Raw genomic sequence first — 57,671 nt, 5'->3', positions numbered from 1 at the left:
GAAACGGATTTTAGTTTTTCAAAATCAATTCTTTCTGAATCTGTCGAGAAAGAGATTCTAAAACAAGAGGGCGTAGATGCTGTTGCTTCGATGGGGACTGTTTCTGCTTCTATCCGTTCAGCAGCTAGTGATGAAAAAAATGCCACTAAAACGGATGTCCTTATAGCAGGTATTCAGCCTGGATCTTTTATGGAGCCAACGGTTAATGCTGGTGAAAATTTGACTAGCAACAATTTAAACGGTGTGATTGTAGATGATTCACTGAAAGCAGATGGCTTTTCTTTAGGTGACGTGTTGGCAATCAATGGTTCCAATGAAGAAGTAGAAATTATAGGTTTTGTTCATAATCAAACATTAAATCATCAACCGGTCATATTTACGCAGATGGACAAATTTCGTGCGGTGAAGTATGCTGCACCTGGTTCAGATACAGGTATTGAAAATCCGGTTAACGGAATCTTAGTTCAAGGAACTGATGTAGATACAAAGAAAGTAGAAGAAGCTGTCGGTGAAATCGAAATGGGCACAAAAGATGAAGCGGTAAATGCAGTTCCAGGTTATGCAGCTGAGAACGGCACAATCACTATGATGCTGTGGTTTTTAATTATTATTTCAGCATTTATTATTGGCGTGTTCTTCTATGTATTAACTAACCAAAAAACGCAACAGTTTGGTGTATTAAAAGCTATTGGGGGAAGCAACTGGTTTGTCATCAAAACGGTTATTTCTCAAGTGTTTATTTTATCAGCAGTCAGCATTTTAGTAGGAATTGGATTGACCTATTTAACGGCTGCAGTACTACCTGAAGGAATGCCATTTAATTTGCAACTTCCAATGGTTGTGATCTATAGTATTGTGTTACTAATAATAAGTGTTTTAAGTTCGTTATTTTCTGTCATGAAAATTTCAAAAATCGATCCGCTAATAGCATTAGGGAGGGTGGAATAATGGCTAGTATTCAATTGGAAAATGTAACTAAACGCTATAAAGATAGCGAAAGAGAAACAATCGCTTTGGATCAGGTTTCTCTGACGGTAGATAAAGGAGAATTCGTGGCTATTATTGGGCCATCTGGTTCAGGAAAAAGCACTTTTTTATCTATTGCTGGAGCTTTATTGAAGCCAACTGATGGAGAAGTATTTATTAAAGATAAAGCTATTTCATCTTTAAATGAAAAAGAATTAGCACATGTACGTTTGGAACAAATTGGATTCATCTTGCAAACAGCGAACTTGATACCGTATTTGACAGTATTAGATCAACTGTTGGTAGTCGTAAAAATGAAAGGCGCTATCACTGAAGAAATGAAAAAAATAGCCACTGAATTATTAGAAGATTTGGGATTAGGTATGAAACTTAAAAAATATCCTAATGAACTATCTGGTGGTGAAAGACAACGTGTCGCTATTGCTCGTTCATTTGTAAATAATCCAGATATTATTTTAGCAGATGAACCAACAGCTAATTTAGATACAGCACGTGCACATGAAGTGGTACAATTGATTTCAAAAGAAGTGAAATCGCGTAACAAAGCAGCCATCATGGTTACACATGATAAACGCATGTTGAAATATTGTGACCGAGTTTACCGCATTGAAGATGGAATACTGAAAGAAGAATAAATAAATCAATACTAATAAAGAGAGTATCAATAATGAATTAGCTGGCAGATGTTCGGGATTGTTCCGAATCTGTGCCAGCTATTTTTTTTTGTGGAATAGACGGGGTAACTTGTGAAGCCATGGGAGCATTTTAAGCTTAAAGACCATAATCTTAAAACTTTTAAGCTTCAAACCAAACGTAATCGCTGAAGCGTCAACGCTCGGTAATTCGCATTGAATCCTTTACACGGCTACAAGCAACCCTATTCCTCCAGAAATTCCAGCTAATTATTTCAATGCATTTATCAACACCAATAGTTACAGACCTTTTTTTTGTTGAATAATTTTCAAATCAACTAACCACTTTTTTTTTGATTAAAAAATGGTTAGAAATAAAAAAGTGTGTTAGGATAGTTAAGGAAGAATTTATTAAAAAGATAGATTTTTCTTTATATATAAGGAGTGAGAAAAAATGAAAAAAATTAAATTAGGATTAGTAACCAAATTACTAATAGCAATTGTTTTAGGTATTATTTTTGGTCAGTTGACTTTTTTACCAGATTTTATTATTGAGATACCCGTTACGATTTCCGCTCTATTTAGCAGTTTGCTAAGTTTTATTATTCCATTAATGATTGTTGGATTCGTAGTGATCGGGATTGCCGATTTGACACAAGGAGCTGGAAAGCTACTGGGAATCACCACATTGATGTCCTATTCGTCAACATTGATTGCTGGAGTTATTGCTTACGTTGTTGCGTTTAATATATTTCCTTTGTTTATAGATGCTAGTTTAAGCAAAGCCGTTATTGGTGAGCAGGCAAGTCTTGAACCGTTATTTTCAATTCCTTTAGAACCCCTAATGGATGTTACTTCTGCTATTGTTTTTTCTTTTATGTTTGGCATTTGTATTTCTTGGCTAAAAGGTCAAGGTAAAGGAGAAACAATGTACAACTTTTTTAGTGAATTTAGTCTAATCATTACTAAATTACTTAATTCACTGATAATTCCAGGATTGCCTATTTTTATATTTGGTAATTTTGTCAACTTGAGTTATACAGGAAGTGTTTTTTCAATACTTGCAATTTTTTGGAAAGTATTTATTGTTGTGATTAGTGTGCAGCTTATTCTTGTTTCCCTCTTTTTTATTATTGCAGGAATCTATACAAAGAAAAATCCGTTCACATTAATCAAAAATCAAATTCCAGGCTATGTAACGGCTGTTGGAACGCAATCCTCTGCGGCTACTATCCCTGTTAACTTAGAGATTGCTAAAAAGAATGGGGTATCCACTCAAATTCGTGAATTTATTATCCCTTTATGTGCGACCATCCATTTGTTGGGAAGTATTGTGACAGTCGTTTCATGCGTGACAGCAGTATTGTTGATGTACAATATGCCCGTACACTTTGGAATGATGGCCGGTTTTATTGCTATGTTGGGTGTAGCAATGGTGGCTGCACCAGGTGCACCAGGTGGGGGAATTATGAGTGCTTTACCTTTTATGACGATGGTTGGCATCGATCCGACTGGTGTACTGGGAAATCTTTTAATCACACTTTATTTGACACAAGATAGTTTTGGTACAGCTGCAAATGTTTCAGGCGACAACGCTATTGCAGTTATCATGGATAAAATTTACCACAAACATATTCTGAAAAAGACAAATTAAAAGCAAGTAAAGAAGAGGCGTTTAAGCTTATTTTTAAGCAAAACGTCTCTTTTTTATAGAAAAAAGGATGTTCAATAACAACTTGAATAAATCTACAAAATCAACCGAGAAAAATGGTAATATAAGGGTAAGTATTATTTGAGTTGAAACAAAGTGGAGGGATATAATTGGACTATAAAACAGATGTCATGATTGCACAAGAAGCTGAAATGGAACCAATAGTAGCGATAGCTAAAAAGTTAGGCATTAATGATGAGGCTATTGAACAATATGGTAAATACAAAGCTAAAATCAATGAAACAGAAATTACAGATTTGGATACTAGAAAAGACGGGAAATTGATTCTTGTAACGGCCATCACGCCTACACCTGCTGGAGAAGGCAAAACAACTACGGTAGCGGGATTGGGAGATGGACTTCAAAAAATAGGTAAGAAAGCAGCCATTGCTTTAAGAGAACCTTCATTAGGGCCAGTATTTGGTATGAAAGGTGGTGCAGCTGGTGGTGGATATGCTCAAGTAGTACCGATGGAAGACTTAAATCTGCATTTTACAGGTGATTTCCATGCGATTAGTGCAGCAAACAATTTGTTAGCTGCTATGTTAGATAATCATATTCATCACGGAAATACTTTAACTATTGATACACGAAACATTACGTGGAAGCGAGTAGTAGACATGAATGATCGTCAATTGCGTTATATTGTTGATGGTTTAAACGGCAAAACAAATGGTGTTCCACGCGAAGATGGATTTGATATTACCGTAGCTTCTGAAATTATGGCTATCTTATGTTTGTCTATGAATATGGATGAAATGAAAGAGAAGTTGAAAAAAATTATTGTAGGGTACACCGTTGCTGGGCAACCCGTTACAGCCGGAGACTTAAAGGCACATGGGGCGATGGCAGCCTTACTGAAAGATGCGTTGAAACCAAATTTAGTTCAGACTTTGGAACATACTCCTGCTTTTATTCATGGCGGTCCATTTGCTAACATAGCACATGGTTGCAATAGCATTAAAGCAACTAAATTAGCTTTGAAATACGCGGACTACGTTGTAACTGAAGCCGGCTTTGGTGCCGACTTAGGGGCAGAAAAATTTATGGATATCAAATGCCGGTTATCGGGATTGGAACCCTCAGCAGTCGTTGTTGTCGCAACAATTAGAGCATTGAAAATGCATGGTGGGATGGCTAAAAAAGAACTGAAGAAAGAGAACCTTTTAGCTCTTGAAGAAGGGTTGCCTAACTTAATAAAGCATATTGAAAATATGCAAACGGTATTTGGAATGCCAACTGTTGTAGCCATTAATAAGTTCCCCACAGATACGGCTGAAGAATTAGCTTTAGTAGAAGAAAAGTGCCTAGCGATGGGTGTTCGGGTCGTTTTATCAGATGTCTGGGAAAATGGCGGGAATGGCGGACAAGATTTAGCTAGAGCAGTTGTCGAGCTAGCAGATCAAGAGAGCACGTTAACTTACGCGTATGAATTAGAGGATTCATTAGTGGATAAAATGACTAAAGTTGTACAAAAAGTGTATGGTGGCGAAGGAATCGTATTAGCACCTGGAGTGAAAAAAGAAATCGCCAATTTAGAAGCGCTTGGATTTGGGAATATGCCTATCTGTATGGCGAAAACGCAATATTCGTTTTCAGATGATAAAAATAAATTAGGCCGTCCAGAAGATTTTACCGTTACAATAAAAAAAGTAAAAGTATCAGCTGGGGCAGGGTTTATTGTAGTTTTAACTGGAGATATCATGACGATGCCAGGGTTACCTAAAGTACCAGCAGCCGAATCTATTGATGTTCTGGCTGATGGAAGAGTTATTGGATTATTTTAATTTCTTTATAGATTAAAGAAAGAAGGTTAAGACAATGAAAGAACAAACCATTGAGCAGTTTTTAACAGATTTATCCGCAAAACAATCTACTCCTGGAGCAGGTGGTGCCGCAGCATTAGTGGCTGCATTAGGCTCCTCTTTAGGTAGTATGGTTGGAAATTTCACACTGGGAAAGAAAAAATATCAAGCGGTTGAATCGGAAGTTGAGACGATTGTTGAAGAGCTAGAACAAATAAAATGGTGCTTGGAAGGGTTAATTCAAAAAGACGCAGATGCTTTTTATCCTTTAGCACAAGCGTATAAGCTGCCTAAATCAACACCAGCTGAAATAAACTACAAAGAAAAAGTCATAGAAGAAGCTTTAGTAGGCGCTTCAGTTGTCCCAATTGAAATAATGGAAAAGGCCTTAAGAGCAATTGAACTGCTGGAACAGATGTCAAAAATAGGCAATAAAATGTTGATTGCGGATGCGGGAACGGGCATTGTTTTTTGTAAAGCTGCTTTAGAAGGTGCTAGTTTGAGTGTTTACATCAATACAGCTTCGATGAAAAATAGGCAAAAAAAAGAAGCTTTAAACCTAAAAGCTGACCTGTTGCTAGAAAAAGGGACAATTCTCGCAACGAACGTTTATCAAAAAATCAGTCTGCTATACAAATCATCAAGCCAATAAAGCTTTAAGACTGGGAAAAGAAGGACAACCAATGACAGAAGAAATGACTAAACCTTTTTTGCGTCAGAAGATGATTTCTTTCTTGAAAAATATTTCTTCGGAAGAAAAAGTGGCTATTGAAAAAAAGTTAGAAGAAAACTTATTTAAATCCGAGGAGTGGAAAGCAGCCAAGCGTGTTGGGGTCACACTTTCTCAAGGATTTGAATGGAATACGTTAGGTGTTATTGAACGAGCATGGCAAGAAGGAAAAATTGTTTGTGCACCAAAGTGTGTTCCACAAACTAAGGCAATGATATTTTATGATTTCACTAGTTTAGAACAACTAGAAAAAGGCTTCTATAACCTCATCGAACCTAAAACTCAAGAGACAAAAGAAGTGAGTAAAACAGAAATTGATTTAGTATTGGTACCCGGGTTGGTTTTTGATACGAAAGGTTTTCGAATCGGGTTTGGTGGAGGGTATTATGATCGCTTTTTAACCGACTTTCCTAACCACACAGCTGCTCTTATTTATTCGAAACAACTAACCGCTGGATTTCCAATTGAGTCGTTTGACATACCTGTTCAAAAACTAATTACTGAAATAACTGACTGATAAAAAATAAACCAAAAAGACAGCTTACTTTGTCTTTTTGGTTTTTACTAATTGCTGAAACTTATTTTGATAAATCGATTCCCAAATAATCGTTGAATAAATCATACATTTTTGTCTGTTCTTTTTTCAATGAAATAGGACGATTAGTTTTATCTAAGAAGCAATGTTTACTTTCCCCAGTAGTTCGCAATACACCGGTAGCTTTATCTATTATCCTATAGGAAATAGTCAAACGAATACCGTTAAACTCTTCAATCTTAGGAATAATGAAGACACGGTCATTGTAGTAAACCATCGATTTATACGTACACGTGATTGCTAAAACAGGAATGATAATCCCCAGTTTTTCCATTTGATCATAACCAAAACCCAATTGATCCAATAAATTGGTTCTGGCTTCTTCAAACCACCGAATATAATTTGAATGGTGGATGATTCCCATCTGGTCTGTTTCATAGTATTGAGCTTGATGTTCGTATAAGTCAAAATTTGTTTGCATGATCTTACCTCATTCCTATCAATTGATTAATACAAGCATAGCATAAGTTGGAATGTTTTTTTAGCTAGCAAATAAAACAATTAAAAAGAGAGTTGGTTTTAGTTTCAACAGTTGGTGTTTTCAACGAATTATTCGTAGTATACTAGAAGCAATAGAGGATTATAAAGGAGAGTACTTATGCGATTATTACATACAGCAGACTGGCACATTGGGAAAATTGTCAATGAACTGTCGATGTTAGAAGACCAAGACTATTTTCTTGATCAACTCATAGAAAAATTAAAAACAGTAAAAGTAGATGCTGTGATTATGGCTGGAGATTTATATGACCGGGCCATGCCGTCAAAAGAGGCTGTTGCCTTAGCCAATAAGGTATTGACAAGACTGGTTCAAGAAGTTAACGTCCCCGTATTGGTGATAGCAGGTAACCATGATAGCAATGAACGGGTAGAATATGGGGCGGATTTATTAGCGACCAATCAGTTATACATTGAAGGAACCGTAAAAGAAAAGACACGAAAAGTAACCATTAAAGGAGTCAATTTTTATTTAATGCCTTTCGCAGACTATGCCTATATTCGGGAACTGCTACAAGATGAGTCCATTAAAAGTTTAGAAGATGCTGCTAGAGTGCAGATTGAAGCCATAAAAAAAGAAATGGATCCAACAGAAATCAATGTTTTAATTGCACATGGATACGTCATTAATTTGAGCAATGATACTTCTGAAACAACCGACTCAGAAAGGCCGCTTAGTATTGGAACAGCCGAATATGTTAGTGTTGAATTATTTGAGGCATTTGATTATGTTGCATTGGGACATTTGCATAAAGCTCAAAAAGTAAAACACGACCGGATACGTTACAGTGGGTCGATAATGAAATATTCAAAATCAGAAGCTGTCCATAAAAAACAACTATCTTTAGTGACGTTAGAAAAAAATCATGTTGAAATCGAACCCATTTATATCCAGCCTAAAAGAGATATGAGAGTCATAAAAGGGTTGTTTGACAACATAATGGAACAGAAATCTGAGGACTATGTCTTTTTTGAACTACTAGACGAAAATTTTGTTATGGATGCAATGAATCAATTGCGTCGTCGTTATCCAAATGCCATGGGTCTGGAGTATACGGCTAAGAAAGAACGCGAAGAAAGTTCTTCAGCTATGCATCAAGAACAATTGAAAAAATTATCAATCCAAGATATTTTTGCGGACTTTTACGCTCATTACAAAGAAAAAGAATTGACGACTGAACGAAAAGAGATTATTGACAGTCTGTTGCATCAAATGGAAAGAGGCGAATAAGATGAGACCTTTAAAATTAGTGATGAATGCTTTTGGCCCTTACAAAGAAAAAGTCGTGATTGATTTTACTCAATTTCAGCAACAAACCCTTTTTCTTGTGAGTGGACCCACGGGAGCAGGAAAGACCACAATCTTTGATGCGATTGCCTATGCTTTATACGATGATGCCAGTGGTACAAGTCGGGGGAAAGATTCCTTTAAATCGCAATTTGCTTCAGATGAGGTGTTGTGTTTTGTCGAGCTAGAGTTTGAAATAGCGGGCAGAAATTATTTCATAAAAAGAAGTCCCGTTCAAATTGGACCCGGAAAAAATGGGAAATTAAAAAAATGGTCCTCAGAGGTTGAATTTCATCACAATGGAACGGTTACGACTAAAATTAGTGAAGCCAATAAAGAAATCCAAGAATTGCTTTCTTTATCGTATGAGCAATTTAAACAAATTGTTATGTTGCCTCAAGGTGAGTTTAAAAAGATGTTGGAATCCAACAGTGCCGATAAAGAAAAGATTTTTCGGAATATTTTCCAAACGGATACGATCAAAGACTTGCAATCCTTATTAAAAGATAAAGCCAGTAATTTAAAACAAGGAATGGATCAAAGTGAAAGTACTTTGCAACAATTTGTCGGAATGATTCCTGAAAATAGCAATGAAATACTCAGAGAAGCTATCCTTTTATATGACATCCCAACCATCATGGAAGAATTGACTCGATTAGTTGAAAGTTACAAAGCAAAGATTCAGTTACTTGAAAAAGAATTAGCAACATTAGACACGTTGTCTCATAATAATCAGCGAAAGATTGATTTGCTAGTAGCTTTAGAAATTCTTGAAGAAGAAAAAGAAATTTTGGGAAGCAATGCAGAACTCATTGAGGCGAAACGTTTGGGACTATCGTTAGCTAAACAAGCTGAAGAATGTTTTGAAACCAAACAACAAGTAGAACGCATCGCTAATGAAAAACAAGCTATTGAACTAGAACTAACCAAAGAACAAAAACAGCTGACTGAAACAGCAGAGTGTTTACTAGAAACAGAAAAAATGTATCACAGTTTACAAGTTGCCTACAAAGAATTGCCGAATAAGCGAGAAGCGTTAATAAGCTTGAAGGAGCAAGAAAAACAACTCAGCGAAAAAACTACTAAAGAAAAGGCTATTGGTGAGCTGGAGCAAGAAAATGATGCGAAACAACAAGCTATCAAACAGTTGGAAAATCAAGTCTTTATTGGTAAAGAACAGTTGGAGAAACAAGAGCGCACATTGCAAGAAATCCAACAAGCTAAAACCAGCATCATGGAAAAGCAACGTGAGACAAGCAAACTTCAACAAGACCAACATGAAACAAAAAGGCAGCAAGAAGTTTTACTAGTGTTCAGTGGTTATTTAACAAAAAGAGCTGCTAAACAAAAAGAATTTCATGAAATAGAATCTAAATTTAAGCAAGTAGAAAGCCATTATCAAGAACAACGACTAATCTATAACCGAAATATTGCTGGGATACTAGCTAGTGAATTAAAAAAAGAACAAGCCTGTTCTGTTTGCGGTTCGCTCCATCATCCTTCTCCTGCAAAACTGGGTCAAGATACGGTTTCAAAAGAAATCCTGGAAGAATTAGAAGCAAATAAAAATGAAATTGGTAAGCAATTTGACCGGATTTCCATTGAACTGCAAGGATTGAGTGAAGCCATTCAATCAAATGAAAAGCAATTGGGTATTCAGTCTACTGCATTACAGGATGAACAAAGCAAAATTGAACAACGGATATCTGAAGAAACTATGAAGCAAGAGAAATTGACCGGAGAACTAAAAGCTTTGCAAAAAAATATTGCTAAAGAAGAGCAGGCTGAAAAGGAAAAACGTGATACAGCACGACAAGTAAGTGAAAATGAAGCAAAAATGCAACAACTTGCATCGGCTGTTCAATACAATACAAAGCGTATCATTGAATTGAAGATAGAAATCGATACGTTGCAAACGAAGTTAACGCTAACGGACCTATCGGCTATACAAATAGAAATTAGTGAAAAAATAAATGAAATCACTCGTATAGAAGAAGAATACAGCGAGGCACAAGAAAAGAAAGTTAGATTAGAAAAAGCGCAAACACAGTACCAGACGAGTACAAAAGCTTATGAAAAACAATTGAGTACATTAATGGAACGTGAGACAGATGTAAAAGAAGTCTTTGCTCAGAAGTTAAGTGAAAGTCAATTGGATGAGAGTTTTGAAAAATATTTAGTGGGAAAAGAAGCTAAGCTGCAGTTGATCGATGAAATAGCAGCTTTTGATAAGAAAATGTGGACGAATCAAACCAGTATGTTAGAGAAAAAAGGGAATCTTGCTAAAGAAGGAGCCGAACAATCGATTGAAACCTATCAAACAAAGAATCAAGCAATAGAATTAGAAAGCACTGCATTTAAAGAACAACTGCGTGAGTTAATTGGAACGGAAAAAACGGTCCAATCCATTCTTTCACAAATTCAATTCAACTATCATGCGAAAAAAGGACAACAAGAAGAATATTTAATGTACAAGGAATTGTCAGAAATGGCTAATGGCTCAAAAGAAACCGATTATATTTCTTTTGAACGCTATGTTCTGGGTATTTATTTTGAAGAAATCATAGAAGCAGCCAATACACGATTTACTCAAATGACCATTGATCGGTATGTGCTTATTCGAAATAAAGAAAAAACAAAAGGGGCAGGTCCAAAAGGCTTAGATCTAGATGTATTTGATAATTACACGGGTATGAAAAGAAGTGTGAAGACATTGTCTGGCGGAGAAAGTTTCAAAGCCTCTCTCGCACTTGCTTTAGGATTGAGTGATGTTATTCAAAATCACAGTGGCGGAGTTAGTGTGGATACATTATTTATTGATGAAGGTTTTGGGACGTTAGATGCAGAGTCATTAGATAGCGCTATTGAAACATTGTTTGAATTAAATCAAAGAGGTCGATTAGTAGGTATTATTTCTCATGTTGAGGAATTAAAAACAAGGATACCGGTCCATATTGAAGTAACAAAATCATCAGAAGGTAGCCAAGCTGCGATCAAAATGTAAAAAGAGAAGCAACGATCCTTTGATGGAGATGATTTATATAAATAACAGTTAGAGCCAAAAGAAGCTACACAGCTTCTTTTGGCTCTATACTTTTTAGTGTGGATAAATGAATTTAGTTCCTGCTTAACATTCTGGAGGAATAGGATTGCTTATAGCCTGGTGAGGTATTCAATGAGAATGACACAGCTTTAACGCTTTAGCGATTAGGCTGTGTTTGAGGCTTGAAAAATCTTAAATCTTTAGGCTTAAGACGGTACCAGGGCTCTTACAAGAAAATCCGGCTAGTTCATAAGAATTTATTGAAGCATCCACACTATTTTATGATAATAATAATTGCGGTTTAGATTGTTCTTGAGCAACTGTCTGTAAATAGCCCAACAAAGAGCCAGCATAAATAGGTACAAATATGGGGACTTGGCTTAAATCTTCAGGGGTAATAAAATGAGGTTCTTTTTCAAATGTATAAATACCACTTTCACTGAGAACGGATGCGACAAATTGTGAACAAAAGAAAGAATCTCTTCGATCAAAATCAATATTCAAAGCTAAAGTGATTAGGCCAATTAAATTATAACGATAAATGTCTTTAGTTTGATTATAAAAAGAGAGCAGTTCAACGAGTGATTCATATTGCTGTTCAGAAATTTCGCAACAATAAATAGCGCATTGAGCTCTTAAAAAATAGGGACGAGTTAAATCTTCTTCTATAAAGCCGCCTAAAAAGGGATTATGTGTATATTTGCGACCAAAACTATAGGGTTTTAGCAAAGTAGGTTCCAGTGCAATAGAAGCATGATTATAAGTTGCTTTTGTATATAATTTAATCGTTTTAGACAGAACGGTATTTGTATCAGTTAACATAAGATAAATTTTCATTATAAGACCTTCATCTCTTTACTTTTTAGTCATCAAAAAAAGTTAGTTAAACTACCTCTATTTTCGATTTTTAATCAATATGAGTCCTTTTAGTTGTTTTTGATTTCATTTTTAGTATACATGAATTTCAAAAAAATTCTATGGGTCTAAAGTCTATAATTCATTTAACTATAAGGAGTGTAAGCAAGTGGGTATGAGGTTTAAGTGCTTGAAAAGTAGCGTTTTTCTTTTCTTTTTAAAGTAAATGCTGTTATATCAAGGCGTATCGTTTGAAAAAAATAAAATAAAGAGGTAGAATTTTGTATAGAGATAATTCAAATCTTAATTAAATTTTAATTATTTTTTAACAAAAGATAGAAAGGATGGTTTGAAATGGGAGAAAGAAAGCTTATTCCAATTGTAAGTGCGGCAGATAATAATTACGCCCCTTACCTAAGTGTGACCCTAAAAACAATTTTAGATCATCTGTCTAGTGCTTATGATGTAGCTTTTTACATTATTGATGATCATATTTCAGCAGACAGCAAAAAAAAATTAGCAAAAGTTATTTCCAATCATACTGCTACAATTGACTATTTGGAAGTCGATTCAGAATTGTATGCGGATGTAATGGAAAGTGATCATATCACACAAACAGCGTACTATAGAATATCGTTACCAGATTTGTTAAAAGATAAAAACTATGAAAAAGTAGTGTATATCGACAGCGATGTCTTAGTACTAGAGGATATTTCTAAACTGTATGAAACGGACATAGGAGATAAAGTAGTAGGTGCCGTTATTGATCCTGGACAAGCGGTCGTTCATCCTAGGTTAGGTATCGAAACAGAGGATTATTATTTTAATTCAGGCTTACTGTTGATTGATTTAGACAACTGGCGCAAAGCGCAAATTACTGAAAAAACGTTATCGTTTCTTGAAAAACAGATGGATAAAATCATCTATCATGATCAAGATGCCTTAAATGGAACGCTTTACGAGAAGTGGTACGGACTTCATCCAAAATGGAATGTGCAAACTTCTTTAGTATTTGAAAGACACCAACCCCCAAATGAGGAATATGCAAAGTCATACAAAGAAGCGATTCGCCAACCATCTATTATTCACTTTACTGGACATGATAAACCATGGAACTCAGATGAGTACCATCCTTATGCCGAGAAATATTTGGCAGAATTAAGCAAAACTCCTTTTAGTGATGAAGTATCAAAGAAGGATGCAGTCAACTAGAAATCTTAAAGGATTAGAAGGAATGTCCTTCTAAATAAAAGGATATCTTACCTTTTCTTATTTTGGATGAGTTAGGATAAGAACAACAGCAAATTTAAGGAGGAATTACCAATGGTTGAACAAAGAAGTATCTCAATTGTATCGTCGAGCAATGAAGCGTTTGTTCCACACTTGGCAACGCTGTTTCGCTCACTTTTAACAACAAAACAAACACATACAACTTTTCATTTTTATGTAATTGATGACAATATTTCACTCCATTCAAAATTTTTATTAAATCGTACAGTGGGAGAGTACGATGCAAGAATCAGTTATGTCACAATTGATCCTACCGAGTTCGCAGGCGCAGTAGAGAGTGACCGTATCCCACAAACGGCTTACTACCGTATTTCAATTCCGAATCTATTAAAGGAAACTAAACGTGCCATTTATATGGATTGTGATATGATTTCTTTAGAAGATATTGAAGGCCTTTGGGAAGTGGATTTAGGTGATAAATTGCTTGGTGCCGTTGAAGATGCTGGATTCCATAACCGTCTAGAAAAGATGGGCATTGAAAGCGAAACGGATCTTTACTTTAATTCAGGCCTTATGGTAATGGATTTAGAAAAATGGCGTGAAGAGAAAATAACCGAACAAGTTTTAGCTTTCATTGAAAATAACCCTGAAAAATTAAGATTTCATGATCAAGATGCATTAAATGCTATCTTACATGATAGATGGTTAGAACTTGATCCACGTTGGAATGCACAAACCTATATGATGTTGCAAGAAGTAGAACATCCAACAATTCAAGGTCAATTAAAATGGGATGAAGCAAGAGAAAATCCAGCAGTTATTCATTTCTGCGGACATGCGAAACCTTGGAATGCAGATTCAAATCATCCATTTAAAGAGCAGTATTTTGATATTCGTGAAAAAACATTTTTCCCAATAAAAAAGAAACCAAGTTACTCTAAGGATTAGGAACACGAACTTAATAGTAATAAAAAAGATGGGCCTTGGACATTTTGTTCCATACCCATCTTTTTTTAGATAGTTGAACATTAAAAACGGTATAAATTTTAAATGAGATTTTTATGGAAGAACTAGGATCATGAGCAGAATACGTGTATTCATTTTATGAATCAAATATACTGTATAGGAGATTAAAATTAACAGTTTAGATAGGACTATCCAAAAGAATGGAAGAAATAAAACTAGTTGAAGCGACTATGTTTTAATGAATAGCCAAACAAATTTTAAATGTAAGATAAGGAGGCATTGTTGTATGAGTAGCATAAAATGGGTTTCACAATATATCAAATCAAATAAGGTGAAGACTCTGGTGGGAACCATCATGGTCATTATAGTTGCGTTATTAAATGTTGTTTCACCGCTGATTGGTGGTGAAATCGTTGATAGAGTAATTGTTGATGAGCAGAAAAATTTGCTTATCCCTTTGTTAGCCTTAATGATAGGAGCAACCATATTAAGGACGGTATTGAGATATGTGTACCAAATTATGTTCGAACAAATAGGTCAAGATGCTATCTACCAAATGAGAGAAAGTATGTATAAAAAACTTCAAGAATTAGATTTTGCTTTTTTTAACAATACACGAGTAGGAGACATTATGGCTCGTATGTCTGGCGATACAGATGCTATTCGACATGCGATTTCATGGCTATCGTATAATGTCTTAGACAATCTGTTGTTATTAGTATCAGCTATTTTAGTGATGGGATTTATAGAATGGCGTTTAATGTTAGCTTTGTTGATTGTTACACCGTTTATCGGATTATTAACTGTCTTGTTATCCGGCAAAGCAAATGCTGTTTACTATGAAATCCGTGAAAGTTTTTCGAGATTAAATTCAATGGTTGAAGAGAACGTAAGTGGAAATAAGGTTATCAAAGCTTTTGCTATAGAAGATTATGAAAAAGAAAAATTTGATAAATTCAATGATGACTACAAACAACGCAATATGGATTCTGCCAATGTCACAAGAACCTATTTGCCCCCTTTAGAAACGCTAGCTGGATTTTTATCGGTTATTACGGTAGGTTATGGTGGATTTCTAGTCATCGACGGTTCAATGAGTTTAGGAGATTTAGTCACTTTTAATGGCTTTATCTGGATGTTAAACTTACCGATGCGTAACGTTGGTTGGTATGTAAACGATTTGCAACGGTTCATTGCGTCTTCTTATAAAATTAGAGAATTGTTAGCTGCTAAACCGATGATTCCAATTGAAGAAAAAGAATCAGTAAAAACCATTCAAGGAATTGTTGAATTTCAAGACGTATCATTCTCATTTGAGGATGATCCTGAAACGCCTATCTTAAGCCATATTTCATTGAAAGCTAAGCCTGGTATGACTATTGGAATCTTAGGAGAAACGGGGTCAGGAAAATCGACTTTGGTTAATTTGATTTCACGTTTCTTTGATCCAACGGAAGGAAAAGTTTTAATCGATGGAATTGATGCAAAAAAATGGAATGTAAGGGAACTAAGAAGTCACATTGCTATTGTTATGCAAGATGTCTTTCTATTTTCAGATTCAATCCAAAAAAACATTTCATTTGGAAACCCTGAAGCAGATCTTGAGAGTGTGCAAAAAAGTGCACGAGTGGCAGATGCTGATCCCTTTATTCAGCGCATGCCTGATCAATACAATACTTATTTAGGTGAGCGAGGCAGTGGATTATCTGGTGGACAAAAGCAAAGGATTTCTTTAGCAAGAGGCTTAATGAAAGACCCTTCTATTCTTATTTTAGATGATACGACTTCTGCTGTGGATATGGAAACAGAAGTTAAGATCCAACAAGGATTAGGCGAATTAATGAAAGAAAAAACAACGTTTATTATTGCCAATCGAATATCTTCTGTAAAAACAGCTGATGAGATTATTATTATGTCTAAAGGTGAAATAATAGAAAGAGGGAACCATGCTTCTTTATTAGATAAAAAAGGTTACTACTATAGAATTTATCAGAAACAATTAGGTCAATCTGATGAAGAGGAGGTGGAAACGAATGGAGCAGACTAACTCAACAATTGAAGAAAAGAATAACCAAAAAAATGCTCATCTTATTAGAAGAGTAGGGAAATATCTGGCACCTTACAAAAATGGGTTTTTAAAACTCTTTTTTGCGATTTTAGTATCCAATTTTGTTTTGGTCATTGGCCCTTATTTTACGAGTATTATTATTGATGAAAGCATTCCAAATAAAGACACAACACAATTAACGTGGATTATTGTTTTGTTTTCATTAGCTCAGTTATTTGGCGGATGGTCTTCAAGATACCGGATAAAAAATATAACCTTATTAGGACAGAATGTTTTGAAAGATATGCGTACGGATATCTTCGTTCATTTACAAAAACTGCCATTCTCATTTTTTGACAGTCGTCCACATGGGAAAATTGTTACGCGTGTTGTAAACTACATTAACTCATTGAGTGATTTATTATCAAATGGGTTAATAAACGTATTATCTGACGTAATGAGTTTAGTCGTTACGTTAGCCATTATGTTTGCCATGGATGTTCGGTTGACACTTTATAGCTTTATTTTATTGCCAATCTTATTTATTGTAACGATTGTGATTCAAAATAAACAACGCAAAGCGTATGAAGAGGTCAGCAGCAAACAAGCAAGTTTGAATGCCTATATTCATGAAAGTGTAGCCGGAATAAAAGTTACTCAATCTTATACAAGAGAAAATGTGAATAGAAATATTTTTGCAGAAGTTAGTGAAGACCAACGAACCTCTTGGATGCATGCAGTAAAAATCCAATTTTTATTGGCTCCATTTATCCAAAATATCGCCGCAATCACGATAGCGATTATTTATTTTGTTGGTTTAAGTAATCTTGATGTCGGTATAGATGTTTCTACCGGTGTTTTAATAGCTTTTATTGGTTATGTTAATAACTTTTGGAATCCAATGATCAATATTGGTAATTTTTATAACAGTTTAGTAACCGGTATGGTTTACTTGGAACGTATTTTTGAAGTTTTAGACATTGAACCAGAGATACAAGATGCTCCTAATGCTTTTGAATTGCCTCCTATACAAGGATATGTCGTTTTTAATGATGTGACATTTGGATATAAAAAAGATCAGCCGATTTTTGAAGATCTTTCTTTCCAAGTCCGCTCCGGTGAGACGATTGCATTAGTAGGTCCGACTGGTGCAGGTAAATCGACGATTATTAATTTAATGACTCGTTTTTACGATGTAGATGAAGGCGAGATTTTGGTAGACGGAATTGACATTCGAAAAGTAACATTAAACTCTTTACGAAATGAAATTGGAATCATGTTGCAAGATACGTTTATCTTTTCGGGTACCATTATGGAAAACATTCGTTTAGGTAAATTAGATGCCACGGAAGAAGAGATTATCCGAGCTGCAAAAATAGTTCGAGCTCATGATTTTATTATCAGTTTAAAAGATGGCTACCGGACAGTTGTTAAAGAACGTGGAAGTACCTTGTCTGCCGGACAACGGCAATTGATTTCATTTGCACGTACTCTGTTAGCAGATCCAAAAGTATTGATATTAGATGAAGCAACGTCCAGTATTGATACCCAAACTGAAATATTAGTGCAAGAAGGTTTGGACCGCTTACTCGAAGGTAGAACGGCATTTATTATTGCCCACAGACTGTCAACTATTAAAAATAGTTCGCGAATTTTTTATATTGCGGATAAAAAAATTCAAGAATCAGGCAGCCACAATGAATTAATTGCTCAAAAAGGCTTGTATTATCAGTTGTATTCAACTCAAGCTAAATTACTGAAAAAGATGTGATGAAAAGGTCTGAGACAATTGTCTTAGACCTTTTTATCTGATTAAAAGAAGCAAAACAAACTATTTTTTCAGAATTTTTTAATAAATATATGCTATTCTTAAAGCGAAAAGGTCATAAAGAAATGAGGATTTTGGATGAGTGGAAAAATATATGAAAAAGAACATCAAATTAAATACTACGAGTGTGATACAACTCAAAAAATGACGCTTTCTATGTTATTAAATATTATGCTGCATGTATCCGGTGAACAAAGCTATATTTTAGGTGTAGGAGATGAAGTTTTAGCTGAGAAAGGATTAGCTTGGATTATTCTTCAATACGAAGTTAAAGTCGAGCGTATGCCTGCTTTTTATGAATCAATCAAAATCACGACACAGGCAACTTCTTACAATAAGCTGTTTTGTTATCGGACGTTTAAAGTATACGATACCCAAGGCAACTTATGCGTGACCGTTAATAGTACCTTTGCATTAATGAATGTACAAGAACGGAAAATGGCTCGCGTACCGGCTGAAATTGTTGCACCATATGAATCAGAATTTTCTAAAAAACTAATCCGTACTCCAAAGCCTGTAAAAGTCGATGAAGAAAACATAATTTCTAAAGACTATCCTGTTAGGTACCTTGATATTGACAGCAATCGACATGTGAATAACTCTAAATACATTGAGTGGGCTATCGATACATTGGATTTTGAATTTCTTACAACTCATGAAATAGAAACGATGACGATCAAGTTTGAAAAAGAAGTTCACTATGGCCAATTGATTCACAGTGAAATGAGCTTAACAAAAACGCAAGACAATGAAGTGATTACTGCTCATCGTATTGGGACAGAAGACATTACGAACTGTGAAGCAAGCATCGTTTGGAAAAAAATTGTCTAAATAAATTCATTGAAAAAAACCGTTCATTTAATCAAATGAACGGTTTTTTTTGAATCAGATTAAAAATAGTCTTCTAGTGAACGAGTCAAAGTATCTTGACTCAATACAACTTGTAATTTGATACGAGCTTTCGGACCGGATAGGCCATTTGTAAAAATAACGCCATCTTCTTTTAGTCGTTTTCCGCCACCAACGTAATCATAAACATCTTGTGCAATACCATTAAACGAACGCGATACAAGTACTACAGGGATATGATTGGCCAATAGACTTTTAAGAGCAGGCAAAGCAGTAGGTGGCAAGTTTCCAGCGCCTAATGCTTCAATAACAAGTCCGTCAGTTGTTGGTTGATTTAGAGCGTCAAATAATGTACCATCCATACCCGCATACACTTTAAGCAAATAGACATTTTTAGCTACATTGTTGATAGAATAAACGTCTTCTTCAATTAACTTTTGGAAAAATAGCACCTCGTTTTTTGAAATCAACCCAATTGGACCAAATGTTGGTGTACGGAATGTAGCTACATTACTTGTATGTGTTTTGGTGACATAACGAGCAGTATGAATTTCATCATTCATTACGACTAAGACACCTTTTTCTTTGGCTTCATCAGATAAAGCTACCCAAATGGCACTTTGAAAATTATATAATCCATCTGAACCAATTTCGTTGATTGAGCGCATAGCTCCTGTTACAACGATTGGAATGGACGTTTTAAGTGTCAGATCTAAGAAATAAGCAGTTTCTTCTAATGTATCTGTTCCATGAGTAATCACAACAGCATCTGCTTCGTGATTAGCGATGGCTTTTTCAATACGGTTTTTTATAAGGAGCATTTCTTTAGGTGTTATGTGTGGGGAGGGCAAATGTAAAAAATCTTCTACGATCATATTAGCCAACTTATCAAATAAATGACTCCGTTTTTTCAAAGGGTTTTCTGAACTAGGAGAAACTTTTCCAGTTGTTTGGTCCTCACTCATTGAGATGGTTCCACCAGTATGCAATACAAGAATAGTTTTCAATATAATACCTCCAATAATAGGAATGAACTAACTTATGAAAAAAAGCTGATTCACTCATTTCGTATAGTAGTATAACACGTTTGATTCATTTCTTATATTACTGAATAAAAATGAAAGAAGACAAAGTTTGAACAGTCTGTTAGTTATTTAGGCATTTTTATTAAAATATCCTTTCAATGGCGGTATTTTTGTGAATATGCTGTTATACTAAAAGAAATGGACAATTGAAAGAGGTTATTATGAATAAAAATAAAACGTTTAAAGAATTTGCAATCAGTGATGAAATCGTTACAGCACTAACAAGCCTGCGCTATTTTCATCCCACTAAAGTTCAAGAAGAAGTGATCCCATTAGCATTAGAAGGAAAAGATGTCATTGTAGAGTCTCAAACAGGAAGCGGGAAAACCGTTAGTTATGGAGTACCGTTATGCGAAACCGTTGATTGGGAAGAAAACAAACCTCAAGTACTTGTTTTAGTACCAACTAGAGAACTAGCGATTCAAGTAAAAGAAGATTTAATGAATATTGGTCGTCTAAAGAGAGTGAAAGCTACTGCAGTATATGGTAAAGCTTCATTCGATACTCAAAAATCTGAATTAAAACAAAAAAGCCATATTGTTGTAGGTACACCTGGTCGTGTATTAGACCATTTGCAAAAAGGAACTTTCAAAGTAGAAAAAATTGACTGTTTAGTCTTAGATGAAGCGGATGAAATGTTAAATATGGGCTTCGCAGACCAAGTAGAAGCAATTATTAATTTTTTACCTGCAGAACGTCAAACCTTACTTTTCTCAGCAACTATGCCAAAAGAAATTGAGCGTATAGCTAGTTTTTACATGAAACAGGATAAACAATCTATTGTCATCGAGACAACTGAGTTATCAAAACCTAAAATTATTCAATCAAGTGTCAAGGTACAAGAAGACAAGAAAGAACAACAACTGCTTGATTTATTAACTGTGGAAAACGCAGATTCATGTATGATTTTTTGTAATACACAAGAAGCTGTCAACAACTTATACACATTCTTAAACAAAGCAGGCTTGCCAATTGATAAAATTCATGGCGGTATGGTTCAAGAAGATCGTTTTTCTGTAATGGATGACTTTAGACAAGGAAGATTCCGTTATTTAGTAGCTACAGATGTTGCTGCAAGAGGAATCGATATTGAAAATGTTACACACGTAGTCAACTTTGACGTGCCGGTAGAAAAAGAAAGCTTTGTGCATCGTACAGGACGAACAGGAAGAGCCGGAAAAACTGGAATGGCGTTAACACTTGTTACACCTAAAGAAGAAAAATGGTGGAATGAAGTTAAAGCTTATGCTGGACAAACAGTTATTGAAGTTTCTTTGCCAACTACGCGATTAGTTCAAAGTCATAAAACTTCTTTTGGAAAAAAATTACAAGAACGTCCACCTTTGAAACAAGTGCGTTCAAAAGAACTTAATCGTGATATCACTAAAGTTTATTTTAATGGTGGTAAAAAGAAAAAAATGCGTGCAGTCGATTTTGTAGGAACCATTGCTAAAATTCCAGGTATTAATGCGGATGACATTGGAATCATTACGATTCAAGAAAATGTCACGTATATTGATATCTTAAATGGAAAAGGTCCTTTAGTGATACAAGAGATGCAAACGCGCACGATTAAAGGAAAAACATTAAAAGTACGTAAAGCTAGAAAATAAGATAAACTCTTCAAAAATCTAACTAACATAAGCGCCTTCGAGAGGGTGTACTGGAAATCAGTATAAACGTCGAAGGTGTTTTTATATAAAAAAGTATAATCAGCTGATTTTATTTTTTGACGAAGAATGGTTAGCCTAATACTAGAAAGTATTTACTCAGGTCTTATTTTTATACATAAATGACCGATTGTAGTAGTATTAAGGGAGGGTTTTTAATGAACGAGTTTCAACTTTACTTCCAACCTAAAGTCGATATGCAAGACAATCGAATTATTGGGTATGAAATTTTATTAAGAAATAATGAGGCAAACCCATTTTATCCAGCTCAGAGAATGGAGGAAATCATTTATAATAAAGAAGAACACAGTCTTTATTTAAACTGGTTTCAAAAAGAATTGGAACAACTGGTGCAGTCATTTCCCACAGTAATATTTTCTATCAATTTTGCGCCAAAGCAATTATTTTATCCAGAAACGCATGCTTTTTTTACCAAACTCCAACCATACGCTGAACAATTGATTATCGAAATAACAGAAGATGTTCCGCTATTTGTTGCTTCAATTGAAAATATGAATTCTTCAATAATCGAACAACGCTTGCAATCTATCTTTACTTCAATCAAAGAAAAAGGATATGATATTGCACTGGACGATGTAGGTTCAGGAAAGAATTCATTAGATGAAGTTTTGAAATATACTTCCTATTTGAAGCAAATTAAATTCTCAATCGTAAAATGCAATAAGAAAAACTTGAAAGAAGAAACAATGCATCTTTTCTTAGGTGCGTGGCAAAAAATTGCAGAAGATTATGAGCTTGATTTTGTTATAGAAGGAATTGAAAATCAACAAATAAGTGAAACGTTTAATGAGCAAGGTATATTTCTACAACAAGGGTATCATTTTGGCAAACCTTCAAAGTCTCTGCAATAACGTCACTAGCAGAAAACGAGATGGTTCATCTATATTTATTTACACTAACTAATTGATTGGAGGTGCTGGCTATGCTGACATCTGTTTTATTAAGCATCATTGCGAATATATCGATTCTTAGTACAGCATCTTACATATTCGTTAAACTGATTCCAAAGAAAAAAGTTTATACACTAACCGTGAAGCAACAACTATTAATGATTGGTTTCGCTAGTTTAACAAGTTTTTTATTGATGCTGTTTGCAGTTGATTTGCCTAAAGGAGCTATAATAGATCTGAGGCAAATTATATTAATCTTATTAGTTTATTATGTTGGTCAAAAAGTGGCTATTCCTACAGCTATTCTGATTTCACTACTGCGTTTGACATTCGGAGTCGATCCAGCATCGATTCGAACGGCAATCATGTATATCATTCTGGGCTTCCTATTGCCATTAGTATGCCGTAAGCTAGTAAAACAATTTAACAATAAATATGTTGTTTTATTAATTCTCAATGCTATCTGTGTTGTCCTTATTGCGTTGAATTCATATGTTTTATACGATAGTTTTTTAGTCTATATCCTTATTTATAGTATTTTTTTAGTGCTCTCTAGTCTTGTAGGTATTCTTGCAACAGTATTTATTGAAGATTTACTAAAAAGTCGTTCTTTGTACTTAAATGAGAAAGAACATGCAAAAATGGATTTTTTGACCGGATTGTATAATATGAGAGCGTTCAATAAGAAATGGCGAAAAATTGAAGGAGATCAAACAATCGCAAAAACTGCGTTAATGATGGTTGATATTGATTATTTTAAATGGATCAATGATAGCTACGGTCATGCAAATGGAGATTTTATTTTGCGACAAGTGGCAACAATCTTGAAAGTTGGAGCTCATGATAATGAACTCGTTTACCGTGTAGGTGGCGAGGAATTTTGTTTGATTTTAAATGATCTGTCTTATGCTGAACAAAAAAATATAGCCGATAATATTAGATCTAGTGTAGCCGATAAAGAATTTTTATTAGAAAATGGAACGAGGATCAAGATAACTGTCTCAATTGGATTGGCAGCATCTGATCAAAATAAAGATATGAAGAAATTATACCGACTGGCAGACCGCTGTTTATACATGGCCAAAAACCAAGGCAGAAATAAAGTGATGGGTGAAGTAATGGTAGATGAGTAATAGTTTCATGTCTAGAAAGATAAAAGGTATTGAATAAACCTATTGAAACTAAAAAGGCTGTCATGATTCCATTTAAATGGAATCATGACAGCCTTTTTTTACATAATTTTAATTAGTCAGCATATAAAGCAGCAATTTGTTCTTTAACAGCCTTATTATCTAAGAAGTCATCATAAGTCGTTTCAGCACGGTCTACTACTCCATTTGGAGAAATTTCAATAATACGGTTTGCGATAGTTTGGATAAATTGGTGGTCATGTGATCCAAATAAAATTGAACCCTTGAAAGCAATTAAACCATCATTTAAAGCTGTAATAGATTCTAAGTCCAAGTGATTTGTTGGGTCGTCCATTACTAAAACATTTGATTTGCTCAACATCATTTTAGATAACATACAACGAACTTTTTCTCCACCGGAAAGGACAGATACTTCTTTTAAAACATCTTCTCCAGAGAATAACATACGACCTAAGAAACTACGTAAGAAGGTATTGTCATTTTCTTCAGCAGAAGCGAATTGACGTAACCAATCCACAACAGTTAATTTTTCATCGGCAAATTCGTCAGTTGTATCTTTTGGTAAATAAGACTGAGAAGTGGTTACTCCCCATTTGACTGAACCAGTATCAGGTTCCATTTCGCCCATCAATATTTTAAATAAAACTGTAATGGCAATATCATTCTTACTGGTAAAGGCCACTTTATCGTCTTTATTCAAAATGAAAGTAACATTATCTAATATTTTTTTGCCATCGATCGTTTTAGAAACATTTTCAACACGCAGCAAGTCATTTCCGATTTCACGATCAGGAGTAAATCCAACGAATGGATAACGACGAGAAGAAGGTTGAATGTCATCTAACGTAATTTTTTCTAACATCTTTTTACGAGACGTTGCTTGTTTAGATTTAGACGCATTTGCGCTGAATCGAGCAATAAAGGCTTGTAGTTCTTTGATTTGCTCTTCTTTTTTAGCATTTACATTGCCTTGTAATTTAGAAGCTAGTTGGCTTGATTCTAACCAGAAATCATAGTTTCCAACATATAACTTGATTTTACTAAAGTCAACGTCAGCCATGTGAGTACAAACTTTGTTTAAGAAGTGACGGTCATGAGAAACCACAATAACGGTATTCGGGAAATCAATTAAGAATTCTTCTAACCATTCGATGGATTGTTTGTCTAAACCATTGGTAGGCTCATCCAATAGAAGAACATCTGGTTTGCCAAATAAAGCTTGCGCTAACAAGACTTTAACTTTCAAACCTTCTGTTAATTCGCTCATTTTTTTATCAAGCATATCTTCTGTAATACCTAAACCTTGAAGCATAACTGCTGCTTGAGGTTCAGCTTCCCAACCGTCTAATTCAGCAAATTCGCCTTCTAGTTCAGCAGCTAAAATACCATCTGCATCAGTGAAGTCAGCTTTCATATAGACAGCATCTTTTTCTTTCATAATTTCGTATAAACGCGTATGCCCCATAATAACTGTTTCTAAAACAGTGTGATCTTCAAAGCCATAGTGATTTTGACTTAAAGTAGTCAAGCGTTCATCAGGACCCATAGAAATATTACCAGTTGAAGGTTGGATCTCACCAGCTAGTATTTTTAAGAAAGTAGACTTACCTGCACCATTTGCACCAATGAGACCATAACAATTGCCGGGAATGAATTTTATATTTACGTCATCGAACAATTTTCTATCTGAAAATTGTAAACTTACATTAGTTACTGTAATCATTTAATTTAGTTACCCCTATTCTTTTATATATGCTAAACCATTCTAGCACATATAATCATGAAATGCGATGTTAGGAATTCTTTTCTTATCAAATTAACAGCATTCTATTGTAAAATGCTGAAAAGTAAGATTTGTTTACTGGATTAACGCATAAAAGAATTCTATCAAATTAAATCAATTTACTAGACTATAAAACTTTCTTAGATTATAATAAATATAAGTTGATAAATAAAACAATTAAAAAACAGGAGGAATGAACTAATGGCAAAACAAACAGAAGTACAAGAACTATTAAATGAACTAGTCGCAACATATGGTGTCTTTAATATCAAATTGTATCAACATCATTTTTATGTGAAAGGACCTCATTTCTTTACCTTACATGAGAAATTTGAAGAACTTTATGATGAAGTAACCGGGCAATTCGATGAATTAGCTGAACGTTTGATTGCAATTGGTGGCAAACCTTATGCAACTCTAGGAGAGTTTTTAGAATTCTCTACTATTAAAGAAGCTCCGTATGACGGAAAAGAAACGGCTGAAGAAATGGTTAGTTCAACTATTTTAGATTATAAAATCATTGACGAAAGATTGCAAAAAGGGATTAATCTTACTGGAGAAGCAGGGGATGATTCAACACAAGATTTGTTGATTGGCTACAAATCTGGCGTAGATAAAACAATTTGGATGTTGCAAGCTTTTTTAGGTAAAAATCCACTGGATGCTTAAAAAATAAAAAGAGTGTAAAAGCAAAGAGCCCTAAGCTAATCTAAGGGCTCTTTTTAAAATGGCTGCATTCGGCAAGGAATTTTTCGAAGTAGCCAAATGGATCAGCGATTAATTTCTGTGAAAAGATACAAAATTAGGGAATTATTTTGTAAAACATGTAATTGATTGCGGTAATGCCTTGTTCGATTATAAATTCTGAATTTCTGGATAGAGTGATGCGGAATTTCTAGTAAAACATCATTTTGTAAAACAACTTTAAAGGATGGAGAGTCAGCCATTACAAGCAAAAAGTCAATTGAATCTTGTTGCTGTTCAAGAACTGCTGGCGGCTTTACTACTAAACGAATCGTTTTAGATCGATACAAAGAGTCTTTTTTTACTTTTTGGTGATCCATTTCAAAAGAAAAAAGTAAACCATCTTTCATAGAAGGTGGATTTAAAGACAAAGGCAGCAAGTATTCTTGTACCTGGCTAGTCAAAGATCCACTTAGCTGAGTTACAGGTAAAACATCGACTATATGTAGCTGACCTTTCTGCTCGTTAAATTGCGTTAAATAAGTTGGATTGCTCTGACTTTTACCATATTGAATAAGGTCATGATGATTCCAGGTGGCTTGAGAAGCAAAGTGAGCATTTAGTTGATAGATACGTGGTGCTTTTTGACGATCAAGTTGGTCATATAGGTAATGAGAAGAAAGTAGATATTCAAAAAGACCAGACTCTCCTGCAGATAAGGCCATTCTACCTTTAGCAGAAAGTGAAATAGAATAAACAGCTTGATCCCATATCCGCTCTTTTTGCGCATTGTTTTTTGTTAAAGAATAACGATAAAAACCGTTGTCGTCAGAAAAATATAAAATATGATTAAATATTGCACAATCATAAATGGGTTCACTAAAAGAAATAGTACGCTCCAAAAAAGGAATTAATTCTTCAATAGTCACAGATATTTGCTCAGAAGGCTGAGGTTCAAGGTAAATGGGGCGATCAACGTCAACGAGTTGTTTCATCCATTTATTCCAATCATAGACATTCAATTCTTTTTGATTCATCCACAAATAAAATTTTCCACTATAGAGTTGAAAATCATGAAAGTGGCCATCAATAATCAATTTCGTTGTTAGTAAATGCTCTTTATCCATTCAAACACCCCGTTCTAAAGCTGTATCTTTCATCTATTGTACCATTTAACGCAATAAAATTAACAGAAAATGAAGATAGACAAGGGAATTTCTTTGCTATCTTTTTTTTGCATGAGATAATAATAGAAAATGATAGAAAGGTGATGAAAGAATGACAAAAAAAAGTATCTGGTTAATACAAAAAACAACAAATGAACAAATAGAAACTTTAAAAGACCTAGCTCCAGATTATGACCTAATTAAAGGATGGGAAACAGACGAAAAAGAGGTCTCTTTAGAGTCTGTTGAAATTATATATGGATGGACAGGACAACGGACAGAAGAGCTGTTAGCAGATGATAAACCTGTTTTGAGATGGGCTCAAGGAAAAGCAGCTGGTGTTGATTTTCTTGATTTGAAGAAACTTGAAGAAAAACAAATACTACTAACTAATGGAAGTGGAATTCACAGCATTCCAATCGCAGAATCAGTCTTTGGTCTATTGCTTGCTTATGCAAGAGGCATTCAAAAGGCTGTAAAAGATCAACAAACAAAAAAATGGGACCAAGTCGATAAGTTAATGGAATTGAATGGTAAAACCATTATGATCGTTGGGACCGGAAAAATTGGCATAGAAGTTGGACGTTTAGCTAAAGCATTTAATATGAAGACAATTGGTGTAAATCGTAGTGGAAGAGACGTAAACTATATGGATCAGTTAATTAGACAACCAGAGTTAATAGAACAAGTAAAACTAGCAGATATTGTGGTGAACATTTTACCGCACACGGATCAAACTCATTACTTCTTTAACCAAGCTGTTTTCTCACAAATGAAAGACGGAACTCTTTTTATTAATGTTGGAAGAGGACCAACAGTCAAAACAGATGATTTGGTAAACGCTCTTGATAGTGGAAAATTGGCTTTTGCCGGTTTAGATGTCTTTGAAACAGAACCATTAACAGAAGAAAGTGAATTGTGGAATAGGGACGATGTTTTAATTACTCCTCATATTACTGGAATCGCAGAACATTTCAAAAAAAGACTGTTTACTATCTTTGAAGAAAATCTAAAAGCTTACTTAGCTGGAGAAAAACTCCCTACAAACTTGATTGATTACGACCAACAATACTAAGAGCTTAAAAAAAGCTATCATTTTTAGTGTTAATAGATAGACTCATTTGATGAGCTGAAATTTCTAGAGAAATTTTTTTGAAGTAGTCTCACAGTAGGTCAGTAAACAATCTTTTAAAAGCAAAAATAAAACACCTCACTTTAACTAGGAGGTGTTTTGTTTTTGTCAAAATTCTATTATTAATATAACAGTTTATTCAGGTGTTTCATTTTAGATAAAAACAAAATTGTTTGTTAAACGAACGTTTGAAATGTTAGTTTAACAACGTTTTGATGTGGAAAGTAAGAAAGGTAATGAAAGAAATTATACTTTTTTTAAGAGAAGTTTGACTACACAGTTATGCATTGTTATTCTAATTGAGGAAATTAAAAAGACAACAAAAGGGGATAGTAATGTGTTGAAAAAAATAGTGGGTTTTGGATTAATAACTTTTGTATCAATGACTTTAGCAGCTTGTGGATCAAATGAATCATCTTCTGATTCAGCAAAAAATACATCCGATACAGCATGGAGCGAAATCGAAGAACGAGGAGCAATAAAGGTAGCTACATCTGGAACGCTTTATCCAAGTTCTTTTCATGAGGCTGAAACAGATAAGCTGACAGGATACGAAGTAGAAATTATTCGTGAAGTTGCCAATCGATTAGACTTAGAGGTCGATTTTACAGAAATGGGAGTAGACGGCATGCTGACTTCTGTTAACAGTGGCGCAATTGATATTGCTGCTATGGGCATAGACCGTAATGGAGAAAATGCAGATAAATACAATTATACAATTCCATATAAATATTCTTTTGGAGCAATGGTTGTACGCGAATCAGATGACTCGGGTATTGAAACGTTAGAAGATTTAAAAGGTAAAAAAGCAGCTGGAGCAGCTACGACAAGCTACATGAAAGTTGCCAGACACTTTGGAGCTGAAGAAGTGATTTATGATAATGCAACAAATGATCAATATTTGCAAGATGTAGCGAATGGACGTACGGATGTGATATTGAATGACTATTATTCACAAAAAATGGCTGTTGCTGCTTTGCCAGAAATCCCAGTAAAAGTTCATGACATTTTTTACAACCCTAGTGAAACAAACTATGCAATAAAAAAAGGGAATGATCTGTTAACCGATAAAGTCAATACGACCTTAGAAGAAATGAAAGCTGATGGAACTTTGACAGAATTGTCTAAACAATTCTATGATGGCGAAGACGTATCAAAACAAATTGATTATGATTTTCCTGAAATTGAATTAGAGGAAGGCGAATAGAAAGTAGGTGACAGAATATGTCTGAAATCCAGTGGCAATATATTTTTGATCCTGCTTTAGCATTTGATAGTGTTGGTTATATTTTAAAAGGTTTAGGGTATACTTTAGGTATTTCGTTAGCCAGTATGATTTTTGGAACTGTATTAGGGTTCTTATTGGCCATTATGCGTATGTCGAATAGTAAAATTTTAAGGATAATTGCACGTACGTATATCTCCTTTATGCGTGGAACGCCTACGTTAGTTTTTTTGTTTATATTGTATTTTGGTTTTCCCTTTATCGGAATTCAGTTTGAAGCAGTAAATGCTGCCATCATAGGTTTTAGTTTGAGTTCTGCAGCCTATAGTGCGGAAATCATTCGTTCTTCATTGCATTCTGTTGATCATGGACAATGGGAAGCTGCCTATGCATTGGGATTGAAATGGCCTTTTATTATGCGAAAAGTTATCATACCTCAAGCAATGAGAATTGCCGTGCCACCAATGAGCAACGTGCTGCTTGATCTGATTAAAGGAACTTCTCTGGCCGCAATGATAACTGTTCCAGAAATTTTCCAACAAGCTAAAATTGTTGGTGGCAGAGAATTTGATTACATGACAATGTATATTTTAGTAGCTTTGATCTATTGGGCTATTTGTAGTGTCTTTACTATTTTTCAAAATTATTTAGAAAAGAAAACGTCTCTTTATATAGAATGAGACTAACCATTCGAACATAAAAAAGAGGACTCTTCGTCAAATAGTGTGGCTGCTTCTAAAAATTCTTTCGGAATAGACGGATTTGCTTGTAAGAGCCCTGGTACCGTCTTGAGCCTAATGTCTTAAGAACTTTCAAGCCTCAAACACCGCTTAATCGCTAAAGCGATAAAGCGATGTAATTCGCATTGAATACTTTACAGGGCTACAAGCAATCCTCTTCCTCCAGAAGTGTTAAGCATGAACTAAATTCAACTATCAACACTAAAAAATATAGATCCAAAAAGAGGTGCGGCAAAAGTCGCATCTCTTTTTTTTAGTGCGCCCGGCATGGGTGATAACTTGGTGGTGAAAGTCCACAACAGGCTTTGCAGTAGGAACTGTTAGCGAATGGCAAGGGTGTCCATTGTGAAGTGGAATCTGAAGGAAGCCGGACGCAAACACTCGCACTGACGAACAGAAACCTCATATAAGGCTGACTGGAGAGGGACGAGCTTGCTAAACAAAGCAAAGTCCAATACTGCACGAATCTTCTACAGTAAATGAGGCAGTGACATGAGTGGAAGGTTATCATTCTTACCCGGGGAGGTCTCACTAGCGAGCAAGCTCGTAGTAATAACGAATAGTGAGAAGTCAGCAGACGCCATAGTAGGAGAACGTTGTTCTCTGAAGGGCTGAACAATAATAATCTTGGGAAAACCAGGAGGTGAATACGTCACCACTATCGCAGAAAACATCAAGGTAAAGACCAAGAGATGGCTACCTACAGAGGGATAAGTTGGAAACGAAAGAGTATGTAGGAGTGCGTAGGGACGTAGCATAGATATGGAAAAACAAGATGGTATCACACTTATCGAGAAAGTTATAGATAAAGATAATTTAGAAAGAGCGATGATTAAAGTTCGTAAGAACAAAGGAGCTCCAGGTGTAGATGGTCTAACCGTCTATCAACTGGAAGGTCACATGAAGAGATATTATCCTCATCTTATAAGGAAATTGAAAGACGGTTCTTATCAACCACAACCAGTGCGCAGAGTATCCATTCCAAAATCAGATGGCACCAAAAGATTATTAGGGATTCCTTCTGTATTGGATAGAGTGGTACAACAAGCTATTCTCCAGGTGATTGATCCGATTATCGACCCACAATTATCCGACAACAGTTATGGTTTTAGAAAAGGAAGAAATGCCCATCAGGCCATTCAAAAGGCAGAACAGTATTATAAAGAAGGGTATCGGGTAGTAGTCGATTATGATTTAAAAAGCTATTTCGATACGATACACCATCAGAAATTACGGGCAAACCTAGAATGGTTTATTCAAGATAAAATCGTTCTAAAGCTGATATGGAAATTCCTAAAGTCAGGCATTTTAGACAAAGATAGTTATATCGAGACAGATACCGGAGCTCCTTAAGGAGTCCCACTTTCTCCATTACTAGCAAATGTCTATTTAAATCAACTGGATAGGGAACTTGAAAGGAGAGGTCATGCTTTCATTCGCTACGCGGACGACTTCGTTATTTACGTTAAAAGTAAACGTGCAGGCGAACGAGTAATGGAAAGTGTTACTCAATTCATTGAAAAAGACTTGCGTCTTACAGTAAACCAAAAGAAAAGCAGTATCACCACTCCGACTAAAGCAAAATTCCTTGGTTTTCATATTATGAACCATATGGGAAAGTTGGATGCCGACCTAGTAAGTCGGCAAAACAACGATTCCGAAATAAACTAAAGTATCTCACAAGCCGAAAACGGCCAGGGACATTTAAAGAAATCCTAACACAACTAAACCAAGTAACTGTTGGATGGATAAATTATTATAAGATTTCCTTCATGAAATCCTTCCTAGAAGAAACTCAGAACTGGTTGCGCCATCGTGTAAGACAATTAATATGGAAACGATGGAAAAAGGTATCCACTAGATACAATCAACTGAAAAGATTAGGAATAGACCACGATAACGCACTGAAAACAGCAGCCAGCCGTAAAGGGTATTGGCGTATTTCACGTAGTGAAGTTCTACACCGCTCGATAACAAATAAAAGGCTCATACAGTGGGGATTAAAAGATTTAATCCTACTATATGAGCGTAAGTGATACTTAAATTATTGAACCGCCGTGTACGGAACCGTACGCACGGTGGTGTGAGAGGTCGGTAGATAAATTAATTATCTACCTCCTACTCGATTGAAAACTAACAAGTAAACAGGATTTTTGCTTGAAGGTGAGAACTAAAAAAGCTATTATTTAAGTTACGTGTTACATAGATACGTTAGAAAGGGCGGTTTTTATGAAAAAAGGACTATCATTGTCTTCTTATTTGTATATAGGATCCATGTTATTTGGATTGTTTTTTGGAGCAGGAAATTTAATCTTTCCCGTTCACATGGGTCAAGTAGCAGGAGCTAACGTAAGTTGGGCTACACTAGGATTTTTAGTAACAGGTATTGGATTGCCATTTTTAGGAGTTATCGCGATTGGAATTTCCAAAAGTAATGGTTTATTTGATTTAGCTAGTCGTATTCATCCTTATTATGGTTACTTTATGACAATCGCTTTGTATTTAACGATTGGACCATTCTTTGCATTGCCTAGATTGAGTACAGTATCGTATGAAATTGGTTTAACACCTTACATTAGTCCAGCATATCAAACAGTAGGATTAGCAATTTTTTCTATTTTATTTTATGGTACAGCATTATTTCTTTCTTTAAAACCTACAAAAATTTTAGTTTATGTTGGAAAAGTATTAAACCCTATTTTCTTAGTCTTCTTAGGCGTCTTGATCGTAACAGCATTTATTCGTCCGCTTGGAGGCGTGATGGACGCGTCAGTGACGGGGAGTTATGTAGCGCAACCCTTTGTTAGCGGATTTCTTGAAGGATACAATACAATGGATGCACTAGCATCACTAGCATTCGGAATTGTAGTTGTTCAAACAATTAAAACGTTAGGAGTAACTAAGCCAAGCGAGATAGCAAAAGACACGATTAAATCAGGATTGATTAGCATTCTTTTGATGGGAATCATCTATGCTAGCTTAGCTTATATTGGAACAATGAGTGTTGGACAGTTCCCAGTTTCAGAAAATGGTGGAATTGCCTTAGCCCAGATTTCTAACTATTACTTTGGTTCATTTGGCAGTGTATTATTAGCTGTGATTGTAACAGTCGCTTGTTTGAAAACAGCTATTGGTTTAATAACAGCTTGTGCTGAAACGTTTAAAGAAATGTTTCCACGCTCAATTAGTTATAAAGCATACGTAGTGGTATTCAGTGTGTTAACAACGTTAGTCGCAAATATTGGATTAACAAATATCATTGCTTTTTCACTTCCCGTGTTAATGTTTTTATACCCATTAGCGATAACATTGATTTTACTAGCACTATTGTCTCCTTTATTCAAAGACCGACAAGTGGTTTATGTTACCACAACAATTTTTACGCTAGTAGTCAGTGTAGCGGATCTATTAAATGCTTTACCTGAAAATATCCGTAATTTAAATGGAATACAAAATTTCTTAACTTTTTGTGCAGACTATCTGCCTTTGTTTTCTATGGGAATGGGATGGATTCTACCAGCAACAATTGGATTTGTCGTTGGAATTATCATTAGCTTAGTTACGAAACCAAATCCCCGTGCTTTATAATAGAAGAATAAAGTCTACAATTAGAAACTCAAACTCCATAAAAAAGGTTCCTTGCAATTATTGCAGGGAACCTTTTTTTTACAAAATGATTACAAATAAGCACCAATAGCTGTAATAAAGTCTTCAGAAGTGCTGTAAATAGCACCATTCATTTTGATTAATCCAACTGTGTAAAGATTGATATATGAAAATTGAGATTCGGCCACTTCTTGTAAAGCATTCAATTTTTTAGGATTTGTAGCCCCTTGCTGACGTGAATCCGTATATAAACCAATGATAGGTATTCCCGCTTGATAAGCAACACCAATTTCAGTGGCCACTCCAACATCAATCGTTGAACCATCTAAAACGGCAACCATTAACTGGCTATCTAATAAGGCGTTCGTATCGTATTTAGCAATAGCAATTGAATCTGCATAGCTATTTTTATCATTTATTTCCCCTTGTTCTTGAGGAACATAGACTTTTACTTCTGAATAGGTCTTTCGAATGCTTGCTACTAGTATTTCGTTGTAAATTTTTTCCATCTCTGAAAACAATGGACTTGCAAAATAAATTTTTTTCGACATTTTTTCATCCTCCTAATACGTTTATTACAGTTTTAGTATACCTTAAAATTGTTTTGTAACAAAAAGTAATCTTAAAGAAATATAACAGTACGTTTTATTCGTTATAATCATTGGAGAGCAAAAATAGAAGAAAAGAAGGGTGTTGTCAATTCGTGAGAATAAAAAAACTAGTTACTAGCCTTATGTTGGCTTTATTAATGGTTAACGTCATTCCTACAACAGGTTTTGCAGCGACATTAAATGAAATCGAATCGCAACAAAATACAAAAGAAAAAGAAATGGCAGCAATTGATAGTGAAATTAATAAAGTTTTGACTAAGGTAAATGAAAAAAATAGTGAGCTAGAAGAATTAACTACTCAAATTGATGTTTTAAAAGACACGGTTCAAGCAACTAGTGAAACAGTTAATGAACAAGAAGCAGTTGTTAAAGAACGTTTGGATCAAGCAAAAGAACGTATCTTATCTATGCAAACAACTGAAGTAAATCAAAATGTTGTATTGTCATTATTTGAATCTGAAAGTGTATCAGATTTCTTTAATCGTGCATATGTTTTAGTTACTTTGCAATCAGCTGGAAACGACCAGTTAGAAATGGCTGAAGATGAAAAAGCAGAATTAGCAGCATTGAAAACAGAACTTGAAAGTAATTTAGCTTTATTAGAAAATGAAACAGCAGAAGCTAAAGCACAAAAAGCTGAAATGGATACACAAATAGCAAGTCTTCAAAAAACAATGGATGAAAATCAAGAAATTCTAAATGAATTAGATGAAAAACGTGCAGCAGAAGAAACAAGAATTGCTGAAGCTAAAGCTGCTGAAGAGAAAGCAGCAGCTGAAAAAGCAACTGCTACAGCGCTTGAAACAAAACTTGAAAAAGAATCTGCTACTGTAACAACAACTGCAACAACTGAGCCATCAGAAAATAAAAAAGAAGAAACAACAGTAGCAACTGAAAAGGTTGCTACTACTAAACCAGCTGAAAGTACTGCAACAACATCAAAAGGTAAATCAATTGTTGTATCAGCAACAGGATATTCAACTAAACAAGCTAATTTGAGTACTCATACTGCAACTGGAATCAACTTAGAAAGTAATCCAATGGTTATTGCGGTAGATCCTCGTGTAATTCCTTTAGGTTCGATTGTTGAAATTCCAGGATATGGAACATTTATCGCTGGAGATACTGGTGGAGCAATCAAAGGCAATAAAATTGATATTCACTTTTCTACTGTGCAACAAGCGAATAATTTTGGTAGAAAAACAATTACCATTAATATCTTAAATTAAGATTTTTTTAGAAAAGGTGAATCAGATGGCAGAGCAAGTAGAAATCGATTTTTATCTAGATAGTGATGAAGAAGCTTTTTTAGAGTCATGGGAAAACAAGTACGGCCAACTTAATGATGAACAATTAGAAGAGTTGTACCAAGCAATTGCAAAAGATATCGAATTGAAATACCAATCTGGGGAACATCAACTTGGAAAGTTATTTTTATATAAAGAGATTGCAGTGGGCTACTCAGATTATAGTACATTTAATAATTGGTTCTTATTTAGTTCTTCTAAAAGATAATAAAATGAAAAACAACGACAGAGCTTTAATTCTGTCGTTGTTTTACTGTTTAGTGGTAAAATAGATAAATAAGAATTTACAATTCTTAGAATCAATAGATGAGTTTTTTTTGAATTAGCTGCACTATTTGACGAATAATCATAATTAATTAACAGTGAAAAGTAATGAATGACTATAAGGGGAATCATGAAGATGGTTAATACACATATCAATAATAAACTAATGTTGCTTCCTGACTTGCCAGGATGTTATTTAATGAAAAATAAAGAAAAAGAAATCATCTATATTGGAAAAGCTAAAAATTTAAAAAAACGCGTACGTTCTTATTTTCGAGGGACTCACGAAGGGAAAACGCAATTACTGGTTGAAGAAATTGTAGATTTTGAAACTATTATTACTTCTACGGATAAAGAATGTTTGCTGCTTGAAATCACATTAATCAAAAAACACTTACCGAAATACAATATCAAATTAAAGCAAGGAACAAGCTATCCGTATTTAAAGATTACAAATGAAAAGGATCCACAACTCATTATTACGTCTGAAGTTAAAAGAGATGGCGGACATTATTTTGGACCCTATCCAAATGTATATGCAGCGAGTGAAACACAACAATTTATCCAAAAAGTTTATCCATTGAGGAAATGCAATGGGTATCAAAAGAGAGCGTGTTTGTATTACCATTTAGGGCAGTGTATTGGCCCTTGCGACCATGAGATACCTAAAGAAGAATACAATGCTCAAATCGACAAAATTAGGCGTTTCTTGAATGGCGATGTAAAAGAAATTAAAAAAATATTGAAAAGTAAAATGATGCAAGCAGCTGATGAACTGGCTTTTGAACGAGCAGCGGAATACCGCAATCAAATTCAATACATTGAAACGACTGTGGAAAGACAAAATATTATTACGAATGATTTTACGACTAGAGATGTTTTTAGTTATTATATGAATAAAGGCTGGATTTCAATCCAAGTATTTTTTATAAGACAAGCTACATTGATTAAGCGAGAAGCAACTATTTTTCCTTGTTACGATACACCTCAAGAAGAATTAGCCTCCTATATGGTTCAATTTTATCAAGAAGAGAATCATTTGCTACCAAAAGAAATATTGGTGCCAAGTGGCGTAGATACCAAAACATTGTCTGAGGTGCTAGAAATACCTGTTAAAGTACCGCTTCAAGGAAGAAAAAAAGACATGCTGGATTTAGCAACGAAGAACAGTGAAATTTCATTAAATGAAAAATTCCAGCTCATTGAAATGGATGATCGTAAAACAATTGGAGCAATCAAAGAGCTTTCAGAAGCGCTACATTTGCCTCTAGTTAGTCGCATTGAAGCCTTTGACCACTCCAATATTCAAGGAACAAACCCTGTTTCAGCGATGGTCTCTTTTTTAGATGGTCGACCAGATAAAAGCAATTACCGAAAATACAAAATAAAAAATGTTCATGGAAGCAATGAATTAGCCACGACTGAAGAGGTTATTCGAAGAAGATATGAGCGGTTGTTAAAAGAAGGCAAACCTTTACCGGATTTAATTTTAATGGATGGTGGGAAAATTCAAGTAAATGGTGCCATTAATATTCTTGAGAACGAGTTGGGATTATCGATACCGGTAGCAGGTATGGTGAAAGATGATAAACATAGAACTTCTTCGCTTATTTTTGGCGAAAAACTTGAAAAAGTATCTTTAAAACCGACTAGTCAAGCTTTTTACCTTGTTCAACGAATTCAAGATGAAGTCCATCGTTTTGCGATTACATTTCACCGTCAGTTACGTGGGAAAAATAGTTTGTCCTCGAAATTGGATCGTATTGAAGGTGTTGGGCCAAAGACACGCACAAAGATATTAAAGCATTTTAAATCGGTAAAAAAAGTAACAGAAGCAAGCGTGGAAGAAATAAATGGGTTGGGAATCCCTTTAAAAACAGCTGTAAGAATTAAAGAAGCCCTGAGTGAAAAATAAAAAAGCCGAGATAAAGGAGAAAGAATCCTTTGTCTCGGCTTTTTAGTTTGTTAGGGTTTAAAAAAGTTTGTTATTGTCATTATCTAGTACGGTTACGTCGTCATTTATCAGTCCAGCGTCACTTTTTAAAATCAAACTATTTTTTGATTTTTTATAATCTAATACAACGTTTTCTGATAAGTCTTCTAGACGATTACTTTGGACTGGGATTTCTCCAATAGTTGAGTCAATAGTCGCATTTAATTCTTCATTGGGACTGGTAAATAATTTTAGTGAAAAGGTACCAACGATTCCACAAGCGTAGCCACCCGTTATACGGTTATAATATAAAGCTAATTTTCCTGGGTATTGTGCTTGAATGGCTTTTAATCGTTCAATTGCGGGTTCTGTTACAGTTAAAAACATAAAATCCCTCCATTTACCTACTTTATTACACTTCTATTTAGTAAGTAAATTATATAGCGAAAAGGGCACAATGTCCACCAATATGTTTGCTAGAATTAAGAAAGAGCGTGATTAGCCTCATTAAGAATCAAGACATTATCATTAATAAGACCACTATCACTGCGAAGAATCAGCGCATTTTTGATTTCGTTGTAATCTAACTTCATTTGTTCATCTAAAAAAGGTAAGCTCCAGCCTTGAATAGGCAAGTCGCCTAACGATGTGGATAAGATGGAATCGAGTTCAGAATCCATTTGTTGTATGATTTTTAGTAAAAAAATTCCGTTATTTCCGCAGGTACAGCCAATTCTAGATTCATAATAGAGGACTAACTGTCCTGGATGTTGCGAGCATGTCTGTTCGATCTTTTGTTGAGCTTGTTCAGTAATAGTTAAAAACATGTAAAAGACCTCTTTTCAATTCTTTGAACTTATGATATCTCGAACAACTAAACTTGTCGAGCTAAATGGTAGAAAAAACGAAGAAAATAATTGCAAAATTAGTGTGAAAGATGTATATTACTATTCGTGGATATTTAAAGTCCACAATCAATGCTACTGAAGTAAAGAAAGAAGGGAAACAATGAAGTTAACAAAAGGCTTGGAACAAGCAGTTTGTATTTTGGCTATGCTTTCTACTCAAGATAATCATATTCTGATTACTTCGCATGTATTGAATAGTCGTTTAAAAGGAACGTCACATTCTTACATTAGAAAAATTATTCGAAAATTAGTGGTTAGTGGGTTAGCAACATCAATCCCTGGCAGCAATGGTGGTTTTATGTTAGCTAAAAAACCCGAAAAAATTAATTTGTTGGAAATTGTAGAAGCATTAGAAGGTAAAATCGTTACTTATCCAAATTCTGGGATGATCAATCAAGTTTTCTCAGATATAGGTGAACCAGCTAGTAATGGAGAAAAAATGCTAACCACAACTTTTGGAGAAGCAGACAAACGTTACACAAGTTTTCTCGAACAGCAAACGCTAAATCAGCTTATTGGTTCTACGATAGGCAAAAGTGAAGTACCTTCTATTGACTGGAATAAAAAATAAATCGTTTTAAATTGAAAGGAATGTACTTGTAAAATGGAAATGATAAAAAAGGAATGGAAGAAATTAGTCTCTAATAAAATGATGCTACTATCTTGTATAGTGATGTTATTTATTCCAATAATGTATGCTGGTTTCTTCTTAAAATCAAACTGGGATCCCTATGGAAATACGGATAAACTATCTGTAGCAGTTGTTAATTTAGATCACTCAGTTGACTATCAGGGAGAAAAACTGGATATAGGTTCTGATGTGGTTGAGAAACTTAAGGGAAATGATGCATTAGATTGGCATTTTGTATCTCAAGAAGAGGCTCAATCTGGATTGGAAAATAGCGATTATTATATGGTCATGACTTTACCGGCTGATTTTTCCACAGATGCTGCTACATTGATGGATAAGAATCCTAAAAAAATGACCATTAAATATGAAACGAATGGATCGTTAAATTATATCGGAGAAGTTATCAGTAAATCAGCTGCTAAAGATATTAAAACCGAAGTATCTGATAATGTAACGAAAGCTTATACGGAAGCAATATTTGAACAAATTAGTAAGATAGGAACGGGTTTTTCAAAAGCCGCTGACGGTGCCGGAGAGATTGATGATGGAACTGGGAAGTTGGCAGATGGAAGCCAACAGTTAACAAAGAATTTAGAAAAGCTGTCTTCAAGTACATTAACATTTGAAGAAGGAACGCAGAAAATTGAGCTGGGACTAAAAGACTATACAAATGGAGTAGCTCAAGTAAATAATGGCGCAACTCAGCTAAATAATGGCATCAGTACGTTAGCGTCAAATGTAGGCCCGCTTCAAAATGGCGGTCTGCAGTTAGAAAAAGGATCAGCAGATTTATCAAACGGTGTTGAATCTTATACAAATGGTGTTTCACAGTTGGCCGATGGAACTAAGCTATTGAACGGAAATTCTGCCTCACTTCAAAATGGCACAAGTAAAATCAGTAATGGTGTTGATCAAGTTAAATCGGGTAGTGATCAGTTATTAACAGGATTAAATCAACTTTCCGCAGAGTTAGATAAAAGCCTAACAACCGAAAATAATGACCAACTACAATTTTTAATGAAAAACTTGTCTTCTATGAATGATGGGATTCAAAAATTAGATACTCTACTTAACGGACAAGTTAGTGGAGCTGACTTAAGTGGTATTAAACTGGATTTACAACAAACAGGTGATAGTTTAACTAACGTTGCACAAGATGTAAAAAATACTGGCATTAATTTAAAAGGAGCAACGGATACGGTTGCCGTTCTTGAAAATACCATTCAAGCTGAATTGGATGCGGCAAAAGCAGCGAGTGATACAAGTACAATCGCTGCAAAACAAGCAGAGTTAGTAAACATAAGCACATTGAAATATCAACTAGCTGCTGCAAATGATAATACAAATGCAATAGCAACAAACGCAACTACTGCCGGTACATCGTTAAGCAATTTGCAAAAGGAATTGACGGCAATTAGTGGATTAACCAATCAATTGTCACAACTAAAAACGCAAATAGATACACTCGCTAAAAGTTCAAACCAACTATTGCCAGCAACTAATCAAGCAATGAGTGAACTTATTAACGGATTAACAGGCATACAAACAGCTTTGGAACAACAAGGGACGGGTTCTAATAAAGGGATCATTCAAGGAATGACTGAATTAAACCAAGGTCTAGTAGCCGTTCAAAATGGTCTATCAGGAGAAGATGGATTAGTAAATGGAGTAACAGATTATACAAATGGAGTAGAAAGTTTGCAGTCTGGGGCAGATAAATTAAAGGCAAATGCACCGGCATTAAATTCAGGTGCTCAACAATTAAATAGTGGCATAGGACAATTAACCACTCAGTTGCCAAACTTAATTGAAGGTATCAATCAATTAAACAATGGATCGACAAAATTAGTCGAAGGAACGACTCTTTTGAACGATAATTCAGCTAGTTTAAATGATGGTGCAACTAGCCTAGCAGATGGTTCTACAAAACTTAAAGAGGGCTCGCAAGCATTAAGTGATGGATCTAAAACACTAGGAACTGGAATAAATACATTGAAAGATGGAACGAATCAGTTATCAACTAGTTTATTAGAAGGTTCAACAACTGTTAATGATATAGATGCTACGAATAAAACCACAGATATGTTTGCAAGTCCTATAACGTTAGAGCAAGAAAAATATAGTACTGTGCCAAACTATGGAGCAGCGTTAGCCCCTTATATTATGTCAATGGCATTGTATATTGGAGCAATAGCTTTTACTACAATCTATCCTGTTCGCAAGAGAGCACTTCAAGGGAAATCAAGCTTTGCTTGGTGGCAAAGTAAGACTTCAGTAACCATGCTAGTTGCAACTTTAATGGCAGTGATTGAATGTGGAATCTTATTAATGATGGGATTAGAAGTATTATTTGTTGGGAAATTCTTCTTATTATCCATCCTTACTTCGGTAGCGTTCATGTCTATTATATTGATGTTAGTTGTCGCATTCGACAATATCGGTCGCTTTTTGGCCATGGTGTTGCTCGTCGTACAATTAGGTGGTTCTGGTGGAACATTCCCAATGCCATTAACAAATTCATTCTTCCAAGCCATTCATCCGTTTTTACCGATGACCTATTCTATTTATGGTTTTAGACAAGCTATCAGTAGTGGTTTAGGAGATGCAGTTTATTGGAAAGCTAATTTTGTTATGATAGGGATTATTCTTGTTTCCAATGGCTTGCTTATGTTAGCAATGCACGTCTTGCAAAAAAAAGAGGTAACTAATAATGAAAATGAAACAACCGAATTGAAAGAAATAAAAGAGTTATAATAGCAAAAAAGTTCTGCCATGCGAGAGTTTACTCGCATGGCAGAACTTTTTTAAATTAACACTTTATCTAAAAAGTTTTTTGTTCTCTCATGTTGCGGATGGTTAAAGAGTTGTTCAGGTTTGCCTTCTTCAACGATATAACCGCCATCCATGAAAATAACGCGATCCGCTACTTCTTTAGCGAAACCCATTTCATGGGTCACAACTAACATTGTCATGCCTTGATCCGCTAGTTTTTGCATAACTTCAAGCACGTCACCAACCATTTCTGGATCAAGTGCACTAGTTGGTTCATCGAATAACATGATGTCCGGATTCATTGCTAAAGCTCGTGCGATAGCCACACGTTGCTTTTGTCCACCAGATAATGATTTAGGATAATCAGCGGCTTTTTCTGAAAGACCAACTGTTTCTAATAATTCTAACGCTCTTTTATTGATGGCCTCAGTCGATTCTTTTTTTAACTCTTTAGGAGCTAATGTAATATTATCTAGAACAGTTAAATGTGGGAATAAATTAAATTGTTGAAAAACCATTCCAATATTTTCACGTACTTTATTGATATCTTGCTTAGGATCGGTTAAATCAAAATCATCAATGATGACTTTTCCGCCTGTAATGTCTTCCAAAGCATTCATGCACCGAAGAAAAGTACTTTTCCCAGAACCAGAAGGACCGATGATACAAATAACTTCTCCTTCTTGTACTTCAACATTCAAGTCTTTTAAAACCTCTAGATTTCCGAAATTTTTCTTTAAATGTTCAACTTTTAGTTTAGTCATTTGATAATCTCCTTTCAAGATAATTTGAAAATTTCGTAAGAATGGTAATGATAATGATATACATCAAACCGACGATTAACCACATATCACCAGAAGAATAGGTACGGGCGATAATGATTTTTCCGGTTTGAGTTAATTCAACGATTCCAATCACGGATAAGATTGAAGTATCTTTAAGTGTGATAACAAATTGATTGATAAAAGATGGAATCATTATTTTAACAGCTTGTGGTAAAACGACTTTGCGCATAGAAGTGTTGTAAGTAAGACCCAAGCTTCTTGAAGCTTCTAGCTGGCCATTATCTACCGCTTGAATACCACCACGAACCAGTTCAGCGATGTAGGCTGTTGTATTTAAACTTAATGTAATCACACCAGCAAGGTAAGCCGGTATTTGAATATTTAAGAATTGTGGGATAGAGAAGTAGATGAAAAAGGCTAAAACGATTAAAGGGATACCGCGTAAAATATCTACGTAAATCGTTGCTATCCAATTTAATACTTTGTTTGGAGAAGCGCTAAATAATCCAAAAATAACACCTAAAATGGTAGCGATGATAAATGCCGTAATGGTTAACAGTAATGTTCTACCAAGACCTTTTAATAATTCGCCGCCATTTTGTTGTATCAAACCAAAGAATCCAAGATTAGCTGTTTCGGTTTGAGACGTCTCTCCAAGATAAGTATCAAGTATGTCATCGTAAGTGCCGTTTGCACGGATATTGATTAATCCATTATTGAACATTTCCAATAACTCAGCATTTTGACCTTTATTTACGGCAAAACCATAGTTGTCGCCAGGCTCAGGATCAGTCGGTATTTTCAATTTTAAACCCGATTGAATCGCATAAGCCATTACAGGATAATCTTCAAAAGCAGCATCTGAGTTGCCAGTTTGAACGTCTTCATACATATTTGCAGAATCTTCAAAAGTATTTACATTAAATCCATATTCCTCTTGAATAGATTCAGCAAAAGCAGCACCAGTAGTTCCTACTTTGATAGCCACTGTTTTGCCTTCTAAATCCTCGTAAGAAGTAATGTCATCGTTGTCCGCTGAGACGGCCATGACTACACCACTTTCAAAGTAAGGCTCAGAAAAATCAAATGAGTCTTGACGCTCGGGTGTAATACTCATACCGGCGATCATGCCATCTACTTGATTTGTTTCCAAAGCTTGTAATGCAGCACTAAATCCTAGAGGTCGTAATTCATATTTGAAACCTTGGTCTTTAGCGATTGCTTCTAATAAATCAACATCAATTCCTTTATATTCACCATCAGCATCTTTGTATTCAAAGGGAGCAAACGTGATGTCAGTTCCAATGATATATGTCTTATCTGTTTCTTGAGCAGAAGCTGTAGTAGGTAGTAGAATAGTGAAAATTACTGTAAGTAATAAAGCCGTCATAATAGTAAAAAGTGATTTTTTTCGTAAATTCATAAGAAACCTCCTTGTATAAGATATAATACTAATTTAATTTTAAGGCAATTGCAACAAAAATGTAATCTGGTTATGTGATAAAAACTAACATACCCTTGTCTCGTTTCTTTTTCTATAAAAGGTTGAATAACTTAAACTTGTTCGTTATGCTTAAATTGCGAAAAAGACAAACTAAGCGGGTGATAAAGTGTTACGAAAAGCTAAAATAACAGATATAGAACAATTAGTGGAATGGGTCTGGATTATTCTAGAAGACATGGAGCTAACATTGTTGAAAGAAATAAACACGGATAAATTGAAACAACTGATGAAAGAAGCGATGGAAGATGAAAATTACCGCTATAGCTATCATCGCGCACATATCTGCATCCGTGAAGGGAAAAGAGCAGGTGTCTGTTTTGGGTACAAAGGTGAGTTGGAACCTATAGTTGATGAGGCTTTTAATGATAAATTAAAAGCACAAGGAATAGAGGCTCTTTTATTTCAGGATTCTGAAACTGTCCCAGGTGAGTGGTATTTAGATTCGTTGGTGACGGATGTGAATTTTAGAGAACAAGGTGTAGCAAGCGAATTGTTAAAAGCACTACCAGCTATTGCAAAGTCAGAGAATGAGAAAATTATTGGACTGAATTGTGACCAACTGAATCAAAAAGCACAACAATTGTATCTTAAAATTGGTTTTAAAAAGGTATGGGAGTGTATGTTGGGTCAACATTTATACGACCACATGCAATGGAAAATCAATTAAAAAAAGCATTGATCAATTGAATCAATGCCTTATATATCCATTAAATAAGTTGAATTGCGCGGTTTACTCGTTTTTTTTCTGTCTGTGGTAAGCGTGTTAACGTAAGATTATCTACAATCAAAGCAATACAGAGACAAAGTGGTGCATGTTGAGATTCGGGTATATGCAGTGCATAATAATCACCAAAGGAAGTATAAGCTTTAGTCATTTCCATAATTAACTTACCTTTACAGTTTACCGTGTAGTTGTGATTATAAAAATCTCCAGTTACAATCCAATTTAGCGGCGTAACTTTAAAATAAACATCTTTTAAGCCACGGTGTTTAGTAATGGAACCAATTTTTTTACCTTGGGTATAGATATCAAATTTAGGAAATAAAGACAATACTGTTTGTTTGACTTCTACAAGCAAGTCACCGTCTATGCTATATAACGATAATTTATCACCGATTCTGCCCCATTTGCCTGAAATAAGGTAGAGATCTTTGCCAAGTTCATTTTTCACGAGAATCTTTTCTTGTCTTGAAACATATTCTTGTTTCATGTAAAGAAGTACCATAATGAACGCCCCTCTAAAGGTAAATTAAGCGGATACAGTTTCTTTTAGTATACCAAAACTAGAAGCAAAACGAAATACAAATGAGATAAAAAAAAGCCCGCCTTTTTTAATGGCGGGTTTTCTTTATATCGCTGATTTAATGGCTTGACCTAATTCGTGCAGAGCTTTCACCACGTCATCAAGTTTAGTTTCCATACGCTGAAGTAGAAATAAAGCGATAAAAATGGGGAAACCAACATTACCGATAATCTCTGTTACAGTAGACAGCCACTGAGTACTTGCATCCATGTTATTCTCTCCCTTCATTTATTAGCTGAGTTAACGTATTGTCAACCTACTAATAACAACGAAACGAAAAGAAAAACTGTTACTATAAGATTTGTTAACTTTCACTTTCTACTCAGTGCGTTCTACGAAAGTAGGTGATTTGGCTGAGTCTAATTGATCGTTTAAAGCTAGGTTGATTGCATGTGCAATACCATCATTATTATTGCTAGTAGTAATGTATTTAGCATACGTTTTGACTTCTTCTTCAGCATTTTCCATGGCAAAACTATATCCTGCTACTTTTAACATCGAGACATCATTGAAATTATCTCCAAGTGTCATAATGTTTTCAAGAGGAATATTTAATTTTTTTGCAGCTGCTTCAAGAGCAATGCCTTTTTGGGCATTAATGTTATTGATTTCAATGTTATTAACAAAAGAAGCGGTAATTGCAAGCTCACCTGATTTTTCAAGTTCCTCTGTAAGTGGCCCAAGTACCTTACGACCATCATCACTAAAAGCGATAATTTTTAAAACTTCAATGGAATCATCGTGCACAAGCTCTTCGTAATCTTCAACATAGTTTATATTCATAATTTCTAAACGGGCTGCTGCTAAAACAACGGCCATTTTATAAGTAGTATCCGGATTTGTTTCAAATAATAAAGAAGCAACAGATTCGATACGTTTCGCTTTATTATCGGAATAAATTCCATTAGATGTCGTCATTTCACAATAAAGATTTCTTTTCTTTATCGCAGCAACGATTTCGTGTACCGATTGTTTATCGATGCCAATATTTTGAATGACAGAGCCTTCTTCATTATAAACTTGAGCACCATTAAGCGTGATAAACGAACAGTTGATACCCACTTCTTTAAGTAACGGTTGTGCTTCAGTAAATCCACGGCCTGTGGCGACCATAAAATGAATCCCTTGGTTCATAGCCGCTTTAATAGCTTTAGCATTTGTTTCAGAAACTTTCATTTTTCCATTTAATAATGTTCCATCCATATCAGATACAATAAGTTCTATCATTTTGGTTCCTCCCAAGAGTTGTTTGTATTACTAAGTCTACCATTAATAATAAAAAAACAAACGTATAAAGCTTTTTTTGTAATAAATTGTCGAAATAAATGAATAGAACAAAAAGAAGCTGACAGGTAGTACTTGTTAGAAAAAAGTAATTCTTGTAGGATAAGAGTAAGTTCACTAGGACGTGTTTGAAAAACTACTAAGACTCATTGCGTCTGCTTAAATAGAAAACGACTTTGAGTTAGTCGAATGAGGGCTTATTACGTCTACTCAAACAGATAACGATTTTGATTCGGCCTATCGCAGCTATTTTTCTCGTGATAAACTAGTTTTAAAACATACCCTAAAGATAAGGAGGAAATTATAATGACCTTACCGGTACAAAATGATTGGTTGCCAATTTTGGAAGAACAAATGAATACACCAACTTATCAATCGTTAAAAGAATTTTTAGTACACGATTATCAAGAAACAACGGTTTATCCTGAAATGCACCATATTTGGCAAGCTTTTGAATGGACTCCTTATAATGAAGTAAAGGTAGTCATTTTAGGACAAGATCCTTATCATGGACCAGATCAAGCACATGGACTGAGCTTTTCTGTATTGCCGAATGTTAAAACGCCGCCTTCTCTCGTCAACATCTATAAGGAATTGGAAACGGATCTGGATATTCCTCGTGCAAATCATGGTTATCTGGAATCTTGGGCTAAACAAGGTGTCTTATTACTTAATACCGTTTTAACTGTTCGAAAAGGCCAGGCTCATTCACATAAAGGCAAAGGCTGGGAAGTACTGACAGATGCGGTTATCAAAAAATTAAGTGAACGAGAGAAACCAATGGTGTTTATTTTATGGGGAAATCCATCCATTAAAAAAAGAGCTTTAATTGATGAAACAAAACATGTTGTGTTGACCTCAGTTCATCCAAGTCCTTTGTCAGCTTATCGTGGTTTTTTTGGATCAAAACCATTTTCTAAGACAAATGAAGCATTGATCAATTTAGGCGAAGAACCTATAAATTGGCAATTGCCTGAGACAGTTGAATAAGCAATACTTATAGGTTTTAAACCAAAAAGACTGTTATTGTTAAGAAAATAAGAGTATGATAGTACTGTATATAAAATCACAAATTGTGGAGGTTATTAGTGTGGAGCTAATTGAAAGCTTATCAAGCAAGATTAAAGGAAAAAAAGTTCGGATTGTATTTCCAGAAGGATCTGAACCTCGTATTCTTGGTGCTGTAGTTCGTTTGGCATCAGAAGATTTAGTTCAACCGGTATTAATTGGGAACCCCGAAGTTGTTAAAGAAGCTGCAAAAAATCGTGGCTTCAATGTAGAAAACATTGAAATTGTTGACCCAGCAAATTATGCTAAAATAGATGAAATGGTTGCTTCTTTCGTAGAACGTCGTAAAGGTAAAGTTTCTGAAGAAAAAGCAATTGAATTATTAAAAGATGAAAACTATTTTGGTACAATGTTAACCTATATGGGATTAGTTGATGGCTTAGTAAGTGGAGCAATCCACTCAACAGGAGACACTGTTCGCCCTGCATTACAAATTATTAAAACTAAACCAGGCGTTAGCCGTACAAGTGGTGCATTTATTATGATGCGTGGACGTGGACAAGAAAAATACTTATTCTCAGATTGTGCAATCAATGTGAATCCAAATGCTCAAGAATTAGCTGAAATCGCTGTAGAAAGTGCTAAAACGGCTGAAATGTTTGGTATCGAACCAAAAGTTGCTATGTTAAGTTTTTCAACTAGAGGATCAGCAGTTGCTGAAGAAGCAACTAAAGTAGCAGAAGCAACTAAAATTGCTCAAGAACTAGCTCCTCAATATGATATCGATGGTGAAATGCAATTTGATGCTGCATTCGTAGCTTCTGTTGCTGAACAAAAAGCACCAGATTCTAATGTTGCTGGACAAGCAAGTGTTTTTGTATTCCCTGAATTACAATCAGGAAACATTGGTTATAAGATTGCGCAACGTTTTGGTAATTTTGAAGCAATCGGACCTATCTTACAAGGGTTAAATAAACCCATCTCAGACTTGTCTCGTGGTTGTAACGAAGAGGATGTTTACAAACTAACAATCATCACAGCAAATCAAACATTAATGAATTAAATTTAAAAAAGCTGACTCATTGAGTTAGCTTTTTTTTGATAAAGAGAGAATAGTTGCTCTATTGAATGCGTTCTCATTATAATGAATAAACAAGAGTATTAGTAAAAAGGAGGAACGGTTATGAAGATTGGCATTATCGGCGCTACAGGTAAATCAGGTTCAAAAATTTCAGCAGAGGCATTGATCAGAGGACATGAAGTGATTCCTTTGATACGAAATGCTTCCAAACTGATAGACAGTAAAGACAGCCATTATATCGAAAAGGATTTATATGATTTAACCTATGATGATATAAAAAATTTAGATGTGGTGGTTGATGCATTTAATGCTCCACCTGGGAAAGAAGAATTGCATCAAACAAGTTTGGCTTATATTGTGTCGTTAATACAAGGACATGAAAATCCGCGCCTAATCATTGTTGGCGGAGCAGGAAGTTTATATGTTGATGATACGAAAACGACGCGGTTGATAGATACTCCCGATTTTCCTGAAGTAGCTAGACCTACAGCTGTTAATATGAGTAAAGCTTTTGAGCAATTAAAACTAGCGGAAGATATCAATTGGACGTATGTAAGTCCATCTGCGTTTTTTAATCCTGAAGGCAAACGAACTGGGAAATATCAATTAGGACAAGACCAACTATTGACCAATAGTAAAGGTGAAAGTGAAATTAGTTATGCTGACTTTGCTCTTGCATTGGTAGATGAAATTGAAAATCAATTATTTATGGGTCAACGTATTACAGTATGTAGCGAATAAGGAAACGAGCATAGAAATCCATTGAGTCTATATTTTTAGGTGCTCAATGGATTTTTGTTTGGCTATTTTTAAATACTTGAATTACAATAAAAGATAACTAGATAGGGATAGAGGAGAACAGAATGAAACAAATTAAAGCACGTAATGAAGAAGAAACAAAGATAATAGCTGCTACATTAGCCAAATTGCTTGAACCTGGAGATACGATTCTTTTAGAAGGCAATCTTGGAGCTGGAAAAACGACTTTTACAAAAGGCCTAGCCGAAGGTCTTGGAATTACCAAAGTGATTAAAAGTCCAACTTATACAATTATCAGGGAGTACCTTGAAGGAAGATTGCCGTTGTACCATATGGATGTCTATCGATTAGAAGAAACTGGTGGAACGGATTTAGGATTAGAGGAATATTTTGAAGGCGAGGGTGTATCAATCGTTGAATGGGCAACCTTTATTCCCGAAGACTTGCCTCAAGAATATTTGCAGATCAAGCTTGTTCCTGCTGGAGATGATTTAATGGAACGGGAGCTGACTTTTTCACCTATTGGGGAAAGGTATGAAAAATTGATGCGAAATTTTGAAGAAAGTCAGGTATAACAAATGATAAGTACCATCCAAGTACGAGAAGCTATCCCTAGTGATGCTGAAAACTTATTGAAACATCTGAAAAAAATCGCTGTTGAAACAGGTTTTATGACAATGGGAGCAGAAGGTCCTGGGAAAACAGTTGAAGAGCAACGAAAAGAAATTAAGACTATTATAGAGTCCGATGTAATGGTTTTATTTGTCGCGTTAGACAAAAATGAACTGATTGGAATTGCTGAAATTCATGGTAATATAAGTCCAAAACTGAAACATATAGGAGACATCAGCATTTCAATTGCAAAAGCTTATTGGAAAATAGGTTTAGGCACAACAATGATGGAGCAATTGATTGAATGGGCAAATAGTCCTGCAAGTCAGTTGAAACGACTTGAATTGACCGTTCAAGCACGCAATGAACGAGCGCGCCGTCTTTATGAAAAAATGGGTTTTAAGCTAGAAGCAATCATGCCTCGCGGAGTTAAAGATGAAGGTGTTTACTTAGATGTTTGTTTGATGAGTATGCTCATTGGAGAAATTTAAAAAGCTTTGCAAAAGATAACTTTTGCAAAGCTTTTTTTAAATCAATACTTTTTCTAAGAAGTTTTTCGTCCGTTCTTGTTGGGGGTTATCGAAGACTTCTTTAGGGTCGCCTTCTTCAACGATATAACCACCATCCATGAAAATAACGCGATCTGCTACTTCTTTGGCAAAGCCCATTTCATGAGTTACAACTAGCATAGTCATTCCTTGATCTGCTAATTTTTGCATAACTTCAAGGACGTCACCAACCATTTCTGGATCCAATGCACTAGTGGGTTCATCGAACAACATGATGTCTGGATCCATCGCTAAAGCTCTTGCAATGGCCACACGTTGTTTTTGTCCGCCAGATAGTGATTTAGGGTAGTCATTGGCTTTTTCAGAAAGACCAACCGTTTCTAGTAATTCTAACGCACGTTTTTCGCTCGTTTCAGCGGATTCCTTTTTTAATTCTTTGGGGGCTAGCGTAATGTTTTCTAACACTGTCAAATGTGGGAATAAATTGAACTGTTGAAAAACCATTCCAATATTTTCGCGTACTTTATTGATATCTTGTTTAGGATCGGTTAAATCAAAATTATCAATGATCACTTTTCCACCTGTAATTTCTTCCAAAGCATTCATACAGCGAAGAAAAGTACTTTTTCCAGAACCTGAAGGGCCAATAATACAAATAACTTCTCCTTCTTGAACTTCAATATTCAAGTCTTTTAAAACTTCTAATTTTCCGAAATTTTTCTTTAAATGTTCAACTTTTAATTTAGTCATTAGCCATTTTCCTTTCAAGTACCGTTGATAGTTTCGTTAAAATAGTGATCAAAACAATGTACATGATTCCGATGATCAACCACATATTTCCAGAAGAGTAAGTCCGAGCAATGATAATTTTTCCGGTTTGAGTCAATTCAACAATTCCAATAACCGATAGGATTGAAGTATCTTTAAGTGTGATAACGAATTGATTGATAAAGGATGGAATCATTATCTTAATAGCTTGTGGTAAGACAATTTTACGCATAGAAGTTTTATAAGGGAGTCCCAAGCTTCTTGCGGCTTCTAATTGCCCACCAGCCACAGCTTGAATTCCGCCACGAACAAGCTCTGAAATGTATGCAGAAGTATTAAGACTCAATGTAATTACACCAGCAAGATAAGCGGATAACTGAATGTTTAAGAATTGTGGAATAGAGAAATAGACAAAAAAGGCTAGTACAATCAAAGGAATACCGCGCATAATAGTCACATATAAAGTCGAAATCCCACTTAATAGATTGTTTGACGTAGCACTGAATAATCCTAAAATAACTCCTACGACTAAAGCAATTGCAAATGAAACAAGCGTTAATACTAAAGTACGTCCAAGACCTGTTAATAATTCACTATAATTATTTTGAATCAAAGTGAAGAAGTTATTGCTAGTAGCAGCTTCTGAATTTTCACTAGTATACTTATCCGTAATTTCTTTATGAACACCATTTTCTTTGATGGTTGCTAAACCTGCATTGAATTTTTCTAGTAATTCTGGATTTTGACCTTTATTAACAGCGAATCCGTAAACATCTCCTGCTTCTGGATCAAGTGGAAATTGTAGTTTAAGACCTTGTTGTACAGCATAAGCCATAACAGGGTAGTCATCAAAGACCGCATCAGAATGACCGGAAACAACGTCTTCATACATAGTTGCTGAGTCTTCAAATTGGTTAATATCAATATCAAATTGTTTTTTCAGTTCTGTCACAAATGCGGCACCAGTGGTACCAACCTTAACAGCAACAGTCTTGCCATCTAAATCTTCATAAGAAGAAATAGCATCATTGTTTTTTGAGACAGCCATAACGGTACCGGCTTCGAAATAAGGATCAGAAAAATCAAAAGATTCCTTACGTTCATCCGTAATACTCATTGCAGCAATCATTCCATCTACTTGATTTGATTCTAAGGCTTGTAAACCTGCACTGAAAGCTAAAGGGCGTAACTCATATGAAAAATTTTGATCTTCAGCAATCGCATCTAACGTTTCTACATCGATACCAACATAGTCGCCCTCTGCATTTTTAAATTCAAAAGGAGCGTAAGTGACATCTGTAGTGATAACATAAGGATCACTTTCGGTTCCTTTCTCTGCTGAAGCATGGATAGGTGTGGATAGGGATAAAAATAAGCCTAAAAAAAGTGCAAATACAGCCCCTAAAAACTGGTTCTGTTTCGTAATCATATAAAAACTCCTCCAAATAGTTTTGCTATAGTTTTAAAATATAGCTCGTATATTAAAAATACGGGAATCCTTTTATCATTTCAACTATTTGCACTTGAGCAATTTTTGTATAAAAAAATAAACTGTTTCTTTAAAAGAACTAAAGAATCAGTTTATTTTGCATTTATAATTTTTAGTGTAGATAGCTGAGTTCCTTTGGTTGCTTAAATTTTTTTAAAGCAACCATCTTATAAAAAACGAACACGCTAAATATGTTTAACGAGTTTTTTTAAGGGATCTGTTCCAAAATGATCTTCTAAATAAAGCAAAATAGCTGCACAGGCATTGCTATCCTCAAGTGCATTGTGATGATTTTTCAAACTAATATTTAAATGATCACAAACTGTATTTAATTTATGATTGGGAATTTCTGTGATTAATTTCCGACTGCTTTGAACAGTGCACAGAGTTTGAAAGTGAGGCTGAGGCAAGTCATAGTAATCAAGACAGCCTTGTAAAACGCCACGGTCAAACGGAAGATTATGAGCAACAATCAATTTATTTTCTGTGAAAAAAGGTTTTATTTGTTCCCAGACTTCTGGGAAAGAAGGTGCGTCTTTAACATCATTTTCAGTAATGCCATGAACTTGCACATTACGCCAAAAAAATTCAGTTTCTGGTTTAATTAAAGAGTAGTAATGATCAACAATCTTGCTTTTTCGAACAACTGTCAGTGCCACTGAACAAGCGCTATGACGTTGGTTGCTAGCTGTTTCAAAATCTAATGCGACAAAATTCATATGAGTCCTCCTCGAACAAGTATTCGGTTAACAGTATAAAGGATTTAAGTAGAAGTTGCTACTATTAAATTTCCAAAAAAAACTTTCGCTAGCTAACAAATCAGCTGCGAAAGTTTTTTTTGTTTAATAAGTTAGCTTGTCTTAAGCTTCTTTTTTATGAGGAAGAAATTTAGCTAATTCCATTAGAACAACGGCAACTAAAGCTAAGCCTGCAGCAATTCCCCATTGTTCCCATCCAAAATTATCTGGAATATTAAAGATTGAACGAACACCTGGAAGAACTGTCACACCATATAAAACAGAACAGAATAAAACAGCATATATAGCATACATATTAGAGAAGAAACCTGCTCCAATAGATGTTTGTGTATTTGAACGTGCTGGGAAAGTTTGTAAAGTACGAGCCAAGATAAGGGTAGTAAAGGCCATAGCAATACTCATTTCATTTGAATAACCTAATCCGATATATTGTGAGATAACAACAGCGATACCAATAAGCACACCACGATAAAGAACAGATCTTAAAGTGTCACCTGCGAAGATGCCTTCGTTCGGATCTCTAGGTTTACGTTCCATAACATTTGGTTCGCCTTTTTCCATTCCTAAGGCAATAGCAGGAATAGAGTCATTAACTAAGTTGATGAACAATAATTGTAAAGCAGTGAATGGGTTAACCCAGTTCATTATTAACGCAACAATGATTGCGATAATAGCACCAAGGTTACCAGCAAATAGGTAAGCAACAGCCTTTTTGATGTTATCAAATACATTACGACCAACTTCAACGGCACTAATGATTGACACAAAGTTATCATCTGTCAATACCATTGCAGCAGCATCTTTAGCTACGTCAGTTCCGCTACCCATTGCGATTCCAATATCTGCTTGTTTCAGTGCAGGTGCATCGTTTACACCATCACCAGTCATAGCAGAAATCTTATCTTTATTTTGCCAAGCGCGAACGATTCTGATTTTGTTTTCTGGAGAAACACGAGCATAAACAGAGATTTGTTCTAATTTAGCATTTAACTCATCTTCACTTAAAGCGTCTAATTCTTGACCAGTCAAAGCAATGTCGTCTGGTTCTGAGATTCCGATATCACGAGCAATTGCACGTGCAGTTGTTTTGTGGTCACCGGTAATCATAACTGTTTTTATACCAGCTTTTTTAGCTTGTTCTACAGCGCCATAAACAGCTTCACGAGGCGGATCAATCATAGCAACTAAACCAACTAGAATCAAATCGTTTTCGTCTTCAAAAGTAATGTTTTCTCCTTCTGAAACAGGTTTATAAGCAAAAGCCAATACGCGCAAAGCACGATCTGAAAAGATTTCATTTTGATCAGCTAAAGATTTTAGGTTGTCATCTGTTAAAGGAACGACTTTTCCATCAATCAAGATTTTTGAACTGCGGTTAAAGACTACATCGGGGCCACCTTTTGTTAGCATAAGGTTTTCGCCGTCAATGACATGAACAGTAGACATTAGCTTACGATCTGAATCAAAAGGCAACTCAGCTAATCTAGGGTAAGCATTACGTAATTCATGGTAAGGTTTGTTCACTTTATTACTGAAAGCAATCATAGCAACTTCAGTTGGGTCACCAAGTTCTTGACCTTGGTCATTGATGTTAGAATCATTTGCTAGTACAGCAATTTGCATTAAACGAGCTTCATCAGTAGTCCATGTATCAGGAGTAGAATTGAAATCGCCTGTTTGTCCATTTGGTAAGAAGTAATCAACTATCGTCATTTTATTTTGTGTTAATGTACCTGTTTTGTCTGTACAAATAACACTTGTGGAACCTAATGTTTCAACAGCTGGAAGCTTACGAATAATCGCATGTTTCTTAGCCATTTTGTTTGTTCCAGTAGAAAGAACGATAGTAACGATAGATTGTAATGCTTCAGGAATGGCAGCAACGGCTACTGCAACTGCGAACATAAAAGCATTCAACAATTCAGTGTTTACATCTGTTGCTCCACCAAAGAAGATACGAGCGGCTTGGATAGCAAAGATAAGAATAGAAAGGATAAGAATACCAAATCCAAGTTTTTTACTAAAGTCGTCTAATTTTCTTTGTAATGGTGTTTGCTTAGCCACTGCGTTATCAATTAAACTAGCAACTTGACCGATTTCAGTATTATTACCGGTACCTGTAACAACCACAAGACCACGACCATACGTAACTAAAGTTCCGCTATGAACCATGTTTGAACGATCTCCAACAGGTACTTCTTTTTCAACAACATCGATATTTTTGTCTGCCGGAACAGATTCACCAGTTAGCATTCCTTCATTAATTTGAAGTGATCCTGCTTCTAGTAAACGTCCATCAGCTGGAACATAATCCCCAGCATCTAAGATAACAATATCTCCTACAACAAGTTCTTTTGCCGGAATAGTTACTTTAACGCCATTACGGATTACTTTCGATTCAGGAGCAGAGAGACTGGACAACGCATCGAGTGAACTTTCAGCTTTTTTAGTTTGAATAACACTGATAACAGAGTTGATCATTAAAACAGCAAAAATGATCAATGATTCAACTACTGAACCTAAAGCCATTTGGATAACGGCTACTATTAACAGCACAATAACCATTGCGTCCTTAAAAGTTGATAAAAATAATTTAAGAACGGAATCTTTTTCTTTTTGCTTTAATTCGTTTAAGCCATCACGTTCCTGGCGTGTTTTGACTTCGGCATCCTGCAGGCCTTTTGGTGAAGTCTGTAATTCTTTTAATATTGTTTCTTGGTCTTTTTGATAATTTTCCAAGTGATACACCCTTTCGTAAAAAAAAATAGACAGTTTACTGACAGACAATCAAGAATATGATGAAATGCCTGTAGAAACGGTTTTTAACATGAAATAAAAATAATACCATTATAATATCATTATAGTACAGTTGCCAAAAATAGTAGCATATTCACTATCATCAAACAAGTTTTAGGTTGATTGGCAATGACCTTGTAAAAAAACTAGTCAAATCATTAACTAAGCTTGTTTTTGTACGCTCAATATCCTCCTTTAATTGATGGTCAGTAAAATCGATAAAAAAAGAGACTTATGCAGGATTGTCCTTATAGAGAACAATGTGCATAAGTCTCACTATTTAAGACAACACCAGAAGATTGTTGCAAATCTACTTGTTGGTGACGTTGCCACAGCTGTTGCTGCCAGTTACTCCCTTATGAAAAACTATC

The 57,671-nt window shown here is 35.1% G+C and carries 50 protein-coding genes and 1 pseudogene (1 of these 51 running past the window's edge); 34 read left to right on the top strand and 17 right to left on the bottom strand.

Translation table 11 applies throughout. The features are described from left to right. From CAT7_RS01015 to CAT7_RS00990, 6 genes are all read left to right on the top strand, one after another. Positions 1–948: the 3' portion of an ABC transporter permease gene (locus CAT7_RS01015; RefSeq protein WP_007721009.1), read on the top strand. Its footprint begins 177 nt before the window's first position; the window shows 948 of its 1,125 coding nt (coding positions 178–1,125); its start codon lies beyond the left edge, outside the window; the stop codon is at positions 946–948. After that, positions 948–1,622, top strand: a complete 675-nt coding sequence (locus CAT7_RS01010) for an ABC transporter ATP-binding protein (RefSeq protein WP_007721007.1) — start codon at positions 948–950, stop codon at positions 1,620–1,622. The genes CAT7_RS01015 and CAT7_RS01010 overlap by 1 nt, the downstream gene beginning before the upstream one ends. A 451-nt stretch (positions 1,623–2,073) precedes the next feature. Next, a complete protein-coding gene (locus tag CAT7_RS01005) occupies positions 2,074–3,273 on the top strand; it encodes a dicarboxylate/amino acid:cation symporter (protein WP_007721005.1) in 1,200 nt (399 codons plus the stop codon). A 167-nt stretch (positions 3,274–3,440) separates the two neighbouring features. Beyond that, on the top strand, positions 3,441–5,117 hold the full coding sequence (locus CAT7_RS01000; protein WP_007720997.1) for a formate--tetrahydrofolate ligase: 1,677 nt from the start codon (positions 3,441–3,443) through the stop codon (positions 5,115–5,117). A 34-nt stretch (positions 5,118–5,151) separates the two neighbouring features. Then, positions 5,152–5,787, top strand: a complete 636-nt coding sequence (locus tag CAT7_RS00995; protein ID WP_007720995.1) for a cyclodeaminase/cyclohydrolase family protein — start codon at positions 5,152–5,154, stop codon at positions 5,785–5,787. A 31-nt stretch (positions 5,788–5,818) separates the two neighbouring features. Next, complete coding sequence (locus tag CAT7_RS00990; RefSeq protein ID WP_007720994.1) at positions 5,819–6,382, top strand: 5-formyltetrahydrofolate cyclo-ligase; 564 nt, start codon at positions 5,819–5,821, stop codon at positions 6,380–6,382. Positions 6,383–6,443: 61 nt separating this feature from the next. Here CAT7_RS00990 and CAT7_RS00985 read toward each other — a convergent pair whose 3' ends face one another. After that, positions 6,444–6,881, bottom strand: a complete 438-nt coding sequence (locus CAT7_RS00985) for an acyl-CoA thioesterase (RefSeq protein WP_007720992.1) — start codon at positions 6,879–6,881, stop codon at positions 6,444–6,446. Between the two features lie 177 nt (positions 6,882–7,058). Here CAT7_RS00985 and CAT7_RS00980 point away from each other — a divergent pair, with 177 nt between their 5' ends. Next, complete coding sequence (locus tag CAT7_RS00980) at positions 7,059–8,189, top strand: exonuclease SbcCD subunit D (RefSeq protein ID WP_007720990.1); 1,131 nt, start codon at positions 7,059–7,061, stop codon at positions 8,187–8,189. Between the two features lies 1 nt (position 8,190). Next, positions 8,191–11,250, top strand: coding sequence for an SbcC/MukB-like Walker B domain-containing protein (locus tag CAT7_RS00975; RefSeq protein ID WP_007720989.1), 3,060 nt, complete (start codon positions 8,191–8,193; stop codon positions 11,248–11,250). A 318-nt stretch (positions 11,251–11,568) separates the two neighbouring features. Here CAT7_RS00975 and CAT7_RS00970 read toward each other — a convergent pair whose 3' ends face one another. After that, positions 11,569–12,126, bottom strand: a complete 558-nt coding sequence (locus CAT7_RS00970; protein ID WP_007720987.1) for a hypothetical protein — start codon at positions 12,124–12,126, stop codon at positions 11,569–11,571. A gap of 372 nt (positions 12,127–12,498) precedes the next feature. On the opposite strand from CAT7_RS00970, the gene CAT7_RS00965 reads away from it, so the two are divergent. From CAT7_RS00965 to CAT7_RS00945, 5 genes are all read left to right on the top strand, one after another. Continuing rightward, on the top strand, positions 12,499–13,356 hold the full coding sequence (locus tag CAT7_RS00965) for a glycosyltransferase family 8 protein (protein WP_007720986.1): 858 nt from the start codon (positions 12,499–12,501) through the stop codon (positions 13,354–13,356). A gap of 111 nt (positions 13,357–13,467) precedes the next feature. Further along, positions 13,468–14,322: a glycosyltransferase family 8 protein gene (locus CAT7_RS00960; RefSeq protein ID WP_007720984.1), complete on the top strand. Its 855-nt coding sequence runs from the start codon at positions 13,468–13,470 to the stop codon at positions 14,320–14,322. Between the two features lie 304 nt (positions 14,323–14,626). Continuing rightward, positions 14,627–16,387, top strand: coding sequence for an ABC transporter ATP-binding protein (locus tag CAT7_RS00955; RefSeq protein ID WP_007720982.1), 1,761 nt, complete (start codon positions 14,627–14,629; stop codon positions 16,385–16,387). Then, complete coding sequence (locus CAT7_RS00950; protein WP_007720975.1) at positions 16,374–18,158, top strand: ABC transporter ATP-binding protein; 1,785 nt, start codon at positions 16,374–16,376, stop codon at positions 18,156–18,158. The genes CAT7_RS00955 and CAT7_RS00950 overlap by 14 nt, the downstream gene beginning before the upstream one ends. Positions 18,159–18,293: 135 nt before the next feature. Beyond that, entirely contained in the window at positions 18,294–19,046 is a 753-nt protein-coding gene (locus tag CAT7_RS00945) for an acyl-[acyl-carrier-protein] thioesterase (protein ID WP_007720973.1), read from the top strand. A gap of 59 nt (positions 19,047–19,105) precedes the next feature. On the opposite strand, the gene CAT7_RS00940 is transcribed toward CAT7_RS00945, so the two are convergent. Continuing rightward, a complete protein-coding gene (locus tag CAT7_RS00940) occupies positions 19,106–20,071 on the bottom strand; it encodes an asparaginase (RefSeq protein ID WP_007720972.1) in 966 nt (321 codons plus the stop codon). A 239-nt stretch (positions 20,072–20,310) separates the two neighbouring features. Between CAT7_RS00940 and CAT7_RS00935 the strand changes: the two genes are divergently transcribed. The 3 genes from CAT7_RS00935 to CAT7_RS00925 all read left to right on the top strand — a co-directional run bounded on the left by CAT7_RS00935 (position 20,311) and on the right by CAT7_RS00925 (position 23,863). Next, a complete protein-coding gene (locus tag CAT7_RS00935; RefSeq protein ID WP_007720971.1) occupies positions 20,311–21,762 on the top strand; it encodes a DEAD/DEAH box helicase in 1,452 nt (483 codons plus the stop codon). A gap of 215 nt (positions 21,763–21,977) precedes the next feature. Further along, the gene (locus tag CAT7_RS00930) at positions 21,978–22,691 is read left to right on the top strand and encodes an EAL domain-containing protein (RefSeq protein ID WP_007720969.1); all 714 of its coding nucleotides are present in this window, start codon (positions 21,978–21,980) and stop codon (positions 22,689–22,691) included. A gap of 71 nt (positions 22,692–22,762) precedes the next feature. Continuing rightward, the gene (locus tag CAT7_RS00925) at positions 22,763–23,863 is read left to right on the top strand and encodes a GGDEF domain-containing protein (protein ID WP_007720967.1); all 1,101 of its coding nucleotides are present in this window, start codon (positions 22,763–22,765) and stop codon (positions 23,861–23,863) included. Between the two features lie 112 nt (positions 23,864–23,975). Here CAT7_RS00925 and CAT7_RS00920 read toward each other — a convergent pair whose 3' ends face one another. Continuing rightward, positions 23,976–25,604, bottom strand: a complete 1,629-nt coding sequence (locus CAT7_RS00920) for an ABC-F family ATP-binding cassette domain-containing protein (RefSeq protein ID WP_007720965.1) — start codon at positions 25,602–25,604, stop codon at positions 23,976–23,978. A 261-nt stretch (positions 25,605–25,865) separates the two neighbouring features. Here CAT7_RS00920 and CAT7_RS00915 point away from each other — a divergent pair, with 261 nt between their 5' ends. Then, positions 25,866–26,333: a Dps family protein gene (locus CAT7_RS00915; RefSeq protein WP_007720964.1), complete on the top strand. Its 468-nt coding sequence runs from the start codon at positions 25,866–25,868 to the stop codon at positions 26,331–26,333. A gap of 101 nt (positions 26,334–26,434) precedes the next feature. Here CAT7_RS00915 and CAT7_RS00910 read toward each other — a convergent pair whose 3' ends face one another. Beyond that, entirely contained in the window at positions 26,435–27,475 is a 1,041-nt protein-coding gene (locus CAT7_RS00910; protein WP_007720962.1) for a hypothetical protein, read from the bottom strand. Between the two features lie 151 nt (positions 27,476–27,626). Between CAT7_RS00910 and CAT7_RS00905 the strand changes: the two genes are divergently transcribed. From CAT7_RS00905 to brnQ, 6 genes and pseudogenes are all read left to right on the top strand, one after another. Continuing rightward, positions 27,627–28,589, top strand: a complete 963-nt coding sequence (locus tag CAT7_RS00905; protein ID WP_007720960.1) for a phosphoglycerate dehydrogenase — start codon at positions 27,627–27,629, stop codon at positions 28,587–28,589. Between the two features lie 394 nt (positions 28,590–28,983). Continuing rightward, the gene (locus CAT7_RS00900) at positions 28,984–29,853 is read left to right on the top strand and encodes a transporter substrate-binding domain-containing protein (protein ID WP_007720958.1); all 870 of its coding nucleotides are present in this window, start codon (positions 28,984–28,986) and stop codon (positions 29,851–29,853) included. 17 nt (positions 29,854–29,870) lie between these two features. Further along, a complete protein-coding gene (locus CAT7_RS00895; protein ID WP_007720956.1) occupies positions 29,871–30,551 on the top strand; it encodes an amino acid ABC transporter permease in 681 nt (226 codons plus the stop codon). 822 nt (positions 30,552–31,373) lie between these two features. Further along, positions 31,374–32,282 (top strand): annotated as a pseudogene (gene ltrA / locus CAT7_RS12490) (group II intron reverse transcriptase/maturase). Further along, positions 32,195–32,647, top strand: coding sequence for a group II intron maturase-specific domain-containing protein (locus CAT7_RS12485; RefSeq protein ID WP_081835468.1), 453 nt, complete (start codon positions 32,195–32,197; stop codon positions 32,645–32,647). The pseudogene ltrA and the gene CAT7_RS12485 overlap by 88 nt, the downstream one beginning before the upstream one ends. Before the next feature lie 193 nt (positions 32,648–32,840). After that, a complete protein-coding gene (gene brnQ, locus CAT7_RS00885) occupies positions 32,841–34,199 on the top strand; it encodes a branched-chain amino acid transport system II carrier protein (RefSeq protein WP_007720951.1) in 1,359 nt (452 codons plus the stop codon). A gap of 89 nt (positions 34,200–34,288) precedes the next feature. Here the strand turns inward: brnQ and CAT7_RS00880 are convergent, their stop codons facing one another. After that, entirely contained in the window at positions 34,289–34,768 is a 480-nt protein-coding gene (locus CAT7_RS00880; RefSeq protein WP_007720949.1) for a nucleoside 2-deoxyribosyltransferase, read from the bottom strand. 152 nt (positions 34,769–34,920) lie between these two features. Between CAT7_RS00880 and CAT7_RS00875 the strand changes: the two genes are divergently transcribed. The 3 genes from CAT7_RS00875 (at position 34,921) to uvrC (ending at position 38,314) form a co-directional block, all read left to right on the top strand. After that, positions 34,921–36,057, top strand: coding sequence for a 3D domain-containing protein (locus CAT7_RS00875; RefSeq protein WP_155860424.1), 1,137 nt, complete (start codon positions 34,921–34,923; stop codon positions 36,055–36,057). A gap of 25 nt (positions 36,058–36,082) precedes the next feature. Next, positions 36,083–36,343 carry a hypothetical protein gene (locus CAT7_RS00870; protein ID WP_007720945.1) on the top strand — a complete coding sequence of 87 codons (261 nt, stop codon included), beginning with the start codon at positions 36,083–36,085 and terminating at the stop codon, positions 36,341–36,343. Between the two features lie 192 nt (positions 36,344–36,535). Then, positions 36,536–38,314, top strand: a complete 1,779-nt coding sequence (uvrC, locus tag CAT7_RS00865; protein ID WP_007720942.1) for an excinuclease ABC subunit UvrC — start codon at positions 36,536–36,538, stop codon at positions 38,312–38,314. A 57-nt stretch (positions 38,315–38,371) separates the two neighbouring features. Here uvrC and CAT7_RS00860 read toward each other — a convergent pair whose 3' ends face one another. Both CAT7_RS00860 and CAT7_RS00855 read right to left on the bottom strand, forming a co-directional pair. Beyond that, positions 38,372–38,719 (bottom strand): iron-sulfur cluster biosynthesis family protein, encoded by a 348-nt coding sequence (locus tag CAT7_RS00860; protein WP_007720939.1) that lies wholly within the window; start codon positions 38,717–38,719, stop codon positions 38,372–38,374. 95 nt (positions 38,720–38,814) lie between these two features. Then, positions 38,815–39,159, bottom strand: coding sequence for an iron-sulfur cluster biosynthesis family protein (locus tag CAT7_RS00855; protein WP_007720936.1), 345 nt, complete (start codon positions 39,157–39,159; stop codon positions 38,815–38,817). Between the two features lie 181 nt (positions 39,160–39,340). Here CAT7_RS00855 and CAT7_RS00850 point away from each other — a divergent pair, with 181 nt between their 5' ends. Beyond that, positions 39,341–39,811, top strand: coding sequence for an Rrf2 family transcriptional regulator (locus tag CAT7_RS00850; protein ID WP_007720933.1), 471 nt, complete (start codon positions 39,341–39,343; stop codon positions 39,809–39,811). A gap of 33 nt (positions 39,812–39,844) precedes the next feature. After that, positions 39,845–42,625 carry a YhgE/Pip domain-containing protein gene (locus CAT7_RS00845; protein ID WP_007720932.1) on the top strand — a complete coding sequence of 927 codons (2,781 nt, stop codon included), beginning with the start codon at positions 39,845–39,847 and terminating at the stop codon, positions 42,623–42,625. A 50-nt stretch (positions 42,626–42,675) separates the two neighbouring features. Here CAT7_RS00845 and CAT7_RS00840 read toward each other — a convergent pair whose 3' ends face one another. Together CAT7_RS00840 and CAT7_RS00835 are read right to left on the bottom strand one after the other, a co-directional pair. Then, on the bottom strand, positions 42,676–43,407 hold the full coding sequence (locus CAT7_RS00840; protein ID WP_007720930.1) for an amino acid ABC transporter ATP-binding protein: 732 nt from the start codon (positions 43,405–43,407) through the stop codon (positions 42,676–42,678). Continuing rightward, complete coding sequence (locus CAT7_RS00835; RefSeq protein ID WP_007720928.1) at positions 43,400–44,851, bottom strand: amino acid ABC transporter substrate-binding protein/permease; 1,452 nt, start codon at positions 44,849–44,851, stop codon at positions 43,400–43,402. Before CAT7_RS00835 ends, CAT7_RS00840 begins: the two co-directional genes overlap by 8 nt. Before the next feature lie 187 nt (positions 44,852–45,038). Here CAT7_RS00835 and CAT7_RS00830 point away from each other — a divergent pair, with 187 nt between their 5' ends. Continuing rightward, positions 45,039–45,599 (top strand): GNAT family N-acetyltransferase, encoded by a 561-nt coding sequence (locus CAT7_RS00830; protein WP_007720924.1) that lies wholly within the window; start codon positions 45,039–45,041, stop codon positions 45,597–45,599. 40 nt (positions 45,600–45,639) lie between these two features. Here the strand turns inward: CAT7_RS00830 and CAT7_RS00825 are convergent, their stop codons facing one another. The 3 genes from CAT7_RS00825 to CAT7_RS00815 all read right to left on the bottom strand — a co-directional run bounded on the left by CAT7_RS00825 (position 45,640) and on the right by CAT7_RS00815 (position 47,463). Continuing rightward, positions 45,640–46,158, bottom strand: a complete 519-nt coding sequence (locus tag CAT7_RS00825) for an LURP-one-related/scramblase family protein (protein WP_007720920.1) — start codon at positions 46,156–46,158, stop codon at positions 45,640–45,642. Between the two features lie 123 nt (positions 46,159–46,281). Beyond that, complete coding sequence (locus tag CAT7_RS00820; RefSeq protein ID WP_231549456.1) at positions 46,282–46,446, bottom strand: YvrJ family protein; 165 nt, start codon at positions 46,444–46,446, stop codon at positions 46,282–46,284. A gap of 108 nt (positions 46,447–46,554) precedes the next feature. Beyond that, positions 46,555–47,463, bottom strand: coding sequence for a Cof-type HAD-IIB family hydrolase (locus CAT7_RS00815; protein ID WP_007720914.1), 909 nt, complete (start codon positions 47,461–47,463; stop codon positions 46,555–46,557). A gap of 363 nt (positions 47,464–47,826) precedes the next feature. Between CAT7_RS00815 and CAT7_RS00810 the strand changes: the two genes are divergently transcribed. The 5 genes from CAT7_RS00810 to CAT7_RS00790 all read left to right on the top strand — a co-directional run bounded on the left by CAT7_RS00810 (position 47,827) and on the right by CAT7_RS00790 (position 51,471). Continuing rightward, the gene (locus CAT7_RS00810) at positions 47,827–48,510 is read left to right on the top strand and encodes a uracil-DNA glycosylase (protein ID WP_007720910.1); all 684 of its coding nucleotides are present in this window, start codon (positions 47,827–47,829) and stop codon (positions 48,508–48,510) included. A 100-nt stretch (positions 48,511–48,610) separates the two neighbouring features. Beyond that, complete coding sequence (gene pta, locus CAT7_RS00805) at positions 48,611–49,591, top strand: phosphate acetyltransferase (protein WP_007720906.1); 981 nt, start codon at positions 48,611–48,613, stop codon at positions 49,589–49,591. Between the two features lie 120 nt (positions 49,592–49,711). After that, entirely contained in the window at positions 49,712–50,350 is a 639-nt protein-coding gene (locus CAT7_RS00800) for an NAD(P)-dependent oxidoreductase (RefSeq protein ID WP_007720904.1), read from the top strand. A 122-nt stretch (positions 50,351–50,472) separates the two neighbouring features. Further along, positions 50,473–50,943, top strand: coding sequence for a tRNA (adenosine(37)-N6)-threonylcarbamoyltransferase complex ATPase subunit type 1 TsaE (gene tsaE / locus CAT7_RS00795; RefSeq protein WP_007720901.1), 471 nt, complete (start codon positions 50,473–50,475; stop codon positions 50,941–50,943). A gap of 3 nt (positions 50,944–50,946) precedes the next feature. Further along, complete coding sequence (locus CAT7_RS00790; RefSeq protein ID WP_007720898.1) at positions 50,947–51,471, top strand: GNAT family N-acetyltransferase; 525 nt, start codon at positions 50,947–50,949, stop codon at positions 51,469–51,471. Positions 51,472–51,507: 36 nt separating this feature from the next. Here CAT7_RS00790 and CAT7_RS00785 read toward each other — a convergent pair whose 3' ends face one another. From CAT7_RS00785 to CAT7_RS00770, 4 genes are all read right to left on the bottom strand, one after another. After that, entirely contained in the window at positions 51,508–52,239 is a 732-nt protein-coding gene (locus tag CAT7_RS00785; RefSeq protein ID WP_007720894.1) for an amino acid ABC transporter ATP-binding protein, read from the bottom strand. Next, on the bottom strand, positions 52,232–53,686 hold the full coding sequence (locus CAT7_RS00780; RefSeq protein WP_007720890.1) for an amino acid ABC transporter substrate-binding protein/permease: 1,455 nt from the start codon (positions 53,684–53,686) through the stop codon (positions 52,232–52,234). The genes CAT7_RS00785 and CAT7_RS00780 overlap by 8 nt, the downstream gene beginning before the upstream one ends. Before the next feature lie 245 nt (positions 53,687–53,931). Further along, positions 53,932–54,465 (bottom strand): 3'-5' exonuclease, encoded by a 534-nt coding sequence (locus CAT7_RS00775; protein WP_007720877.1) that lies wholly within the window; start codon positions 54,463–54,465, stop codon positions 53,932–53,934. Between the two features lie 141 nt (positions 54,466–54,606). After that, positions 54,607–57,243: a cation-translocating P-type ATPase gene (locus CAT7_RS00770; RefSeq protein WP_007720875.1), complete on the bottom strand. Its 2,637-nt coding sequence runs from the start codon at positions 57,241–57,243 to the stop codon at positions 54,607–54,609. Between the last annotated feature and the right edge of the window lie 428 nt (positions 57,244–57,671).

The organism is Carnobacterium sp. AT7, assembly GCF_000171855.1.
GTDB classification, from domain to species: Bacteria; Bacillota; Bacilli; order Lactobacillales; family Carnobacteriaceae; genus Carnobacterium_B; species Carnobacterium_B jeotgali.
This window is presented reverse-complemented; position numbering and strand designations above follow the sequence as displayed.

Excerpts from the sequence above, each read along its gene's own strand:
- CAT7_RS00810 (WP_007720910.1), top strand. The coding sequence starts at position 47,827 with ATGACCTTACCGGTACAAAATGATTGGTTGCCAATTTTGGAAGAACAA.
- CAT7_RS00945 (WP_007720973.1), top strand. The coding sequence starts at position 18,294 with ATGAGTGGAAAAATATATGAAAAAGAACATCAAATTAAATACTACGAG.
- CAT7_RS00950 (WP_007720975.1), top strand. The coding sequence starts at position 16,374 with ATGGAGCAGACTAACTCAACAATTGAAGAAAAGAATAACCAAAAAAAT.
- uvrC (WP_007720942.1), top strand. The coding sequence starts at position 36,536 with ATGGTTAATACACATATCAATAATAAACTAATGTTGCTTCCTGACTTG.
- CAT7_RS00995 (WP_007720995.1), top strand. The coding sequence starts at position 5,152 with ATGAAAGAACAAACCATTGAGCAGTTTTTAACAGATTTATCCGCAAAA.
- CAT7_RS00980 (WP_007720990.1), top strand. The coding sequence starts at position 7,059 with ATGCGATTATTACATACAGCAGACTGGCACATTGGGAAAATTGTCAAT.
- CAT7_RS00840 (WP_007720930.1), bottom strand. The coding sequence starts at position 43,407 with ATGACTAAACTAAAAGTTGAACATTTAAAGAAAAATTTCGGAAATCTA.
- CAT7_RS00790 (WP_007720898.1), top strand. The coding sequence starts at position 50,947 with ATGATAAGTACCATCCAAGTACGAGAAGCTATCCCTAGTGATGCTGAA.
- CAT7_RS00825 (WP_007720920.1), bottom strand. The coding sequence starts at position 46,158 with ATGGTACTTCTTTACATGAAACAAGAATATGTTTCAAGACAAGAAAAG.
- CAT7_RS00880 (WP_007720949.1), bottom strand. The coding sequence starts at position 34,768 with ATGTCGAAAAAAATTTATTTTGCAAGTCCATTGTTTTCAGAGATGGAA.
- CAT7_RS00860 (WP_007720939.1), bottom strand. The coding sequence starts at position 38,719 with ATGTTTTTAACTGTAACAGAACCCGCAATTGAACGATTAAAAGCCATT.
- CAT7_RS00895 (WP_007720956.1), top strand. The coding sequence starts at position 29,871 with ATGTCTGAAATCCAGTGGCAATATATTTTTGATCCTGCTTTAGCATTT.
- CAT7_RS00960 (WP_007720984.1), top strand. The coding sequence starts at position 13,468 with ATGGTTGAACAAAGAAGTATCTCAATTGTATCGTCGAGCAATGAAGCG.
- CAT7_RS00820 (WP_231549456.1), bottom strand. The coding sequence starts at position 46,446 with ATGGATGCAAGTACTCAGTGGCTGTCTACTGTAACAGAGATTATCGGT.
- CAT7_RS00845 (WP_007720932.1), top strand. The coding sequence starts at position 39,845 with ATGGAAATGATAAAAAAGGAATGGAAGAAATTAGTCTCTAATAAAATG.
- CAT7_RS00915 (WP_007720964.1), top strand. The coding sequence starts at position 25,866 with ATGGCAAAACAAACAGAAGTACAAGAACTATTAAATGAACTAGTCGCA.
- CAT7_RS00800 (WP_007720904.1), top strand. The coding sequence starts at position 49,712 with ATGAAGATTGGCATTATCGGCGCTACAGGTAAATCAGGTTCAAAAATT.
- CAT7_RS00955 (WP_007720982.1), top strand. The coding sequence starts at position 14,627 with ATGAGTAGCATAAAATGGGTTTCACAATATATCAAATCAAATAAGGTG.
- CAT7_RS00855 (WP_007720936.1), bottom strand. The coding sequence starts at position 39,159 with ATGTTTTTAACTATTACTGAACAAGCTCAACAAAAGATCGAACAGACA.
- tsaE (WP_007720901.1), top strand. The coding sequence starts at position 50,473 with ATGAAACAAATTAAAGCACGTAATGAAGAAGAAACAAAGATAATAGCT.
- CAT7_RS00990 (WP_007720994.1), top strand. The coding sequence starts at position 5,819 with ATGACAGAAGAAATGACTAAACCTTTTTTGCGTCAGAAGATGATTTCT.
- CAT7_RS00850 (WP_007720933.1), top strand. The coding sequence starts at position 39,341 with ATGAAGTTAACAAAAGGCTTGGAACAAGCAGTTTGTATTTTGGCTATG.
- CAT7_RS00920 (WP_007720965.1), bottom strand. The coding sequence starts at position 25,604 with ATGATTACAGTAACTAATGTAAGTTTACAATTTTCAGATAGAAAATTG.
- CAT7_RS00910 (WP_007720962.1), bottom strand. The coding sequence starts at position 27,475 with ATGGATAAAGAGCATTTACTAACAACGAAATTGATTATTGATGGCCAC.
- CAT7_RS00975 (WP_007720989.1), top strand. The coding sequence starts at position 8,191 with ATGAGACCTTTAAAATTAGTGATGAATGCTTTTGGCCCTTACAAAGAA.
- CAT7_RS00785 (WP_007720894.1), bottom strand. The coding sequence starts at position 52,239 with ATGACTAAATTAAAAGTTGAACATTTAAAGAAAAATTTCGGAAAATTA.
- CAT7_RS00925 (WP_007720967.1), top strand. The coding sequence starts at position 22,763 with ATGCTGACATCTGTTTTATTAAGCATCATTGCGAATATATCGATTCTT.
- CAT7_RS00815 (WP_007720914.1), bottom strand. The coding sequence starts at position 47,463 with ATGATAGAACTTATTGTATCTGATATGGATGGAACATTATTAAATGGA.
- CAT7_RS01010 (WP_007721007.1), top strand. The coding sequence starts at position 948 with ATGGCTAGTATTCAATTGGAAAATGTAACTAAACGCTATAAAGATAGC.
- CAT7_RS00870 (WP_007720945.1), top strand. The coding sequence starts at position 36,083 with ATGGCAGAGCAAGTAGAAATCGATTTTTATCTAGATAGTGATGAAGAA.
- CAT7_RS00775 (WP_007720877.1), bottom strand. The coding sequence starts at position 54,465 with ATGAATTTTGTCGCATTAGATTTTGAAACAGCTAGCAACCAACGTCAT.
- CAT7_RS01005 (WP_007721005.1), top strand. The coding sequence starts at position 2,074 with ATGAAAAAAATTAAATTAGGATTAGTAACCAAATTACTAATAGCAATT.
- brnQ (WP_007720951.1), top strand. The coding sequence starts at position 32,841 with ATGAAAAAAGGACTATCATTGTCTTCTTATTTGTATATAGGATCCATG.
- CAT7_RS00905 (WP_007720960.1), top strand. The coding sequence starts at position 27,627 with ATGACAAAAAAAAGTATCTGGTTAATACAAAAAACAACAAATGAACAA.
- CAT7_RS00780 (WP_007720890.1), bottom strand. The coding sequence starts at position 53,686 with ATGATTACGAAACAGAACCAGTTTTTAGGGGCTGTATTTGCACTTTTT.
- CAT7_RS00965 (WP_007720986.1), top strand. The coding sequence starts at position 12,499 with ATGGGAGAAAGAAAGCTTATTCCAATTGTAAGTGCGGCAGATAATAAT.
- CAT7_RS00985 (WP_007720992.1), bottom strand. The coding sequence starts at position 6,881 with ATGCAAACAAATTTTGACTTATACGAACATCAAGCTCAATACTATGAA.
- CAT7_RS00935 (WP_007720971.1), top strand. The coding sequence starts at position 20,311 with ATGAATAAAAATAAAACGTTTAAAGAATTTGCAATCAGTGATGAAATC.
- CAT7_RS00970 (WP_007720987.1), bottom strand. The coding sequence starts at position 12,126 with ATGAAAATTTATCTTATGTTAACTGATACAAATACCGTTCTGTCTAAA.
- CAT7_RS00930 (WP_007720969.1), top strand. The coding sequence starts at position 21,978 with ATGAACGAGTTTCAACTTTACTTCCAACCTAAAGTCGATATGCAAGAC.
- CAT7_RS00835 (WP_007720928.1), bottom strand. The coding sequence starts at position 44,851 with ATGAATTTACGAAAAAAATCACTTTTTACTATTATGACGGCTTTATTA.